A 56748-nucleotide genomic window follows, 5' to 3' on the forward strand; every position below is an offset into this window, starting at 1 on the left:
CCGAGATGGTCCTTCGCGGGAATGCCGTGGATCCGCTCCAGAGCGGGATTGACGGCCACGTACCGTAGGTCGGTGTCGAGAATCGCGATTCCGATCGGGGACTGGGAGATCAACCGGGTGGACAGCGCGACATCCCGCTCCACCTCGCGCAGCCTGGGGGAGTCGGTGCCAAGGCCGAGGGCGTAGAAGTCGCCCAAGTCGTCCAGCAGCCGCATGTTGCGCAGCTCCACCAGCCTCGTGCCGCCCCCCTTGCACTTGATGGGGAACGTGCCACCCCAGCTCTGCCCGGTCTCCATGACCTCGACGAACTTCTTGATCACCCAGTCCCAGTGCTCTTCGTGGACCATCAACTGCACGGCGTACTGCCCGAGCGCCTCCGCCGCGGTGTAGCCGTACAGTTCCTCGGCCTGCGGACTCCACAGGACCACCCGCCCGTCGGAGTCCAGCAGTACCGCCGCGACACCGAGGAGATCCATCAGCCCGCTCGGCTGCGACGGCCCTCCCTCCGGCCGAGGGGCGTCCCGCCGGTCGAGGTCCACGAGAGGCCGTTCGGCTTCGCTCATGGCAGGCACTCCTTCCGTCGACCGGTGCCACGGGGGCCATCCGTCGGCCTGGCTGGAGCGGGACCTGTCTGTGTCTGCAAGTGCTTCGGATTCCATGGTCCCCCCGGAACACCGGACGACGCACCCCTGTCCTTCGCGGCACATGCTCTGCGACCGCGCCGACAGCTCACATGGTGGTCGGCCTCGTCTCATTCTTCGGTCACCCGACCGGTGCCTGGGCGCACACTGGAAGCAGAAGTCCATGCATCAGCCGAACGTGGAGGTGCGTCATGAGCATCCTCGAAGAACACGTCGATGTCGGAGTTCCGATCGACAAGGCCTGGGAAAGCCTTCATCGGGTGGAGAACTATCCGCGCTTCGTGGAAGGAGTGCGCGATGCCCGTACGGAGGCGGGTGGCCGAGCGCATCTGGACGTCGAGGCCGGCGGCCAGGCGCGGGAATTCGAGGCCCGGGTCTCCGACCGCAGTGGAGAGCGCGCGATGGAGTGGCGCACCACAGGCGCCGCGGAGCTGACGGGATCCTTCTCGCTGCAGCCGATCGACAAGAACCACACCCGGGTCCAGGCACGGCTCGAGTACGACCCCGACAGCATCAGGGAGACCTTCGGCGGGCCTAAGGGATTCGCCCAGGCGAACGCGGTCGAACGGCTCGTCCGCAGCGATCTGGAGCAATTCAAGGAGTACGTGGAACAAGGGCGGTGAGCGGCCGCCCTCCGCGGCAGGCCGGGCCCTCCGCGACAGCGGAGGGCCCTTCCCTGGACATTCATCAGGCGCTCGCGGCTCTCCTCTGTCGAAGTCGGCACCGCCCGAGATCACTCCGATGACAGACCCTGGGCCTCCCTGGCTGCGGAGGGAAGTCGCTGCTGGACAGGTCTTTGCCTGCGTCGGTGAAGGCACCGGTCAGAAAGCCCCTGCCGAGCGGCGAGTACGGCACGAAGGCGACCCCCAGCGCGGCGGCCGCGCCCATCGCGCTGCGCTCGACGTCCGGCTGAAGACCGACCACTCCGACTGCGGGGCGGTGATCGGGTGGACGGCGTGGCGGCCGTCAGGGTGGTTTCTCGGCGCCGGATGATCCCTTCCCTCGCACCCGGTGGAATACGGGCTCGGAGCAGCCGTCCCTACCGTATGCCGGGCCGAATGGTCCGGCCCAGTGAGGAGTGAAGGTTCATGGCCGTGTGCGAGGTCTGCAGCAACGACTACGACATGACATTCGAAGTACGGGCGGCCGGCGCCGTCCACATTTTCGACAGCCTTGAATGCGCGGCGCAGCGGATGGCCCCGACCTGTGACAACTGTCAGTGCCGCATCCTCGGCCACGGCCTGCAGGCCGATGGCCAGTTCTTCTGCTGTGCCCACTGCGCACGTCAGCGCGGACACGCCCAACTGGTCGACCACGCCTGACGAGGCGGCCGTCGCACGGACACCCTGCCGGGAGCCGCCGTCAGCCGTGCGGCGGCACGTCCACGGCAACCGCTGGGCGGGACACCCCCGATGCCGTCCGTCGCTCGCGATACCCGTACCCGCGAACGGTGTGCTGCTCCCGATTGCGGTCACAGCGACACCCACTTAGGTTCGAGACGTCGGAAACTTCCGATAAAGCCAACATGGTCCCATATGTTGGCTTTTCCATGGTGGCATCGAATGGAGCATTCATGTCGGTGATGACCGGTACCCAGCCCCTGCAGCAGTACGGCCAGCAGCAGTACGGCCAGCAGATGGGCGGCCAGCAGCAGATCGCACAGGTCGTCCAGCAGGCGATCCAGCAGGCCTGCCAGCAGGCGAGCCAGCAGATCGCGCAGCGCATGCAGCAGTCGCTGCAGCAGATCCAGCAAGTCCAGCAGCAGCTTCAGCAGCAGGGCCTGGCCCAGCAGGCGCACCCGTACCTCGCCCTCTCGCTGCACCACACGCTGCACACGGGCATCCGTCACGCTGTGGAGCAGTCCGTGCAGCAGGCGCTGCCGACCGCGATCGTGACGCTGCTTCAGCAGAGCCAGCAGGGCCAGCCGGGCCAGCCGGGCCAGCAGCAGTGGGGTGGCGGGTTCGGCCAGCAGCCCTTCGGGCAGCAGCAGTTCCCGCAGTTCCAGCAGCCGGGCTTCGGCTACGGCCAGGTGGGTCAGCCCTTCGGTATCGGCTGACCTGCGGGCGGCGTGCGATGCGGTGTGCCCGGAGTCGTTCCGGGCACACCGCATCACCGTGAAAGCGCGAGCCGCCCTTCGCCGGGTCAGGGAGCACAAGGACAACGAGGCGTGGTGAAGGTGGACGTAATGGTCAAGGAAAGGCCCCGAAACAACCGTGAGAACGGGTCCGGCGGCGCGGCGGCAAGCGGGCCGGGATCCGAAGGCAAGGAAACGGAGCCACGCAAGGAAGGCGTGCAGTCACCGCTCGCGGTGCAGTCGCGCCGGGAGCGGTACTTGGTGACACCGCTGCCTCAGTATCTGCTCCCGCCAGGAGTATCCGAATTCGGCATGGACGCGGTGTGCGACCGGCTGGACCTGATGCCCGAGGTCAAGGTGATCCGCAGGCTGGAGCCGTCGAAGAAGCTCCAGTCGGCCGGGCTGACCCCTTCCTGCCCGGAAATCGCGGTCGTCGAGGCAGCCGCTGCCCAGGTACCGGCCATGCGGTCGCTGCACGTGCACATCGAGCCGGACCTGCCGCTGGCCGGAACCGGACCCGCCGCCACGCCGACCGTGGGGAGTCTGGCCCTCCGTGATCCAGGGCTGGTCATGCCGCTGGAAGAACCGGTGGACATCACGTTGCGCGTCTGCGGCCCGGATGGCGAACCGCTGGCCGGCGCAGGCGTGTTCCTGATCGGGTCGAACTGGCCGAGCCAGGGCATCACGGACGCCGAGGGAGCGGTCACTGTCACGCTGGCGACGGAGACCGCCCAGTCCGTTCAGTCCCTGTACGTCCGGCCCAGGAGCGGTTACACGGACCGCTGGATCCATCGCCCCGACCTGTCGGCGACCCGGGAGAACCTCGTCACCCTCACCCCGCTGGCCAAGGTGTACCCGGAACTGGAGAAGCGGCAGCAGTACGGCTGGGGCCAGCAGGCCATGCGGCTGGACAGGCTGCCTCCCACCTTCCGCGCCTTCGGTGTCAAGATCGCGGTCATTGGTTCGGGGGTCAGTGCCGAGCACCCCGATCTCAAGCAACAGGTGCGCGCCGGGGCCGATATCGTGCGCGGCACGGACGAGGGATGGGCTCACGACACGGTGGGCAGCGGTACCCACGCGGCGGGCATCATCGCCGGGGCGGACACCGGCAAGGGTGTCATCGGCATCGCGGTCGACGCCGAGATCGATGTGTGTCAGGTGATGCCCGACGGGCATTTCAGCGACCTGATCGCCGCCTTGGACCGCTGCATCGAACGCGAGGTCGACATCGCCCACATCGAGGTGGCGACCCCGTTCTCGTCGGCGCTGGTATCGCGCAAGCTCGCCGACGCCAACGCGGCGGGCATCGCCTGCATCGCCCCGGCGGGCGACACCGGCGGGCCGGTCGCCTTCCCGGGCTCACTGCCCACCGTGTTCGCCGTGGGCGCGCTGGGAGTCTTCGGGTCGTATCCGCAGGAAACCTCCCAAGCCACGCATTCGGGGCGGCAGTTGACGCCGGAAGGGCTGTTTGCCGCGCCGTTCAGCTGCTACGGCCCCGGTGTCGACGCGGCTGCCCCCGGTGTGGCGGTCCTGTCGTCTGCGCCGCAGAGCGGTTACGCGGCCGTCGACGGCACCGGCACGGCCTCGGCCCACGTGGTCGGCCTTGCCGCGCTCGTCCTCGCTCACCATGAGGACTTCCACGGCCAGTTGCTGCCTCGCGGCCCCGGCCGGGTGCAGCATCTGTTCGACATCATCGCCACCAGCTGCCGCCAACTGGCCGTTCCGGGCACGGTGGAGGCGGCCCGCGTGGGTCGCGGTCTGCCCGACGCCCTCGTCGCCCTCGGCCTGGCCCCCGGAGTGCAGCTGGCTCCGGCCTTGTCGCCCTACGTCCCGTCCATGGTCGGTTGACCAACGGCTCCGCCGGCCCGCGCTCTCCATCGACGCTCGGGCCGGGTGGGCGGCGAAGTGGTCTCGGCGGACCGGACGGCCGCCACACACTGCTGACGCCTGCCCGTGGTGGTTCCTTCGCCAGGGCGAGGGCGCGGTCAGGGTTGATCCCTCCCGCCCCTCGCCCTGCGGCGCGATCCGCGCGCGGTGTGCCCTCAACTCCCTTGTAGGAGTAGCTTCCGGCTCTCCTCGACGTCGAAGTCGGCCTTCGGGTACTGCGGATCCATCGCCTCGAGGTGCTCAAGAGGGAGCTTTGAGGTCGACGCCCTTCCCGCCGGGGATGCGCAGGAGCTCACGGATCCGGGGCGGGGCCTTGCCCGCGGCCTTCCGTCCGTCGGCCTTCCCGTCGCCCTTTCCGTCGCCCTTTCCGTCGCCCCTGCGGCCGTCCCGCCTGCCATCCTTCGTACTGTCCTTCTCGCCGTCGTACTGGTCCTTCTCGCTGTCCTGCTTGGTCACCGTGTCCCCCTTCCGGACCTGGCCCTCGATGGTGCGACGGGCGGACGGGGCGCGCTACTCGCGTTCAGGCGTCCCCGTCGAGCAGTTCGGCGCCGCGGGCGTCGATGGGCCCTGCGATGCGGCGCAGAACCTCGGCGGCGGGTCGGGCGTCGAGGCGGCGGCCGTCGCGCAGGCGCAGCGCGATCATGTCGGCGGCGGCCTCCCTGGGGCCGATCACCGCCTGGTACGGGACGAGGCGGGCGGCGCGTACCCGGGCGCCCAGGGTGCCCTGGTCCGGGGCGACGAGCTCGGCCCGGAGCCCCTGGTCGCGGCAGCGGCGTACCAGCGCCGCGGCCCGGTCGACCTCGGCGTCGGAGACGGGCAGGGCCACCAGCTGGGTGGGTGCGAGCCAGGGCGGGAAAGCACCGCCGTGCACCTCGATGAGATGGGCGACGGCCCGTTCCAGGCTGCCGATGACGCTGCGGTGGACCATGACCGGCCGGTGCTTCGCGCCGTCGGGGCCGATGTAGTGCAGGTCGAAGCGCTCGGGCTGGTGGAAGTCGACCTGGACGGTGGAGAGGGTGGATTCGCGCCCCGCCGGGTCGGCGATCTGGACGTCGATCTTGGGGCCGTAGAACGCCGCCTCGCCCTCGACGGCCTCGTACGCGACCCCGGAGCGGTCGAGGACCTCGCGCAGCAGCGCGGCCGAGCGTCGCCACAGCTCGGGATCGACGACGTACTCGCCGCCGGGGCCCGGCAGGGAGAGCCGGTAGCGGGCCGCGCGGATGCCCATCGCCTCATACGCCCGGCGGATCAACTCCAGTGCCGCGTACGCCTCTTCGGCGACCTGGTCCGGGGTGCAGAAGATGTGTGCGTCGTTGAGCTGGATGGCGCGTACGCGGGTGAGTCCACCGAGGACGCCGGACGGCTCGGAGCGGTACATGGCACCCAACTCGGCGATACGGAGGGGAAGTTCGCGGTAGCTGTGCGAGCGGGAGCGGTAGATGAGCGCATGGTGGGGGCACAGGCTCGGCCGCAACACCACCTGCTCCCCGCCGAGTTCCATCGCCGGGAACATGTCCTCGTTGTAGTGCGACCAGTGCCCGGAGATCTCGTACAGCTCCCGCTTCCCCAGCACTGGTGAGTACACATGCCGATAGCCCGCCCGCCGCTCGGCGTCGCGGACGTACTCCTCCAGGGCGTGCCGCACGGCCGCGCCGTCGGGCAGCCAGTACGGCAGGCCCGCGCCCATCAACGGGTCGGTGTCGAACAGGTCCAGTTCACGGCCGAGTCGGCGGTGGTCGTGCACGGTGGTCTCCTCGCGAGGGAGGGACGGGTGCCCGCACGGCGAAGCCCCGGGGCACTCGCCCCGGGGCTTTCGACTCACGTCAGCGGTCAGCGCGCCGGGACACTCTCCGGCGTCGTCGTGTTCACAGCGGCACGCTTCATGCCGGTGACGCTAGCAGGGGACCGCAGGGCAGGCACGGGATTTACTCTGCGGTCATCGGCAATGCTCCGCACCCCGGGCCAGGAGGTACCGCGATGACAGCACCGCAGGACATGACGCCCCCGCCGGACGCCCCCACCGCCCCGCTCGCCGGTTCCGTCGAGCCTGCGGGCGGGACCGTCGCCCGGCTGCTGGAGGGGATCGCCGAGCGGCTCGGCGGGCGGGCCTCGGTGACGGCCGTCTTCGGCGAGGCCATCACCCGCGAAGGCGTCACGGTCATCCCCGTCGCCAAGGTCGGCTTCGGCTTCGGCGGCGGCATCCTGCGCGGGCTGGGCCGCGCGAAGGACGGCGAGGGCGGTGGTGGAGGCGGCGGCTGCGGGGCCCGCCCGCTCGGCTTCATAGAACTGCGCGACGGCACGGCCACCTACCACCCGATCCGCGATCCGTGGGCCGACGTCGTCGCACCCTTGGCCGCGCTGCTCGTCACGGCCGCCGGCCCCGTCCTGACCAGGGCGCTGACCCGCCGCCGGAAGGGCTAGGAGGGCATGTCGGCCGGGCAGCGGCCCTTGGGCAGACGGTGTCGTCAGGGACGCGCATCGCCCGGAGCGGGCCCGTCGGGCGCGCCGAACGGACCCTGCCCTTGGTCCAGTTGGTCGGAAACTCGCCCACACCGGCGTGTTGACCGCTTCGATTGCCACGCGCGCAGCAGGTGTCACTCGTCGCCCTTGGGCTCATCGAGCTCATCGAGTTCCTGGAGCTGGTCGGTCTCGTCGAGCATGCCGGGCTCATGGAGCCGGACGGCATCATTGAGCAGGCCGGGTTCATGGAGTGGGAGTGGCTCATCGAGCGGGACCGGCTCATCGGGCACGTCGAGTGGGATGTGCTCATCGGGCCGCGGGGGCGCCGACTGCTCGGCGGTGGGTGACACCTGACCGCCCTGCGCCCGCTCCAGAAACCTCAGCAGCTCCACCGGGAAGGGCAGTACGAGTGTGGAGTTCTTCTCCGCCGCGACCGCCACCACCGTCTGCAGCAGCCGCAGTTGGAGCGCCGCGGGCTGCTCCGACATCACTCCGGCGGCCTCCGCCAGCTTCTTGGACGCCTGGAGTTCCGCGTCGGCGTTGATGACCCGGGCGCGCCGCTCACGGTCGGCCTCGGCCTGCCGGGCCATCGACCGCTTCATCGTCTCCGGCAGCGATACGTCCTTGATCTCGACGCGGTCGATCTGCACACCCCAGCCGATCGCCGGGCTGTCGATCATCAGCTCCAGGCCCTGGTTGAGCTTCTCGCGATTGGACAGGAGGTCGTCGAGGTCGCTCTTGCCGATGATCGACCGCAGCGAGGTCTGTGCCATCTGCGAGACCGCGAAGCGGTAGTCCTCGACCTGGATGATCGCGTCGGGGGCGTTGACCACCTTGAAGTAGACGACCGCGTCGACCCGCACCGTGACGTTGTCCCGCGTGATGCCCTCCTGGGCGGGCACCGGCATCGTCACGATCTGCATGTTGACCTTGTGCAGCCGGTCGACGATGGGGACGATCATGGTGAAGCCCGGGGGGCGGACGTCTCCCCTGAGCCGCCCCAGCCGCAGGACCACCCCGCGCTCGTACTGCTTGACGACCCGGGCCGCCGCGGAGAGATAGACCAGACCGGCCGCGCCGGTCGCCACACCCGCCGCGATGAGTTCCTCGACCATGACGACCCCTTCCCGAGCCGCCCAGCATGCCTGATATGTCTACTTCATGCCTGATATGTCTACTTTACGTCGAAAGGCCGGGCCCGCTGCGTGGCGGGCCCGGCCACGGGCTCAGGCCCCCGGCGTAACCCTCACCGGCTCGATCCCCGCCGCACTGTGCCGCGCCGACCAGTTCTCCAGCGCGGTGCGGCACGCGTGGTCCAAGTGGTGCAGGCCGGAGAGGTCCAGCTCGACGGGGCGGTCCTGCGGCAGCGCCTCCAGGCTGTCGAGTATCTTCGGCAGCCGCAGGAAGGTCGCGTTGCCCGAGAGGTACGCCTGGACGGGTCCGGCGCCCTTGTCTATGACTTCCAGGCGCACGTGCGAGGCCTCCCACGCCGTCTTGACGACGGCCAGCGCGAGCCCGATCAGGACGCCCTCGAACATGCTGACGGCGACGATCGCCACGGCGGTGACGACGAGAATCAGTGCCTCGCCACGGTGCTCACGCCACAGCGACGCGATCTCCCGGAGCGGAATCAGCTTCCAGCCCGCGTGCACCAGGATGCCGGCGAGGGCGGGCAGCGGGATGACGCCGAGCGCGGCGGGCAGCAGCGCCGCGAACAGGAGCAGCCACAGGCCGTGCAGCACCCGGGACGCCTTCGTGCGGGCGCCCGCCTGGACGTTCGCCGCGCTGCGTACGATCACGGCGGTCATCGGCAGCGCGCCGAGCAGCCCGCAGACCGCGTTGCCCGCGCCCTGCGCCATCAGCTCCCTGTCGTACTCGGTCCGCGGCCCGTCGTGCAGCCGGTCCACGGCCGCCGCGCTGAACAGCGACTCGGCGGAGGCGATCAGGGTGAACGCAAGGATCGTGCCGAGGACTCCGACACTCGCGAGTTCGCCGAACGCGTCGGGCGAGGGCAACTGGATCGAGCCGAGCAGCCCCCGCACCTCCACCGTGGCCACGGGCAGGCCGAACGCCAGTGAGACCAGGGTGGCCAGCGCGACCGCGCCGAGCGCCCCCGGCACCGTACGCACCCGACGCGGCAGCCGCTTCCACAGAACCAGCACGGCGATCGTGCCGGCCCCGAGCCCGATCGAGGCCAACGCCTCGGTGCTGCGGGCCGCGTCGACGAGCGCCTCGGGCAGCCCGGCGAGCTTGTCGAGTCCGGATGCCGGTGCCTTCAGGCCCGCCATCGAGTAGAGCTGGCCCGCGATCAGCACGAGCCCGATCCCGGCCAGCATGCCCTCGACGACCGCCACCGAGATCGCCCGGAAATAGCGCCCCAACTTCAGGGCGCCCATGAGGAGTTGGAGCACGCCCGTGGCGAGCACGACGACTCCGAGGACGGCGAGCCCGTACTCCCGTACAGCCTCGAAGACCAGCACGGTCAGCCCGGCGGCGGGCCCCGACACCTGGAGGCTGCTGCCGCGCATCAGACCGGTGACGAGACCGCCCACGATGCCGGTGACCAGGCCGAGTTCGGCCGGTACGCCGGAAGCGACGGCGACGCCCACGCACAGCGGCAGGGCGACGAGGAATACGACGAGAGAGGCCGTGAAGTCCTGTCGCAGGTACGGGAATTGCTTCGCGAGGCTCGGGAGTTTCATCGCGCGGCTCACAGCGCCTCGAAGGAGTCGGTGTCCGGCGTGTACGCGCGTACGGAGCCGGTGTGGACCTCGTAGTACCAGCCGTGCAGGCGCAGCTGACCAGTCGTCATGGCCCGTTGCACACAGGGGTATTCGCGAAGCCTGAGCAGCTGCGCGAGGACATGGTTCCGCACCGCGTCGGCGACGGCCGGGTCGTCGTCGGGCATGTCGGAAGGGGGTTCGGCCTGTGCGAGCCAGTCGCGTACGGCCGGTACGGCGTCCAGGTCCTCGCCGCGCACCAGTGCGCCGACGGCGCCGCAATGCGAGTGGCCGCAGACCACGATCTCGGACACGCCGAGTACGTCCACCGCGTACTCGACGGTGGCCGCCTCGGAGGTCGGCCGGTCGGAGGCGTACGGGGGGACGATGTTGCCCGCGGTGCGCAGCTCGAAGAGTTCGCCCGGGCGGGCGCCGGTGATCAGGGCCGGGACGACCCGGGAGTCGGAGCAGGTGATGAACAGGACCTGGGGGGACTGGCCGTGGGCGAGCGAGGCGAAATCCTCGGGTCGCCGGCCGAAGGAGCGGGCATGGTCGATGAGAGGCTGCATGTCGGTTCCTCCTGGCGCGCCATGAGGGCGCGTCGGTTTGCACAACGGAGCGTGGGGGGAAGCGCTCCGCTCAGCAGCGGAAGACCTGAAGTCCCGCGGGGGAGTGGCCGGCCGAGGATCTCGACGTGCGGGGGTGCGAGGCGGTGAGAGGGACCTGCGGATACGTGCCCGCGAGGTCGCTCGCGAGCAGGGCGCGCGCGGGCGTCTCGGGTACGAGGTCCTCGTCGTGGGTCCGTCGCCGGGCACCCAGGGGCGGGGCCACCTTGTGCGGGTGCTCGGCCTCGGCGCAGGAGGCGACTTCGCCCCTGTGCGCGGACGCGAACGCCTCGGTGGGGGCGAAGAGCTGCAGACTGATCAGGACGGCGGCGAGTACCACATACAGGGTCCGGGCCGTCGTACCTCGTATCATGCGCCCCCTCCCGGCATCTCTTCCCTCATGTCAACACATAGGTTAACAAGGCAAGTTGTTTGCAGGGTTAACTCAACGTTTCACCCGGAAGAGGGCCGGAACCGATACCTCGGCGGCCGGAAACTACGCTTCCACGAGCCCCTTGGCGTCCCGCGCCAGCGCCGTGAGCCGGGATATCGCGCGGAAGTACTTCTTGCGGTACCCGCCGTTCAGCATCTCCTCGCTGAACAGCTTGTCGAAGGGCATTCCGGAGGCGAGGACAGGCACCTCGCGGTCGTACAGACGGTCGGCGAGCACGACGAGCCGCAGCGCGGTCGACTGGTCCGGGACCGGCTGGACGTCGGTGAGGCAGACTGCCGCGACGCCGTCCGTCAGGGCGCCGTACCGGCTGGGGTGGACGCGCGCCAGGTGGTCGAGCAGGTGCGGGAAGTCGTCGAGCGAGGCGCCGGCGGTGGCGTACGCCGTCTTGGTGACCTGCTCGTCGGAGAACGGCGCCGGGGCCTCGGGCAGCCCGCGGTGGCGGTAGTCCTCGCCGTCGATGCGCAGCGGCCGGAAGCGCGCGGACAGGCCCTGGATCTCCCGCAGGAAGTCGGCGGCCGCGAACCGGCCCTCACCCAGCTTGCCCGGCAGCGTGTTCGAGGTGGCGGCGAGCGCGACGCCCGCGTCGACCAGCTTGCCGAGCAGAGTGGAGACGAGGACGGTGTCGCCGGGATCGTCGAGTTCGAACTCGTCGATGCAGAGGAGACGGTGGCCCGAGAGCGTCTGCACGGTCTTCTGGAAGCCGAGCGCGCCGACCAGGTTCGTCAGCTCCACGAAGGTGCCGAACGCCTTGAGCGCGGGCTCCGCCGGGGTCGCGTGCCAGAGCGAGGCGAGCAGGTGCGTCTTGCCGACGCCGTAGCCGCCGTCGAGGTAGACGCCACGGGGGCCGACGGGAGCCTTCTTCGGGCCCTTGCCGAAGCCGAACAGCTTCCGCTTGCCGCCGCCGACGGCGTGCGCCCCGCCGAGTCCGGCGGCGAAGCCCTCGAGGACGTGTACGGCCTCGGTCTGGCTCGGCTGGTTCGGGTCCGGGATGTACGTGGAGAAGCGGACCGAGTCGAAGCGCGGCGGCGGCACCATCTCGGCGACCAGTCGGTCGGCGGGGACGTGCGGCTCGCGGGCGCACAGGGACAGGGGGGCCGCTTCGGCTATCGGGTCGATCCCGGAGGCGGTGGTGGAGGACGACACGGTTCCCCACTCTAAGGGCCGTGCCACACTGCACGTCATGCGACGCCTGTTCCCTGTGACCTATGAAACAGCAGCCCAGGCCTCGGGCGGGGCCCCTGAGGCGGATGTGACGGACCGGGAGTGGGGGCTCGGGGAACTGGCGGAGGCCTACGCCTACCCCGACCGCCGGGAGCCCTGGCTGCGCGGCAACATGGTCTCCACGCTCGACGGTGCGGCCCAGCACGACGGGCGCTCACAGCCCATCTCCAGCGCCACCGACATGCGGATCTTCGGGGTGCTGAGGGGGCTCGCCGACGTGGTGGTCGTCGGCGCCGAAACCGTACGCCAGGAGGGCTATCGTCCGGCACGCGCGCGTGAGGCCTTCGCGGAGCTCCGGGAGGCGGCCGGACAGGGCCCCGCGCCCGCCATCGCCGTGGTCACCGCGAGCCTCGACCTGGACTTCTCGCTGCCGCTCTTCACCTCGCCCCTGGTGCCCACGCTGGTGCTGACGGGTGCCGGGGCGGCACCCGACCGGGTCGCGGCGGCCGAGAAGGCGGGCGCCCAGGTGGTGATCGCCGGGGACGGGATGGGGGTGGACCCGGCCCGCGCGGTGCGGGCCCTCGGGGAACTCGGTCTGACCCGGCTGCTGACCGAGGGCGGGCCCCGGCTGCTCGGCCAGTTCGTCGCGGGGGGAGTGCTCGACGAGCTCTGCCTGACCTTGTCGCCGATGCTCGCCGCCGGTGACGCGCAGCGCATCGCCGGGGGGCCCTCGATGGCGGTCCCGGCGAGATTCGAACTCGTGTCGCTACTGGAGGAGGCCGGGTTCCTGTACAGCCGATACCGTCGGTCCTGACAAGTCGGTGAAATCCCTTATTTCGGTTATCTTCCGCTGGGCACACTAAATCTCGCAGACCCCGTACGGTCACGGGGCAGGATGGTTTCCGCAGGGGCCTGGGACGGGCCCATGGAGGAGAAGGGCGCCTGTCGTGTTCACAAGCGTATTGATGATCGAGAAGGCCCTGACGTCCGCCGACGTGGAGTTCGTCACCACCTTGCACGGCGACGAGACGGTCGCCTTCCACGTGCTGCTCCAGCCGCGTGGGGACCAGGCGGACCGGCTGCTGCGGGCGATCGACGATGTGGCGCTCGGTGAGCTGGACGAGGCGGCCCACGAGCGAGAGACGCCGGAGGGCGAGGCGGCGGTCGGACAGGGGCAGCAGGCCCTCGACGTGTCCCTGCTGGCCCTGCGCTCGGCCGGCAGCGAGGCCGAGGGCCGGCTCATCGAGGACCATCCGCTGGACGCGCTGAAGGCCCTGGTCGACGAGATCGACGCCGACGAGGTCATCGTGCTGACCGACCCCCACTACGTGGAAGAGTTCTTCCACCGTGACTGGGCCTCCCGGGCTCGCCACAAGGTGGGCGTGCCGGTCCTGAAACTGTTCTCGCACAGCAAGGTGTGACCGCTGCCGCTGCCGCCGTTGGGCCCGCCGTGGGGCACGTGGGGGGTGTTGACGGCTGTCGGCCGCGGGTCCGTCCGTCGCGGCCGGTCGCGCCCACGCGGCGGAGCCGCACAAAGTCACAGCCCCGCGCCCCTTGCGGGGCGCTGCCCGCGCCACGGCATAGGCTGGGGGCGCGCTCCTTCACGAGGGCGCACTTCAGCCTCGTACCGGATCTTGGGGAGAACAGCGCATGGCACCCGGCCTTCCTACCGCCATGGACCGACCGCACTTCATCGGCATCGGCGGCGCCGGAATGTCGGGCATCGCGAAGATCCTCGCGCAGCGCGGGGCCAAGGTGGCGGGCAGCGACGCGAAGGAGTCCGCGACCGCCGAGGCCCTGCGCGCGCTCGGCGCGACGGTGCACATCGGGCACGCGGCCGACCACCTGGCGTCCGACGCCACCTGCGTCGTGGTCTCCTCCGCGATCCGCCCGGACAACCCGGAGCTGGCCCGCGCCGCGGAGCTCGGCATCCCGGTGGTCCACCGCTCGGACGCCCTCGCCCGGCTGATGGACGGCCTGCGCCCCATCGCGGTCGCGGGCACCCACGGCAAGACGACCACGACGTCGATGCTGGCGGTGTCCCTGTCCACCCTGGGCCTGTCCCCGTCGTACGCGATCGGCGGCGACCTCGACGCCCCCGGTTCGAACGCGCTGCACGGCGAGGGCGAGATCTTCGTCGCCGAGGCCGACGAGTCGGACCGCAGCTTCCACAAGTACGCGCCCGAGGTGGCGATCGTGCTGAACGTGGAGCTGGACCACCACGCCAACTACGCGTCCATGGACGAGATCTACGAGTCCTTCGAGACGTTCGTGGACCGCGTCACCGAGGGCGGCACGCTGGTGATCTCGGCGGACCACGAGGGCGCCCGCGAGCTGACGCGCCGCGTCACGGCCCGTGACGTCCGCGTGGTGACGTACGGCGACGCGGCGGACGCGGACGTCCGTGTGCTCTCCGTGGTCCCGCAGGGCCTGAAGAGCGAGGTGACGGTACGCCTGGACGGCTCGGAGCTGACCTTCACGGTCTCCGTCCCCGGCCGCCACTACGCGCACAACGCGGTGGCCGCGCTGGCGGCGGGCGTGGCGCTTGGCATTCCGGCCACCGAGCTGGCCCCCGCGCTCGCGTCCTACACCGGTGTGAAGCGCCGCCTCCAGCTGAAGGGCGAGGAGGCGGGCGTCCAGGTCATCGACTCCTACGCGCACCACCCGACGGAGATGACGGCCGACCTGGAGGCGATGCGCGCGGCGGCCGGTGACGCCCGCATCCTGGTGGTCTTTCAGCCCCACCTGTTCTCCCGCACCCAGGAGTTGGGCAAGGAGATGGGCGAGGCCCTGTCCCTCGCGGACGCCTCGGTCGTCCTGGACATCTACCCGGCCCGCGAGGACCCGATTCCGGGCGTCACCAGCGAGCTGATCATCAAGGCGGCACGTGCGGCGGGCGCGGAGGTGACGCCGGTCCACGACAAGGCAGAGGTGCCCTCCGTCGTCGCGGGAATGGCGAAGCCCGGTGATCTCGTTCTCACCATGGGCGCGGGCGACGTCACGGACCTCGGACCCGAGATCCTGACCCGCCTGTCGCAGTAGCCATACGCCGTATTTGTAGTGAGGGGTTGAGCTTCATGTCGTACGACATCGAAAAGCCGGACGAGCAGTGGCGCGCGGAGCTGACCCCGGCTGAGTACGCGGTCCTTCGCAAGGCGGGCACCGAGCCCGCCTTCACGGGCGAGTACACCGACACCAAGACCGAGGGCGTCTACTCCTGCCGCGCCTGCGGCGCCGAACTCTTCACGTCCAACGAGAAGTTCGAGTCGCACTGCGGCTGGCCGTCCTTCTTCGACCCGAAGGACACCGACGCGGTCGAGCTGATCGAGGACCCGTCGTACGGGATGGTGCGGACCGAGGTGCGGTGCGCTCGGTGCGGGTCGCATCTTGGGCATGTCTTCGAGGGCGAGGGGTATCCGACCCCGACCGACCAGCGGTACTGCATCAACAGCATTTCGTTGCGGCTGACGACTGACGAGAGCTGAGACCGGGCGCAGGCATGCGCCGGTGACGGGCGCCCACTTCGGCTGTGCGTAAGGGCAGCCGCGGTGCCCGTCGCCGGGGGCGCATAGGGCGCGTGGAGGCAATCTCCGGCACACCCGATCCACCAAATGCGACGCGTTGAGTGTTTGGCATGCTGTTCGGTGATGCGCGATGAGATCGACTGAGACCCCAGAGCCCCCGAGCGTCCCAAAAAGCACCCGCATTACCCTTCGGTAACATCATTGCGGTGTCGGCTCGCGAATCTGGAGTAGTGAACTCCGAATGCGCAAACGCGGAGATCGCTGCTCCGAGCGGCGGCCCGTTTCCATGTGGAGGCTGCCGGGTATTTACCTCGCAGCCCAGGTGAAACGCCTTCCGGTCGGACACACTCCGCAGGGCTGACTCCAGGTACTTCGATCTGCCCGGAAGTGCCGCTTGAGAGATAAGTGGCCGTGAGTGGAAAGACGTATAAGCGGGGGGCGTGCCGCGATGAATGAGCGGTTCAGGCAATTCGGTGTGACGGTGGGGGCGGTCCTGATCGCGTGCTTTGGTTGCGCGGCCCTGAGCGTACTGCTTGTGCAGATACCTGCCCTCCAGAGTGACAGCAGCAGCAATGCCGGGCAAGCGTTCGGCGCGGCATCGGCGGCGAGTTCCACCGCGGTTCTCTTCTATATGGCGCGGACCATGCGCATGCAGAAAAAGGAATCTGAACTGCAGCGACTCGCGCTCCAGTCCCAGCTGGAAGCTCTCGAGGCGCAATGCCATGTGGCTGGGCTGTCCAAGGGGGAGCTTCATCGAACGTCCGAGGCCTTGATTCGTGGCCTGCACATGTCGATATTGAAGATGGCCATGGACGATCCGGAATTGGCCGCCACCTGGCCTTCGTTCGGTCGGGACGAGTCCGCCTCGCGCAACAGGCAGTTTCTCTACATGAACCAGGTGCTGTCGCTGCAGATGCTCGCCTTCGAGATGGGCTACACAGAACGCCATGTCGAAGCATCACTGCGATCGCTTTTCGTCAACCCGCTCTGGCGGGAATTCTGGGAGAGTCGCCGTCCCTCCCGCGCGCAGAACATCCCTCCGGACACTCTCGAAGGAGAGTTCTCTCGAATCGTTGAACGCGCCTATGAAGCAGCAGTCGGAGCCACGCCGCTGAGGCGGCATGGCTAGACTGCGGAGCGAAGCGGACGGGTTCGATGATTCGCGCGGCGTTGTGGAATGGGATGCGGCTACGACGCGGGGATGTCCGCCCGGGCGCCGACAAGGACTTCCCGCGGCACGACAATCACACGTTCTTTCGGACCCACTCCGGCGTCGCCGGGAAGAATGTCACGGAATTCTTCCGTCATGTCCATTCCGATGATCGCGAAGCGGCCATCGCTGAGTTCGAAAACATCGGGGCAATTGGTGTCGGTCAGGCACCCTCGGGCCTGGGGCGACTTGCCGAGACGACGCTTCACCATCAATGCGAACACTCCGGAGATAGATCAGCGCGTCGGGGCGCCAAGATGTGCGGAAAGGTAGGGCGAGGGTACTCGCAATGATGGTGAAATTCCAGCTCAAAGCGCGCATTGATGGAACGGCTCTAAAATGTCGATATGCGGGCATGGTGACCAGTCGCGCATCGGTGAATCGAACGAATGGCGGAAATGCCTGCCGGCCGTGATGATGTGCGGCACTCCGCCGCGTCGGGTGCGGTCAGTCGATGAAGTCGGCGACGAGGGTGGCGAATTCGTCGGGGGTGCCCAGGCGGATGCCGAGGGTCTCGGCCTTGGCGCGTTTGGATCCGGCGCCTTCTCCGGCGACGACCAGGGTGGTCTTCTTGGAGACGCTGGAGGAGGCGCGGCCGCCGGCGCGTTCGATGAGCTCGTTCATCTGGTTGCGGCTGAGCTTCTCCAGCGCTCCGGTCATCGCGCCGGTGACGACGACGGTCATCCCGGCCAGCGGCCCGCCCATCGGCTCCGCGGTCTCTCCGCCGCTGTCGGCGTCGCCCGCAGCAGTGCCCTGCGGCGTGGCGCCGGGCTCGGTCATGTTCACTCCGGCCGCCGCGAGCTTGTCGATGAGCGGGGCGAGGTCGGAGAGTTCGGCGACGATGGACGGGGCCTTCTCGGTACCGATGCCCTCGACCCGCTGCATCGCTTCGGCGTCGGCGGCGCGGATGTTGTCCATGGTCGCGAAGTACCGGGCGATGCGGCGGGACATGGACCGGCCGGTGCCGCGGACGCCGAGCGCGCACAACACGCGTGACAGCGGCTGCCCCTTGGCCGCACTGATGGCGGTGAGGAGGTTGTCGGTGCTGGTTTCCCCCATCCGTTCCAGATCGAGCAACTGGTCGCGGGTGAGGGTGAACAGGTCGGCGAGATCGGCGACCAGACCGGCTTCGACCAGCTGAATCACTCGGGTGTGGCCGAGGCCTTCGATGTCGAGCTGGTCGCGGCCGGCGGCGTAGGAGAGGGCTGCGACCAGGTGGCAGTTGCGGCCGTTCTCGCAGCGCCACCGTTGCTCGCTGGTGTCGATGCCGGCGCCGCAGCGCGGGCAGACCTCGGGGAAGACGATCGCTTGCTCGTCGCCGGTGCGCAGGTGGGCGACGGGAGCCTCGATGCGCGGGATGACGTCGCCGGCGCGGTGGACCATGACATGGTCGCCCAGGCGCAGGTCGCGGCGGGTGATGTCGGCCGGGTTGTGGAGGGTGGCGTACGTGATGGTGGAGCCGTCGATCTCGACCGGTTCGAGGACGGCGCGCGGGGCGATGATGCCGGTGCGGCCCACGTTCCACTCCACCTCCAGCAGTCGGGTGATCTTCTCCACGGCCGGCAGCTTGTAGGCGATCGCCCAGCGCGGGGCGCGCGAACCGGATCCGGCGGCCCGCTGGTCGGCGGCCAGGTCCGCCTTGATGACGATGCCGTCGATCCCGAACGGCAGCTCGGCCCGCAGCGCGGCGATCTCCTCAACGCGCGCCAGGACCTGCTCGGCCGTTTCAGCCGTGACGCCGGGCACGGCGGTGCGGGCGGTGGTGTTCACGCCGAGCTCGGCGGCCTGCGTCATCAGGGCGCTGTGCGCGCTCTCGCCCAGCCGCGCCGTCAGCGCCGCATCGGTGTCGGGCAGCGGGAGCAGGCCGTAGCCGAAGAACGTCATCGGCACGGTGTACGCGCGGTCCTTGGCGCGCAGCGTGCCCGCCGCGGCGTTGCGCGGGTTGGCGAACGGCTGCCCGCCGTGCGCGGCGCGTACCTCGTTGGCATGCTCGAACTGGTCCGTGGTCATCAGGACCTCGCCGCGCACCTCCACCGTGACCGGCTCGACGAGCTCCCGAGGCAGGCCTTCGACGGTGCCGATCGCATGTGAGACGTCCTCCCCGGCCGTCCCGTCGCCGCGGGTGATCAGCCTGGTGAGGCGGCCGCGGGTGTAGCGGGCGGCGATCGCGAGTCCGTCCAGTTTCGGTTCGACGCTGAATCGTTCCGCTTCGTGGCCGATGCGCCGGGCCAATGACGCGGTCCAGGCGGTGAACTCCTCGGGCGAGAACACGTTGTCCAGGCTCAGCATCGCCACCGTGTGCGGGACATCCCCCTCTGCAGCGCCCCCGGCGACCTTCCCGGTGGGCGAGTCGGGCAGCACCTCGTCGGGGTGATCGGCCTCCCACGCCGCGATGCCGCGCACCAGCCGGTCGTAGGCGTCGTCGTCCAGTACCGACGTACCGCCCGCGTAGTAGGCGGCCGACGCCTTCACCGCGTCCTCGACCGCCTGCGCGTAGGCGGCGGCATCCACGATCACTGCAACAGGTGTTGTCATGCCCGCCATCCTGCACGCCACCACTGACAACGCCCCGGGCGTGACCACCGACAACGCCCCGGGCGTGCGCGTTCAGCGCGCGAGACATGACCGAGGGGCCGGCGAATTCGCCGGCCCCTCGGGTTTCAGTAGCGGGGACAGGATTTGAACCTGCGACCTCTGGGTTATGAGCCCAGCGAGCTACCGAGCTGCTCCACCCCGCGTCGGATGACCCCACTCTACGCCAGGAATCGCGGCCTCCACACCAAGATCGCCCGTGACGAGGGGCACAGACAGCACCGGAGGCACCGGCAGCACCGGCGCGGTACGGGAGTTGCGCCTTCGGATCACAGCGCCTTGCGGTGGACGAGGGCCGAGAGCACGAGTGCGCCCGGCAGCAGGGGCAGCCAGATCGTCAGGACGCGGTAGCCGATGACGGTCGCCGTGGACAGGTCCAGGGGGGCGTCCAGCGCGACCATGGTGAACACCAGTGCCGCGTCCACGGGGCCGATGCCGCCCGGCGCGGGCACGGCTCCGACCGCGGTGCTGGCGGCGAGGAACGCGAACACCACCTGTGGCCAGGACAGCGGCAGACCCAGCGAGGCCCCGACCGAGGCGATCACGCTCGCCTGGAGCACCGGGGCGATGGCCGACCCGCCCCAGAGGGCGAGGACGCGGCTGGGCCGGGAGTGCAGCACCCGTACGTCGGTCAGAGCGGTGCGTACGAGGTCCAGGACGGGGCGACGCAGCGGACGTACCACCGTGATGAGCAGGGCCGGCACGGTCAGACCGATGGTCACGCCCCCGGCGATCAGGAGCAACGTCCGCTCGTCCGGGACGAGTTGACCGAGTCGCAGCAGGTCGGGGAAGGCCACCAGGAAGACGAGCAGCACCAGTGTCTTCGCGATCGGTTTGACCAGCGAGTACAGGGCGAGCGAGGCGGTGGCCCGGGCGAGCGGGATGCCGTGCCGCTGAAGAAAGCGCAGGGTGACCGCATGCGCGCCGATGCTCGCCGGAAGCACATGGTTCGCGGCGCCGGCAGCGAACTGCGACGCGAGGAGCGGCCCCGGCGGAAGCCTTTCCGGAATGGCTCCCTGCCGGACGACCGCGGCGGCCACCCAGCCCAGGCAGGTGAAGAAGAGCCCGGAAAGCAGCCACCAGGGGTCGGCGGAGGCCAGCCGGGCGGCGCCGTCGGACACCGCGTGCCAGTCGACCACCGCCCACGCTCCGATCAGCAGGAGCGGGACCAGACTCAGCACCCGGCCGGCCAGGCGTGCGGCGGAGGGGGAGCGGACGGGGGTTGCCGGGGCGGGGAGCGGCCCGGGGAGTTCATCGAGCGGGAGCAGGGACACGGCGCACGTCGTCCTTCCACGTCGCGCACCGCGCGGTGCGGGCGGACGGATACAAGGCGAGGCAGGAGGGGACGGCGGAAACGTGCCCGCTCGGTGTGACGCCATGGTGTCCGGGAGTCGAAGGAGCGCGGGCGGGTGGGCGACGCGGCCGACGCCCGTCGCCTCGCACTGCGCGTTCCTGACGCAGGTGATGCGTACGGGCCTGGTGAGCCGAACCGCTTCGAGGCATGCGATTCCGATGCGGCGCTCCGGCCTACGTCGGGGTCCGGCCCGAGTGGACGTGTGTCGAGCCCCTGGTCTCCGTGTCGCGGCTGTCCGGAGAAGGTCCCCGGCTCCAACCCGCGAGGGCCTACCTGTCGTTCGGGGTCGTCGACGGCTCGGCCGACCTGTGGAACCGGACGGCCGAGCAGCCGGTGAAGCTGGAAGTTGAGACGGGCGGATGCTCAGGACGGAGAAGGTTCCGGGGTGAGGTCCTCCTGACCGATCCTGCGCGCGTTCTGATAGATCGTCACCACGCCGTCGTGGATGCGATAGCGGTAGGGGCCGTTGTGTGCCTCATACCCCTCGGACGTCTTCTCCGCGGACATGGCGATGCCCTTCTCCCGGTGGTCGCTGAATTCACCGAAGTAGTACAGATCGCCGCCGCCCGTCCGGCAGAGGGTGATCTGCTTGTTCTTCGTGCGGAACGCCTCGACCAGCTCCGCGCCGTCTCCGGACGGCAGCGCCGAGGCGATCCGCTCAGGGCACGACGACGTATTCTGCGACGTCTCCGGATCGGGTGAACTCCCGCCGGACGAGAACGCACCGGCACAGCCCTTGGCGAGCAGCGACAGCACGAAGAGCGCGAACATCACGCCGAGGCAGCCCTGCACACATCCCTTGAGGCCACTCTTCTTCGGCGGCCGGTATACCGGGGAGGTGGGCCGCGGATAGGACGGAGTGGGGGCCGGGCGTGGTGCCGGGGAGGTGACTGGGCCGGGACGCGGGGTGGTGGTGGTGGGCGGAACGTATCCGCTGGAGGCCGCCGTCGGGTAGAAGACCTCGGCTGTGGGCGTACGGCCGGGGGCGGCCCGACGCGTGCCGCCGGTGCCGGCGGCACGCGTGGACGTGGACGACCGGGGACTGCTCGTGCCGGACCGTGGCCGGGACGAGGTGCTCGAACCGGTGCCGCCACGAGCAGATCCGGACGGCTTGGCGGCCGTCGCTCCCGGCGTGGGCGCTGCCTTCCTCGCCGTCGTCTTCTTCGCGGCCGTCTTCTTCGGTGCGGGCTTCTTGGTGGCGGGCTTCTTCGTCGCCGCCCGCCACCCGGTCTCGCAGGCGATGCAGGAGAGGTCGGTGCGTTCGTTGTTCGTGTCGCACTTGAGACACGTCCAGTCTCCCGGGGGCCGGGCAGGTGTGGGGCGCTTGGGTTTGCCGCCGCCTCCCGACTTCGCGGGCGTGGCCCGCGGCGCTCCCGGTTTCGGTTCGGGCGCGCGTGCGGCGGGCACGCTGCGCGCCGTGTCGCAGACCGTGCACGCCTTCGCCGTGGACGCGTTGAACGTGTCGCACTCCGTGCACCGCCAGTTGGCCCCAGCCACCCCGCTCCCTTCCTCCCCGTTCCGGCCGCGTCAGGACGCCGGATCGGCCGCCAGCCGCTCGAAGACCTCTCGGTACAGCACCTCGGACGAAACGCCGGCCGGAGCGGTGACCCACTCCGCGCTGTCACGCGGCACGCGTCGCAGCGGTTCCTCCTCGGTGGCGGCCGCCGTCACGTCCTCGATGCCGTACACACGTCTCAGCTCACCGACGAACCAGCCGGCCCGTTCCGTGAATTGCGCGGGAACGTCGACGCGCACCATGACCAGTCCGGCCGTGACCTGCTGCCCGGGTAGGAACCGGAAGGCGATCTGCACGCCGCCGTCCTGCCCGTGGGGACGGACGCTCACCGAGGCGCACCGGTCCATCGGCACATCCAGCTGGCTGAATCCCCGCCACTCGACAACGAGGGTTCCCTCGGTCACGAAGAGCCGGCACCCCGGCAGTTCCAGCCTCACAGGCTGTTCGCGATCGTCTCGATGATCTCGTCCATCTCGAACTCCTCGAGGCCCTGGCCCGCTTTGGACTCGAAGTGCAGCGTGAGGTCCCACTCCTCGGCGATGGGGTCCTGCCAGGGGGCGCCCTCCGGCGCGAAGAGCACGAGCCGCTTCGCCGATTGCTCCATCACCGCGGTCTGACTGCGTGCGTAGCCCCACTGTTCGAAGAGCTCGTCCATGCTGCGCGGAATCACCGCGGGATACGACTGGGCGGAGGCGCCCACCGTACCGAGGGGATGGGCCGGGGCGTCCGTGAACATCACGACGACGTGCCGCCGACGGTCGAGGCCCTTCTCCCAGGGCGAGTTGATGGCCAGCGCGAGGGCCTCGAGGCCGGACTCGGGGATGTCGCCGCCGCCAGTGGCCTCGATGCCCCGTACGAAGGTCTCGAAGTCCTTGGCCTGGGAAGGGAGTTGAAGGAAGCCGGTCTGCTCGATCGCGTTGGAGGGATCGTCGCCGAAGTCGCGGAACGCGATGACCTTCAGGCGCAGTTGGCTGATGGCCTTGCCCTTCTTCGCCATCACCTCATTGAGCCGGTCGTGGAACTGCAGCGCGCTCGACTTCACCGAATCGAGGACCGGGAACATACTGCCGGTCGCGTCGATGCACAGCACGATGTCGACCGCGTACTGCAGATTGCCCTGGTACTGCTCGATGTTCGCGTTCATGTGGTGTGTCCGTCTCCTCAAGGATGTCGTTACGGCTTGCGGCGGTCACCCAGGTTGATCCGCACCCTGGATGTCTTCGGCGCCGCGGATTTCGGCTCCTCGGCGGGAGCGGGAGTGGGAGTGGCGGCCGGGGGTTCGGGTGCCGGTGCCGCAGGCGTCGGTGTACGGGGGACGCGCGGGCCACCGCCGCCCTTGAGGTTGGCCCGGATGCGGCTCGTGCGGGCCGGGGAGCCCTCGGAGCCCGCACCGCCGTCGGGGGCGGGCTTCGAGGGTTTCGCGGGCTTCGGTTTCGCGGTGCCCGGGCGGCGGTGCACGAGAGCGCAGACCTGCGGGTCCGCCAGGGCCTTCAAGTAGGTCGCGATCCGGGGGCGCTTCCTCGGTTCCTGCGCCGTCATGGCCCGGATCAGCCCCTCCATCGAGTCCGACAGCCGCATGTCGAGCGTCAGCGCCTCTCCCGCGTTGACCGCATCCGCCGGAGAGCCGTACCGGTCGTCGTGGCCAGGGATGGCCCCGGTCAGGTAGTAGTGCGTCATCAGGCCGAGGGCGAAGACGTCGACCGCCGTCGTCAGATGCTCCGCCTGGACCGCCTCGTCCTCCTGTACATACCGGCGCCATTCGGGCGCGCCGTACAGGGAGTCACCGGCGATGTCCTGGCGCCCGGGCGGCCGGCCCGACAGATAGGAGTCGTCGAAGTCGATCAGCTTCGCGGTGTGGAAGGCCGCGCCACCCCGCTTCTGCACCAGCACGTTGAGCGGTTTGAGGTCGCCGTGCACCACGTCGATGTCGTGCAGCAGATGCAGGCTGTTGGCGAGGGTCTTCAGCAGGACGGCCTTCTGACGCGGCTCCAGGGTCTGGGGTTTCTCCAGGCTGGAGGTGTCGATGCGTTCCGTGACCTTGTAGTACGTGCTGCCCTCGTGGAAGAAGTCCGTGGCGAGGACGAGGTTGCCGCCGCCGCGCGCGTCCGGACGCAGCCGCTTCATGATGCCGCGGTGTCGGTCCTCGAACTCCTGGCAGACCTCCAGGCGGATGCGGCGACTCGCCGCGCTCGCCGTGGAGCCTTCGCGCGGCCGCTTCGGTTCGAGGAAGCGCTTGAGGAAAAACTGCTTGCCGTCCTTCTCGGCGAAGGCCCAGATGCATTTGCCGCCGTTGGCGTTGGTCGGCTCGCTGATGACGCGGTACCCCGCGATGACATCGCCCAGTTTCATGGCCGCTCCTCCGACAGAGGTGGCAGATGGGTCTCGTAACCGGCGCGGTAGGCCCCCCAGGTCGCCTCCTGCCAGGGGCGCATGGCGGAGGCCTGGTCGGCTCCCTGGGGCCTGCCGTCCAGACACAGCTCCTCCACGACGGCACGGCGCCCGGAGAACGCGGCCCGCAGCTGTGCGAAGTCCCCATAGCCCAGCGCGACCAGTGCGAGGGAAGCGTCGTCCGCGGTGTAGTCCTGCACCCTGCGGCGGATCAGATCGGCCCACTCGAACTCGTCGTTCGCCCGCATCAGCGTCTTGAGCAGGACGTACTCGAACTCAGCCGGCGTATGCACGTATCCGAAGAAACCGTCCGTGGCCGCGAGCAGGACGCAGGGGAGCTCCAGCGTCACCCGCTCCGCGTCGACATAGAACTCCCGGTCCGCGCTCACCGAGTTGGTCATCGGCGGGTCCGAGCGCAGCAGCGCCAGCGCGTCGCTCTCCTCCGTGTGGTCGCGGGTGAGGACGTGCAGGCCGGACTGCGGCAGCAGGACGTACGCGCGCGAGTCCCCGGCCCACAGGGCCTGGCACTCCAGCACGTTGTCCTCGTACATCCGGTACTGGACGGCCGCCAGCGTGGTGGGCAACTGACGGCGCATCTTCCCCACGATCTTGCTGCGCCGCTGGGGGGCCGAGGCGAGGAAGTGCTCCAGGTACGCATGCAAATGGTCGGGTGTGTCCGCCTCGTCCTCGCCGACCACATCGTGGAACCAGCAGTCGGTGGCGAGCCGGGCCACCCGCGAACCCACCCACGCACCGGTCCGCGTCTCACCGTCCGGCGCCTGCCAGACGGGGGAGGAGCCCGCACCTCCCGAACCGTCGAAGACCGCGATCAGCCCCTGCCCTGTGCTCAGGTGGTGGGCGATGAACGGCTCCGCGTCCTCGCCGCGACCGGGGACGCGCTCGGTCCACACGCTGACGGCCTGCAGACCCTGCTGTCCATGGCGCCAGATCATTTGCGGTGGTGGGGGCCGGTGGGGCGACGGGTTGAGCACGGAGTGTGCGGAGGTCGGTGCGCCGGTTGCGCCCGGTGGCAGGCCGGGCGGCGGGGCGTGGGACGGGTCGGGTGGGGCGCCGCCGTGCGGCGGGTCCGGGCGCTCGGGTGTCCCCGGGCCCGATCCGGCCGCCCTGTGCGGGGCACCGGCCGGTGCCGGTGCTCCGGCCGGGCCGTGGTGTGTCGTCATCGTCGTTCTCCGCCGTCCCTGTCGGTGCCGCTCGTTCCACCGGCGCCACCCGGCCGTTTGGCAGTGCCCCGTACCCGGCTCACGCGTCGGGGCTCGGACGGCTCGGGGCCGGCCGACTCCGGTCCGCGGTGCCGTGGCTCCTCCCGCCCCGGTCCCGGACGCTTCGGCTCGGACAGGCGGGAACGCGCGGGCGGGGTGTCGGCACCGGGTGCGGGTACCGGCTCGTCCTCCGGCGGCCGGGAGGCAGCTGCCGACCGTCGGGAGACATCCTCCGACGACCGGGAGGCATCTCGCGGCGGAACCACCTCGCCCCGTAACGCCGCACGCCCGGAAGGCTCTTCGGACTCGAAGCGAGGCGAGGTCTTCGGCTCGGCGAAGTCACCTCCCGCGCTCAGCGCACCCCGCACCCGGCTGCGCCGCCCGCCGCCGAAGGGTCCCCCGCCGTCGCCGAGGATGTCCTCCACAACGGCGCGCTCCAGCTCCGCCTGCTCGAACGGTTCGCGGTGGGCGTCGCCGCGCTCCAGCACCATCCGCATGGCCGCCAGGCGTGCCTCCCGCTTCTCCGCCTCGCCCTTCTCGATCCAGGCGAGCGCCGCGTGGGGCCCTTCCCGCTCCATGATCTCGGCGATGATGCCTTCGACACCTTCGTCGCGGAGGAGGTCCAGGTGGCGTCGGCGGCGCATCCCGTCCAGCCGGGTTTCCCGTACGACGTCCCGGAACTCACGGCCGCTCGTGGCGATCTCGTCCTCGTCCACGAGCAGTTCGATCTGGATGCCCCGCAACCGTACGGCCGAGTCACCGGCGAACCCACGGACGGCGGCGTTGAGCGCCTCCTCCGCCTCGTGGAACTCGGCGACGTCGTAGTCGCGGGAGACCTGTCGCAGCATTCGCCGGATCGGCCCGTACAGGGCACCGCTCATGTCACGGATGCCACGCGCCACCACCTCGGCGGGATCGGCGACACGGCACACCAGCTCCACCCGACCGCGGAAGGCGAACGTGGCGTCGCTGCTGAGCAGGGCGATGTCGAGGACGAGGCGGTGCTCGGTCAGATCGACCGTGTAGACACGCTGATACGCGCCGAAGCGGGCGGCGGGTATCTCCTCACCGGGACGCACCGTCAGCGCCGCCCCGCTGTCGGGGACCAGCACCAGGGCTCGACCCGGAGCAGGTGGCCGCAGCGGATTCGTCAGCCGCCAGCGTGGCACCGGCTGGCTGTCCAGCACGGGGTCGTACGTCAGCTCCTCCACCGCATTCCTTTCCTTGTTGGGCGCCCGTGGTGAGCGTCGGTCCGTCAGACCGACCGCTCCAGGGCGCGGGCCAGTACGGCGGAGTTCGGCGAGGGCCGTTCCCGGTCGTCCGCCCATTTCGCGAGCCACCACAGCAGCCGCTCACGGTGCTTGCCGGGCTTGCGGGCGATGTCGACCAGCAGCTCACGGACGGCGTCCAGGGCGCCGGGGCATTGGTCCGCGTACTCGTCGATCCACTGGCGCAGGGCGGCAAGTGCCGGATCCTGTACGGGCTTACGGGCCAGGGCGCGCGCCCAGAGCTCCGCCAGCCGGGGCGTGTGACGAGGCAGCCCGCCGAGGAGCAGCGGGACCCCTGGCACGACACCGTCCGCGGCCCGGGCACCGAGCGTGCCGGGGCCGGTCGGCTCGTACGGCATGGACACCGCGAAAACGAACGCCGACAGGGTCTTCGCCACCATCGGTGACATGTCCCGCGGCCGCGACCAGTCGAGGTAGGCGTCCAGGACCTCACTGACCCTGCCCTGGTGGAGCAGATGCACTCCGCCCCAGGCGACCGGGGTGAGAGTTCCCCAGTCGTCCCCGCGGTCGAGCGCGGTACGCAGCACGTTCAGGGCCCGGTCCGGCGTGTCCCGGCCGAGCAGTCCGCCGACCGCGTTCGCGGCGGTTGCGGCTAGTCGGCGCTCGTGCGCGGACGTTCCGCCGCGCGCCCATTCGTGCAGCAGCTCCCAGACCTGTTCGGTGGCGTCCGGTGCGGCGCCCGCGACGCCCAGCGCCGTCGCAGCGGCCTGGCGCACGGGCCAGGAAGTGCTGCCCGCCCAGGACTTCAGGAACCGGTGCACGGCGTAGTGGTGGTCGGTGCGGGCCAGCAGGCCGGCGGCCACGGCCGCCCGTGCTCGCACTTCGAGATCGGCGTGTCCGAGCAGGCGGCGCAGCCAGCCGAGGACCGCGTCCCGCCGCCCGTCGAGGGTCGTCCACGCGTAGGCGAGCACCACCTGGCGCAGCAGAGAGCTGCGGAAACGCACCCGGGGAGGCCCCGGTGTGCCGCCCTCTTCGGCGAAGACCGTCTCGATCCACGGCTGTTCGTGCCCGATCCGGTCCCGGAACCGGATGTCGGGCGGTGCCACGGTCTCTGGCGCCAGCGCCCGGTGCAGGGCCATCGCGGCGTCGGTGACGGTGAGGTAGCCGCTGTCCTCCAGGACCGCCACGGCGAGGGCGAAGGAGATCGCCTCCGGCTCGCGGTGGACGTGGAACCACGCGTGCACCTGCTCGCTCGGGTCGCGCAGTCTGGCGACTGCCGCCGCGAGGTCTCCGTCCGCGGTGACGACCGAGGCCAGGCCGGTCGCGTGGCTCGCCGAGGGACGCTCGCGCAGTGCTGCCACGGCGCCGGTGGCCTCCAGCATGGCGCGCAGTTCGTCGCGCAGTTCGGGATCGGCGCCGTGGCCGAGGACCCGCCGTTCCACGACGGCCACCGGGTCGAGGGCGGCCAGGGAGTGGCGGGCCACCGTCTCGGCGCCGGGGGCCGAGGCCAGGACGTCGAGATCGTGACCGCCGACGATCACCAGGTGACTCTGCGCGGTGCGCAGCCTCGTCACCGCCCCGGCCAGCCCTCGCAGACCGGCCGTCCCCAGCTCCGCCACGCCGGCGGGACCGTCGTCGAGGACGGCGAGACACCCACTGTGCTTGGCCGGCGGCTCCCAGTCGGGAGCGGTGATCCCCGCGACGTCGAGCACGCGGTGGCAGCCACCGCCCGTCGTTCCGTTCAGGGCCAGTGCCTCGGAGAGGAGGTTGACGGCGGCAGCCGTGCGCCCGCTGCCGGGCGGCCCCGTCAGCACCAGCACATGGCGTTCGCGCAGGGCCTCCAGCGCTTCGTCGTAACCGTCGGGATGGACGTACAGCTCGGTGTGCTCGGCGAGTTCGGTGTCGTCCAGAGGCACCGTGCCCGTACCGCCGATCGGCCGCGCCGGAGTCCGTACGCCGCCCGTGTGGAAGCCTCCGCCGAAGCTGACGGTCTCGTTGAACAGGGCCAGCGTGCCGATCCGGGTGCCGACGGTATCGGAGTTCAGACGTTCCGCGATCATGTCGGCGATGGCTCCCGCGCGGATCGCTTCGGAACGCTCGGACGCGTCGGGACCACCGCCGTCCGCCAGCGACTGCAGCGCGTCGGACTCACTGACGGGACCGTCGCCGTCCACCGTGCTCCGGGCCGACTCCGGGGGCGCGGCGGGCTCGGCGCCGGGCGGGCCGGCCTTGTGCGCTGCCGCTTCCGGCAGTGTTTCCTCGCTCACGAGCGCTTGCTCTTCCGTGCCTTTCCCCGGCCCGTCAGGAAATGTTCCAGTCGCCCTGGATCTCGACCTTCTCGTTGAAGACCTGGGCGTTCTTGATGAGAGCCGCGTTCACCTGAGCCTTGCCGCCCTGAGCAGCCACCGTTTCGTCGACGATCCGCCGGATGTCGGCCTCGAAGTCGGGGTCGCGCAGCATGTGGGCCAACAGCGTGCGCTGTAGCTGCGCTTGCGCGGCCTCGTCCTCGGGGCTCTGCTCCACGCGCTCGAGTGCGCCCTCGGCGGCCGTGTCGTCCCGGAAGCGCGCACGCACCCGCTCGATGATCCGCGCGCCGCCGCTCCAGCCGGAGCGGCCCGCCTCCTGCGCGGCGGACTCCAGAACTCCCTTGACCACCAGTGCGACGCCGGCCGCCGCGGCAGCGGTGATCGGATCCATGTGCTCCCCCGTGCATCCCTGGACTCATGCGGACAGACCCATCACGCTAGGTGAGCACGGTCACGCGCGTCGCGTACTGAACGAGAATGTCCTGAAACCCATTGTTGGCCGACTTTCGACCGTGGCGCGGAGTGTGCCCACCACTACTTCGCGGCGCTCGGCCGCTGCGGCTGCGGCTGCGGCCGCGGCCGCGGCAGATGGCTCACCCCCTAGGGTCGCCGACTCCCGTACCGCATCTCCCGAGGACTCACTCCGAACCGCTGCCGGAACGCTGTGCTCAGCGCGCTCGCCGAGGAGAAGCCGGAGGCGTACGCGAGGTCGGTGATGGTCAGGTGTTCGCAGTCGCCGCATTGGAGACGCTCGCGGACGAGCCGGAGGCGTTCCTCGCGGATCAGGTCGCGCGGTGTGGTGCCCGCCCGTTGCAGGGCCAGTTGGATCTGGCGCAGGGACCAGCCGAGGGCGCGGGCCATGGACGTACCGGTGAGGGCGGGGTCGGGGGCGTGCTCGCGGACGTAGCGGCGGACCGTGGTCTCCACGTCGGTCAGGTGCCTGGACCCGTCCGGGCGGTCGTCCCCGGTGGCGAGCATGCACAGGAGCTCGACGATGCGGTCGGAGACGGCGTTGAACTGCGGGTCGGTGAGGTGGTCGCGTTCGGTGTACAGGTCGTTCAGCATGTTGCCGACCACGCGGCCGAGGCCTCTGTTCAGGTCGAGGCCGGTGGCCAGCGGCGACTTGCGGTTCAGCGGGCCGTTCACCTCACGGGCCGGGATGGTGAAGATGAACGCCTGGGTGGACGCGTCCTGGAGGCACTCGAAGGGGGACCCGAAGGAGACCAGCGTGCCGGTCCCCGGCGTCAGCCGTGCCTCCTGGCCGTCCTGCCGCAGAACGATCTCTCCGCTGAGCGGGAGCAGCAGGCGGTAGTCCTCGTCGGGGTCCGCCCGGACCTGCCCCGCGGTTCTGCTGTACTCGATCTCGTCCGACCGGAATCTGACGAGCTGATAGGCCTCGGTGCGCTGGCGGACCGTCTCGCCGCGGAAGTTGTCGGTGTGCGCGTACCGGTAACCCATCCGGGACTGGTAGGAACCGATGTGCTCGCTCCAGAAGTCGACACGCTCGCGCGGATCCACCTCACCGGTCGACTGTGATTCCACGAGGTAGCTCCCCGCAAGCGACGACACCCTCAACTCCTGTGCAGCTGGCGGTAGTTACGCGCCGTCAGCCTAGTGCACACAGCCGGTGCGTATGACGGCAACTTCCTTGCGTGCCGGGGCAAGCGCGGGCGCCGACGCGCGGCTACCGTCGTGCGGCGCGTCCACTCGCGACCCACCCCTCACCCTTCCCCCTGCCCTTCCCTTCAACTCACGTACGTATTTGAGGACTTGAAGACTCATGACCGAACGGATACCGGAGGCAGCGTTCTGGTGCGTGGCCGTCGGCCTGCTCGCCGTCACCGTGCTCCTGCTGCGCCAGCGCGGGATCACCGGGCGGCAGCGCAGCCGCAACACCGAGCTGGCACAAGGGCTGCGGGCCCGGGACGAGGAGCTGCGCCATCTGGTCGCGGTCCGCCTCCCGGCCCTTGAGGACGGCCCGCACCAGCCCCACCCCGCGGTGGGTCTGCTCGACGCCCGGCTCGCCGACACGGACTTCGCGAAGTGCCTCGACAGCGTTCTCGACCGGTTCTCCGGAGCCGTGGAGCACGCGCAGTCCCGCGCCGACCAGTCCGCGAAGGCCGCCCTGAAGGCGTCGATGCGCTCCATCCAGGCCCTCGCCAACGAGCAGCAGGTGTCCATCTCGGAGATGCAGGACCGGCACGACCATCCCGACGTGCTGCGTGACCTGCTCGAAATCGACCACACCAACGCCCAGTTCGGGCGTCGGGCCCAGGCCATCGCCGTCCTGTGCGGCTCCTGGCCGGGGCGGCAGCGCGCCACCTCCGCGCTGATCGAGGTCGTACGCGGCGCCACCTCCCGGGTCCGCGACTACCGGCGCATCCGGATCAACGGGCAGGTCGACATCGCCGTCGAGAGCCGCGCGGTGGAGCCCGTGGTCCTCGCGGTCGCCGAGCTGTTGGACAACGCGGCCCGCCACTCGCAGCCGAACACGAGCGTCGAGGTCAACGTCCAGTCGGTGCACAACGGTGCCTGCGTGATCATCGACGACGCGGGCGTCGGGATGGACGGGCAGGCGACTGAGCACGCCGCAGCGCTGCTCGCCGGCCGGGACGCGGTGGACGTCACCCGCCTCGACGACCCGCCCCAGTTCGGCTTCGCCGTCATCGGAGTGCTCGCCGCGCGGTACGGATTCAGCGTCTCGGTGGACACGCGCTCCCCGTACGGCGGCGTGCGCGCCGTGGTGTTCGTACCGGCGGCCCTGCTCACTCACGCGGACACGGTCCAGGAAGCGCCGACGCCGGCCGACCCGACACCGACGCCCGCTCTTACCACGACTCGTACGTCCCCTCGTACGACCGAGCCCGCGGAGGCCATCACGGCCGGAGGACTGCCCAAACGGCGCCGTCGTGCGCCGCAGGCGTCGGCGACCGCCGAAGAGCGAACCGCCGCGCCGACCGAGGAGATCGGCGGCCGGTCGGCCGAGGAGAACGCCCGGCGCATGGGCGCGTTTGCGCGCGGCACCCGCTTCGGCCGGGCCGCCCAGGACGCCTCCGCCGCCGACGAAGCCCCCCACGAGAACGAAGGGAACACACAGGGATGATCGCGCCCATGACCAACGAGCTGGGGTGGATGCTCGACGAGGTCCTGAAGGTGCCGGAGGCGCGGCACGCGATCCTGCTGTCCGCCGACGGCATGCTCCGGGCCCACTCCGCCGACATCGACCGGGACGACGCGGAGCGGCTGGCCGCGGGCCTGTCCGGGGTGCAGTCGATCAGCCGCAGCACGGCCGAGTTCTGCGGCAGCCCGAACACGCCGTGGCGGCAGACCCTGATCGAGTTCGCGCACGGGTACGTCTTCCTCGTCGCGGCCGGCGAGGGCGCGTATCTCGCGGTGTCGACGACGGAGAACGTCGATATGGAGGCGGTCACCTACCGCATGCACAAGCTGGTCGACCGGCTCGGCAAGGAGCTGACCAGCCCGGCCCGGCAGGACGCCGGCAGTCCGGCATGACGCCCCGGCGCCGTCCCGGAGAGCGGCTGGTGCGGTCGTACGTCGTCACGGACGGCCGCTCCCACCCGTCCCGCAACACCCTCGACCTGGTCACGCTGTTGATCGCCGCCGACGATCTGCCGTTGACCGGGCTGAGCCCGGAGAAGCGCCGGCTGATGGAGCTGTGCAGGCCCGGAGCGCTGTCGGTCGCCGAGGTGGCCGGGCATCTGGAGCTGCCGGTCAGCGTCACCAAGGTGCTCGTCGCCGACCTGATGGACAGCGGTCACATCGTCACCCGCGCGCCCGTCCCTTCCGCCCGCCCTTCCGATGCCCGCATCCTCCAGGAGGTGCTCGATGGGCTCCGCGCCCGCCTCTGACGACGTCTATCTGCGCCCCAGTGTGCAGACCGCGGTCAAGCTGCTGATCGTGGGCCACTTCGCGGTCGGCAAGACCACCTTCGTCGGCGCGCTGTCCGAGATACGGCCGCTGCGCACCGAGGAGGTCATGACCCAGGCCGGCGCCCTCGTCGACGACTTGGCCGGTACGAGGGACAAGACGACCACCACGGTCGCGCTCGACTTCGGCCGCCTCACCCTCAACGACGCCTTGGTCCTCTACCTCTTCGGCACCCCGGGACAGCAGCGCTTCACCGAGCTGTGGCAGGACATGACCCGGGGAGCGCTCGGCGCGCTCGTCCTCGCCGACACCCGGCGCCTCGACCAGTCCTTCGAAGTCATGGGTGTGCTGGAGGAGTTGGGGCTGCCCTATGCCGTCGCCCTCAACGACTTCGACGACGCACCCGCACATGATCTGGAGGAGGTGCGCGAGGCCCTGGACCTGCTGCCCTCGACCCCGCTCGTACGCTGCGACGCCCGCGACCGGGTTTCCTCCACCGAGGCGCTGATCGCCCTCGTCGAATACCTGCTGACCCGCACCGGCGAAAGCCGCACAGGCGAACTGGAGCACGCGTGACCGCCGTACCACCACCGGGCTGCCCCTTCCACGAGCCGCTGCACGGACCGGAGTTCGCGGCCGACCCGGCCGCCGTCTACCAGCGGCTGCGCAGGCTCGGACCGACCGCCCCCGTGGAACTGGCTCCCGGGGTCCAGGCGACGCTCGTCACCTCGTACGAGGCCGCCCTGCACGTCCTGCGCAGCCCGGAGACCTTCTCCAAGGACCCCCGCCGCTGGAGGGACCTGGCCGACGGCACGGTCCCGATGGACAGCCCGGTCGTGCCGATGATGATGTACCGGCCCAACGCGCTGTTCACGGATGGAGAGGAGCACCGTCGGCTGCGCGGAGCGATCACCGACAGCCTGGCCCGGGTGGAGCCGAACACCCTGCGCGGCTACGTGGAGCGCAGCGCCGACACGCTCATCGACCGGTTCGCGCCGCTCGGCACGGCGGATCTGCTCGGCGAGTACGCCCAGGTCCTGCCGCTGCTCGTCTTCAACCACCTCTTCGGCTGCCCCGCCGACTACGGTGTGCGGCTGGTCGAGGGCATGTCCGGGATCTTCGACGGGGTGGACGCCGAGAAGGCGAACGAGCTGCTCAGCACCACCCTGCTCGACCTGGTCACGCTGAAGCGGGCCAAACCCGGGCAGGACATGACGTCGTGGCTGATGGCGCACCCCGCCGGTCTCACCGACGAGGAGATGATCCACACCCTTGTCGTGCTGATGGGCGCCGGCACCGAGCCCCAGCAGAACCTGATCGCGAACAGTCTGCGGCTGCTGCTGTCCGACGACCGCTTCGGGGGCGACCTGTCCGGCGGCAGCCTGCCGGTGGAGGACGCCCTGGACGAGGTGCTGTGGACCGACCCGCCGATGGCCAACTACGCCGTGCACTATCCGATGCACGACGTCGTGTACGAGGGCACGCCGCTGCGTGAGGGCCGTCCGCTGGTCGTGAGTCTCGCCGCCGCGAACACCGACCCGTCCTTGACGACCGATCAGCGGGTCGGCAACCGCGCCCACTTGGCGTGGAGTGCGGGACCGCACAACTGCCCGGCGCAGAGCCCGGCCCGGCTGATCGCGGCGGTCGCGGTGGAGAAGCTTCTGGACCGCCTCCCCGACGTCGAACTGACCGTTCCTGTAGGGGAGTTGGTCTGGCGACCGGGCCCGTTCCACCGTGCGCTCGCCGCGCTGCCCGTGCGCTTCCCGCCCACCACGACGGTCGTACGGCCCGACGGTGAGCGGCATCCGTACGCGAGTGCCGTTCCGGCACCCGCCACGGAGCCGCCCACCGAGGGGCCCGACCGGCCGAGGAGCGGCTGGGCCCGGCTGCTGGCGTGGTGGCGCGGGGAGTGACCTGCGTCTACCCGATCCTGGCGGGCAGGGAGCGGTGGCCGTTGGAGATGAAGGAGTCCACCGGCCGCAACTCCTCCGAGAGCATGGCGAGCCGGAGATCGGGGAACCGGTCGAAGAGTGCCGGGAGCGCGATGCGGGCCTCCAGGCGGCCCAGCGGGGCGCCCAGGCAGTGGTGCACGCCGTAGCCGAAGGCGAGGTGCTCCTTGTCGGCGCGGGTGACATCGAAGCGGTCGGCGTCCTGGCCGTGCCGCTCGGTGTCGCGACCGGCGGCGGCGTACGCGGCGAGGATCGCCTCGCCCTTGCCGATCACGATGCCGTCCGGGCCCCCGAGCTCGGCGAGCGGCAGGTCCTCCACGGCGTACCGCAGAGGCAGGCTCGCGACCGGTGCGTCCACCCGCAGCGTCTCCTCGATCACGTCGTCCCAGGTGGCGCGGCCCGTGCGGACGTGCGCGAGCTGCTCCGGGTGGGTGAGCAGGGCGTGCACGGCGTTGTCGATGAGATTGACCGTGGTCTCGTGCCCGGCGCTGATCATCAGCACCAGGGTGTCGAGGAGCTCCTGCTCGCTGAGCTGTGTGCCGCCCTCCTCGTCGCGGGCCGCGATCAGCCCGGTGGTCAGGTCGTCGCCGGGCGACTTCCGTTTGGCGGCGACGAGTTCGGCCAGCACGACGAACAACCGCTCGTAGGCGGCGGTCATCTCACCCGGGTCGGCGGAGGTGTCGAAGATGCGGTCCACCAACTGCCGCAGCTCGGGCCCCCGCTCCTCGGGCAGGCCGAACAGCTCACTGATCACCTGGATCGGCAGCGGGTAGCAGAGTTCCTCGCGCAGGTCGACGACCTGGGACTCGCGCCCGGCCTCCGCGATCCGGTCGAGGAGCCGCTCGGTGATCTCCTCGATACGGGGCTGGAGCGCAGCCGTCCGGCGTGCGGTGAACGCCTTGGAGACCAGGATGCGCAGCCGTTTGTGGTCGCCGCCGTACGCGGTGAACATGTTCTGCACGGCGACCCAGGTGAACAGCGGCCAGTCCGGTGTGATCTCCCCGTTCGCGAGCGGGGGCCAGTGCTGCCGGGCGTCCTTGGAAACCCGGGGATCGGTCAGCAGCCGTTTGAGCAGCTCAGGACTGCTGACCGCCCAGGCCTCCACGCCACCGGGGAGCGCCACGGGGGTCGCCGGCCCCCTGGCGCGGATGCGGGCGGCTTCTGCGTGAATGTCGCGGCCTGTCGCGTCTATCACTAAGGGGCTTGGGTTTCCCATCGGGAGCCTCCCTGGCACTCGAACGTCAACACGGCAGGTCACGCTACGCGGGAGTACGGTTCCCCAGCGAGACCGCCTGACGCCACATTCGTACGCGGGCAACTTCCCTGCGCATACACGCAAGTGGTCCTACGACAGGCCCTGGGCCTCGGTCGCCGTCCGCTGCTGTTCACGGCGGCCCCGCAGCAGTCGCCGGCGTGGCTCCTGGTCCGGGAGCCAGCCGAAGGTGAGGCAGCTGCCGATGGCTCCGAGGAGCAGGCCGATGAGGAAGCCGCCCAGGTTGGAGGTGAGCCAGGTGCCGAGGGAGAGGAGGATGCCGAGCAGGGAGTAGAAGAGGCGCTGGGTGGGGTTGAAGAGGATCAGCAGGCCGCAGAGCAGCATCAGGGTGGGGAGAAGGTATCCGGCCAGGCCCTGCATGCCGATGTGCATGACGACCTTCAGGGACGCCTTCTCGGTCAGCAGGATCTCCGCCCCGGCCAGGGTGAGCAGCAACCCGCCCCAGAAGGGGCGGTGCGCGCGCCACTGCCGGAAACCGGACCTCGGGTTACGGGCGGAGGACATCAGCAACCCGTGTCGCTGAAGCGGAGTTTGAGACCGGGAAGCTTGAACACCGCAGCGGTGGTCGCGTAGTTGGTCTGCCGCAGGTTCGCGATGCGCACGGTGTCGGCCTGCTGGCTGAACACGCCCTTGGGGCCCTGGACTCCGGCCTTGTCGAGCGTGCCGGCGTCGTTGCCGATCTCGATGTTGTCGAAGGACGCGTCTCCCGACAGCTCGGTCGAGTCGGTGGTCAGATGGCTTGCCTGCACCTTGTCCGCTCCGCTGCCCGCGGTGATGAGCAGGTTCGTACCTCCCAGGTCGACGCTCTGGCACAGCTTGGTCAGGGTCGCGCTCTTGATCGCGGAGGTGACGACCAGGACCTGGCCGCCGGTGTCGCCGGCGTTCGGGCTGCCCTCCGCCATGTTGTCGAGGCCGCCGAACTGCTCGAAGCCCGTGCCGTTGAGCTCCGTCGCCGTGACCGTGAACGGCATGCCGGAGATGGCGAACTGGACGCCCAGGGCGCCCTGGGCGGTGAGGATCATCAGTCCCGCGGCGATCGCGGTGGCGGGCAGCGCCATCACGGCGGCGCGGCGCAGGCGGACCCGCCCGCGTCTGTCCGACGTGTCGGCGGCGGAACCGCTTTCCGCGTTCTCCGGGGTCTCGGGGGTGGAACCGTTGGACGCCGTGGCGTCCGAGGACGAGGCCATGTCTGCTCCCTGGGCATGGTCGATGCGGGTAGGGGTCCAGTGGCACGTTGTCCTGGCGCGGACAGCGGCTGCCGCGCACGCCTCCTCACCTCTCCCGGAGGAGGCAAGGGCTTTCTCGTTACGCGGCAGTAGCCGCCGAGGAAGTTACCCGGGGTTACATTCGCGGTCAAGTGACGTGTGAGAAAAGGGTGTTGGTTGTGCCATGCCTGTGAATACGACGCGACGGCGTGGCCGCTCTGACCTTCAACTTCCTTGGCCCGCCTTGACGTTGACCCTTCACCAGGTCTACAACTCTCCCTTGTTTCCCACGGATCCGTGGCGCCGGATCCGTTGCGGTGCGCGCACGTCACCTCCCGGACCCCGATCTGTACGGGGCAGTCGTGACACGTCCGAACGCGCAGTGCGCCCACTCGCCCACCCCCCACCCCCGTGGCACCGGCGCGGTCGCCTTCCCCCTGGGCCGTGTCCGGTCGCCCGGCTGTCGCCGCCGGTCCGTGGCGTACGGAGAAGACGCCACGGACCGGCGGCGGTTCACCCCCGCACGCCCCGCGCCCCGCGCGGCCAGGCACCCCACACCCCCTTCGGAGAAGAGGCACCCCCCATGCGTACTCGATCCCTCCTTGCCCTCGTCGGCGTCGCCGCGGCCCTCTCGGTGTCGGCGGCCGTCCCCGCCTCCGCTGCCGACACCCCGGTGCTCACCACCGGGGCCGCAGGCGGAACCCCCGTCGCCACCGGTGACGTCCTCAGCGCCTCGCTGGCGAGCGGCACCGCGGCCACGCTCTACTCCAGCAGCACCGGCACGAGCGGCGTCTCCTGCTCCTCGTCGACCTTCACCGCCACCGTCGCCGACAATCCGGCGGCCCCCGGTGCGGCCACCGAGTCGCTCACCGGGCACACGTTCGACAGCAGCACGTGCACCAGCAACGTGACCGGCGTGCTCGGCGTCACCAGCATCACGGTCGACAACCTGCCGTACACCACCACCGTGGCCTCCGACGGCACCGTCACCGTCACCCCGGCGGCCGGCTCCACCATTCAGACCACGGTCAAGCTGCGCACCCTGCTGGGCAGCATCACCTGTGTCTACCAGGCGCCCAGCCTGTCCGGGACGGCGAGCAACACGGACAACAGCATCGCCTTCACCAACCAGCAGTTCACGAAGACCTCCGGCTCGTCCCTGTGCTTCGGCAACGGCTACTTCACCGCCAAGTACGCGCCCGTCACGGACACCAGCCAGTCGGGGAGCCCGGCGGTCTTCGTCAACTGACCGCTCAGCGGCGGCGCCGGATGGTGACGGCGACCCCCGCGGTGAGGAGGAGCGCCGCGGTCCCCCCGGCCACGAGGGGGAGCGCGGCGCTGCCGCCCGAAGTGCTGTCGGCGGCGGGCGCCAGGTGATCCGGCGCCGTCTCCTGAGCCGGTGACGTGGTCACGAGTGACGGAGGCTCGGTCGTCGGCGTCGGCGACGTGGTCGTCCGGGCGGGCGTGGGCGTCTGCCGTGCCGGTGCCGTTGTCCTCCGGGTGTTCTGCGCGGCGGCCGTCGAGGCCGCACGCCCACCGGACAGAACGACGTCCGAGCACGAGTAGTACGTATCCGTCGTGCTCGAGTTCTGCCAGATCGTGTACAGCATCTGGCGGCCGGTCCGATCGGACGGCAGCTTGGCCTTGATGCGGTAGGCGCCGTTCACCAGAGCCGGATCGGTGGCGGTGGCGAACGGCTGCGTCGGCAGGTCGGACCACTTCAAGGGCCGGGTCGGGTCGTAACCCGGCTTGGTCAGATACAGCTTGAACGTCCCCGTGTGCGGGATCGTCGAGCTGTACCTGAGGGTGAAGCTCCCGCCGGAAGTCAGCCGGGTCGAGGGCCAGTCCGCGCGGGCGAGGTCGAGGCCCTTGTAGGCGGGCAGGCCCCCGCTGCACAGGTGCCCGTCGGGGATCACCTGGCGGTCCCTGCCGTTGACGCCGGCCACCCTGAGGTTGTCCCAGGCGGTGAAGGGCGCGCCGTTCGCGGCGATCGCCGCCTTGCAGGCCGCGGTCCGGATCAGGGTGCCGCCCTCGGGCGAGCAGGCCGCGACCCGGCTGACCGGATCCGTCGGCGCACCGTGCGCCTGGGCGGGCCCCGCGGCCCACGTCGCGAGGAGCAGCGGAGCCGCCACGGCGACAGCGGCCGCGGTGGCGGTGCGGTAGGCGGTCATCCGGTGGGTCTCCTCGGTATGTCGGCGAAGCGGAGCGGGATTCCGGCGGCGTGGCCGAGAGCCGTCGCGGCGGATGCCACCGCGCGCGGCCTGGACGCACTCCTCGCTCGGGGCACCGTGAAGTACGGGGCCGCGGAGCCGAGCGTTCAGCGCCGTGATACGCGCGAAACGGCATCTTCTTGGCCAACTGACCCCGAGAGAGGGTCGGTTACCGGCCAGATCGAGGGTTTCCCCTGTATCCCTCTTACCTGCCCTTTGCCTATCGTTCGAGCACAGGCGACCCACAGGAAACCCCTCCCCGGGTCGTACGCGCATGGCCGGCCGCCGCGCCGCTTTCTGGTTTTGCACCCCCCGCCGCTTCGACGACGAAGCGAATCGACCGCTGCTCCGCATCGCACCGCGCTGCCCGGAGCCGGCTCCGAAAGGCAAGCCCTTGCGTCCCTCCCCCTCGCCCTCCCCGTCCCGCGGCGGCAGACGGAAGCTGCTGTCCGTCGCCGCGATATCCGCCGCGCTGCTGGCCGGAACGACCACCACGGTGGCCGCCCAGCCGTCCACCGGGACCGTGCGGGTCACCCCCGCCGCGCAGTCGGCCGCCGCCCCGGCCGAGCGCCTGATCGTCGGCTACAAGTCCGGCGCCCCCGAGGCCAAGTCCAACCAGGCCGCCGACGCCGACGCCCAGGTCAAGGGCGAGAAGGCCGGCGAGGACCTCGACTTCCAGCGCCGCCTCGGCACCGGCGCGGCCCTGGTCGACCTCGGCACCGAGCTCAAGAAGGCGGACGTCGCCGACGTCATCGCGCAGTACCGGGCCGACCCGCAGGTCGCCTACGTCGTACCGGACCGCCTCAACAAGCCGCAGGCGGACCCGAACGACACCGAGTACGCCAAGCAGTGGGACCTGTTCGAGTCCACGGCGGGCATGCGCGTTCCGGGCGCCTGGTCCACGTCCACCGGCAGCGGGGTGACCGTCGCCGTCATCGACACCGGTTACGTGGCCCACTCCGACGTCGCCGCGAACATCGTCGGTGGCTACGACTTCATCTCCGACACGGCGGTCTCGGTCGACGGCGACGGGCGCGACAGCAACCCGGCCGACCCGGGCGACTGGTACGCGACCGACGAGTGCGGCGCGGGCACCGGCTCCAGCAGCTCGTCCTGGCACGGCACCCACGTGGCGGGCACCATCGCCGCCGTCACGAACAACAACAAGGGTGTCGCGGGCATCGCGTACCACGCGAAGATCTCCCCGCTGCGTGTCCTCGGCAAGTGCGGCGGCTACGACTCGGACATCATCGACGCCATCACCTGGGCCTCCGGCGGCAGCGTCTCCGGCGTCCCGGCCAACACCAACGTCGCCAAGGTCATCAACATGAGCCTCGGCGGCTCGGGCGCCTGCACCTCCGCCACCCAGAGCGCCATCAACGCGGCCGTGAACCGCGGTACGACGGTCGTCGTGGCCGCGGGCAACGACAACGACAACGCCTCCAAGTACTCCCCGGCGAGCTGCAGCAACGTCATCACCGTCGCCGCCACCGGCCGTACCGGCTCCCGCGCCTCGTACTCCAACTACGGCTCGATCGTCGACATCGCGGCCCCCGGCGGCGAGATGAGCACGGGCACCGCCAACGGCATCCTGTCCACGCTCAACTCCGGTACGAAAACGCCGTCTTCGGAGTCGTACGCGTACTACCAGGGCACCAGCATGGCCACCCCGCACATCGTCGGCCTTGTGGCGCTGATGAAGTCGGCGAACCCGTCGCTGACTCCGGCTCAGATCGAGTCCGCCATCAAGGCCAACGCCCGTGCGCTGCCCGGGACGTGCTCGGGCGGCTGCGGTGCGGGACTCGCGGACGCGACCAAGACCGTCCAGGCGGTGGCGTCCAGCGGCGGTTCGACCGGTGGCACCACCTTCTCCAACACCACCGCCCTGTCGATCCCGGACGCCGGCTCCGCCGTCGAGTCGTCGATCGCCGTCAGCGGCCGCAGCGGCAACGCGCCCTCCACCCTCCAGGTCGGCGTCGACATCACCCACACCTACCGCGGTGACCTCGTCATCGACCTGGTCGCGCCCGACGGTTCGACCTACCGCCTGAAGTCCTCCAGCACCTCGGACTCCGCGGACAACGTCAGCGCCACCTACACCGTCGACGCCTCCAGCGAGACGGCGAACGGCACCTGGAAGCTGCGCGTCCAGGACGTTGCCGCGCAGGACACCGGCACGCTCAACAGCTGGAAGCTGACCTTCTAGCGGACCGGTTGAGCTCTACGGGGGGAGGGGTCGTCCGACGCGCACGCGCGTCGGCCGGCCCCTTCTGCTCGGCCGGTACGGTGAGCGGCATGCCCGAGCACGCCGAGACCCCCGATTCCCCCCATTCCGCAGCTCCCGTCGACGCGCCCGTGATCCTCAGCAACGCGGTGGGGTCGTTTCCCTGGAGCGTGTTCGCCGAGCGGCACCCGGCGCTCATCCGGAAGGTGCGGGACGCCTTCCCTTACGGTCCCGAGCAGCACCGCGCGCTCGACGCCCTGCTCAAGAGCAGCACCGAGGGCGTCATCGAACCGCTCGGCGCGCAGGCGGCGGACCGGGAGCAGTGGGATGCGTGGGGGCAGGAGCACTTCGGGCGATCCTGGTTCGACGTGCCCTTCCTCTGGGCCGAGAGCTACTGGTACCGCCAACTCCTCGAAGCCGTCGAGTACTTCGTCCCGGGCCCCTGGAAGGGCATCGACCCCTTCCGGCCCTTCAAGCTCGCCGAACTCGATACCCCGGAGGCCGACGAGGAACTCGCCGCGCTGGACGAACTCGCGAAGCGGCCGGTCGAGGACCAGGAGCAGGCGCTGCTGCACGGCTCGCTGTGGGGCAACCGCGCGGACCTCGGCTTCCGCCTGGCCGCCAAGGAGGGCGAGCCGACGGTCGATTCCCCACTGGTCGCCAATGACGGCGAGTCGCTGCGGGCGTTGTTCGCCGGCGGCACGCTCTGCCTGGTCGCGGACAACGCGGGCCGGGAACTCATCCCCGACCTGCTCCTCATCGACCATCTCCTCCTCCACCACCGTGTCGGGCGGGCCGCCCTGCACATCAAGCCGTACCCGTACTACGTCTCCGACGCCACGACCGCCGACGTGCTCGACGCGCTGCGCCGCCTCGCCGCCGCCAAGGGTGCCGCCGCCGACTCCGGCCACCGCCTCTGGTCGGCCCTGACCGACGGCCGCCTCGTGGTGCGGGCCCACCCCTTCTCCTGCGCCCCGCTGCCGTACGCCGACATGCCCGACGACCTCCGTCAGGAGTTCGCCGAGGCCGATGTGACGATCATGAAGGGCGATCTGAACTACCGCCGCCTCATCGGCGACCGGCTGTGGCCCGCCACCACACCCTTCGCCGTTCCCACCGCGTACTTCCCCGGCCCGGTGGCCGCCCTGCGCACCCTCAAGTCCGATGTGATCGTCGGTCTCGACGCTCGCACCGAGTCCGCGCTCGTCGCCGCCGAGGATCAGCGCTGGCGCACGAGCGGCACGCATGCGCTGATCCAGGTGAGGTCCTGATCCGTCAAGTCACCTCCACAGGGAGCGACTTGAGACCGTTGATGAAGTTCGAGACAAGGCGTCGGGGAGGTCCGGCGGTTCGTAGCGAGGGCAGGACGCGCAGCGTCTCCTCGTGGAGCACGCGCAGCTGCAGCCGGGCGAAGTGGGCACCGAGGCAGATGTGCGGGCCGTCGCCGAAGGAGACGTGGGGGTTCGGGGTCCGGGCGAGATCGAGCCGGTGCGGGTCGGTGAACACACGCTTGTCATGGTTGGCCGAGGCGTGGAAGACGACCACCTTGTCGCCCGCTCGGATGCGCTGCCCGGCCAGTTCGGTGTCGACGGCCGCGGTACGGCGGAAGGTGAGCACGGGAGGATGCCAACGCAGCAACTCCTCGACGGCGGTGTCGAGAGCGATGCGACCCGCGCGCAGTCCGTCGTACGCGTCCGGGTGCTCCGCCAGCGCCAGCAGACCCCCGGGAGCGGCACTGCGTACGGTGTCGTTGCCCGCCACGGTGAGCAGGAAGAAGAACATCTCCAGCTCGGCGGGGGCGAGTTCGGGGTCGTTCGCGAGGGTGGTCATCACATCGTCGCCGGGATGGCTCTTCTTGTGGACGGCCAGCTGGTGCGCGTACCCGAACATGTCCCGCAGCATCGCGGGGGAGCGCGGATTGACGGGCCGGCCCCGAGCGTCGAGCACGGGCTCGCCCGCCTCATCGGGGTCCTGGTAGCCGATGACCCGCTGCGTCCAGTGCAGCAGCAGCTCCCGGTCGCCCTCCGGCACACCGAGCAGGTCCGTGAGGTTGAGCAGGGCGTAGTCGTCGGTGACGGCGGCGACGAGGTCGCAGGTCCCGTCTCCCGCGCGAGCCTCTTCCGCCGCCCGCCCGAGCAGCGCACGGGCTCGTGCGCGCGCCACCGACGCGAAGCGGTCGACACGGCGCGGGGTGAACGCACGGCTGACCAGGCGCCTCAACCGGCCGTGCTCCGGCGGGTCCTGATTGAGCATCATGCGGCGGATGAACGGCAGGTCGTCCGGTTCCGGATCGCGGATCTGGGTCGCTCCGAGGTACGACGAGTACGTCGCCGAGTCCTTGAGGACCCGGACGACGTCCGCGTGCCGGGTCACCGCCCAGAACCCCGGTCCCGACGGCCAGCCGAGCACCTCGGGCTCCTCCTGCCAGGCCACGGGGTGATGGTCGCGGAGGGTGCGGTACGCGGCATGAGGGACCCCGTCGGCGTACCGCCGTGGATCGAAGACGTCCGGCACGGGCGGCGCGGTCTCACGCGCGACGCTCACGCGGGGTCGCCTTCGTCCGCACGCCCGGTCGTGGCGGCGCCGGAGCCGTCCGAAGGCCCGGTGGGGAGGGCGCCGGAGCCGTCCGAAGGCCCGGTCGCGGGAGCGCTCGTGTCGTCGTCGCGGCGAGTCGTGGGCGCGCCCGTGTCGTCCGCGCGCAGGAAGTCCTCGACCACGCGGATCAGCTCCAGAGGGGTCTCGTCCATCGCGTAGTGGCCGGCTCCGAGCAGCTCACGTGCCTCGCCGCAGGGGTACCAGGACAGCCAGGTCTCCCGCATCAGGGCCGCCGAGAGCGCGGGATCCAGCGCGCCCGTCACGGCCAGCGCGGGCACCGTCGCCCCCTCGACCTCGGTGTGGAAGTCCTCCCCGGCCCAGGAGTCCAGCCAGGCTCGGAACGCCTTCGCCTCGCTGACGGCGAGCGAGCGGGCCACCATCCGGTCCAGCCAGATGGCCGGGCGGCGGCCGCCCGTCGTGAAGTCGATGATGGCGCGCCGGTTCTCCGGTTTGTGCGCGGCGTCGGCGAAGAGTTCCCACTGGTCAGCGGGCATCGGCAGCCCCGACGCGGGCACCGGGGAGACGCCGACCAGGCGGCGCAGCCGGTCCGGGGCGAGGGCCGGCAGACGCTGGGCGACGGCGCCGCCCATCGAGTGACCGATGACCGAGAACCGCTCCCAGCCGAGCCGGTCCGCCAACTCGACGAGATCGGCCGCGGCCTCGGCGGTCGTGTACGCGCCGACCGCGTCCTTCGCCTCCCCGTAGCCCCGCAGATCGACGAGCGCGTACTGGAACGCGGCGCGGTCCAGATCCGGCAGCACCGCCGCGTACGCGGACCGGTCGGCGAACCAGCCGTGCACGGCGAACACCTTGTGGGCGCCGTCGCCGTGCACTTCATGGGGGAGCACGAAGGAGGTCATGCGACCACGGTGACCCGGGGGATGCGGGTCGGCAAGGGCGCGTGAGGCCACGAGGACTGGGCAGTTCCCCGCGCCCCGTCAGGGGCGCGGGGAACTGCGCGACAAGCCCCCACGCACCCGCAGTCGAAGGGCTGGTACGGGACGGGTAGGGGCGGAGGGGGCGAAAACCTCCCTGTACACCTGGCCTTCACGCATCGAAAACGGGTGGATTCACGCGATGGTGTGATCATGTCCCGGCAGCCGGATGTCGCCGGGGGGCCATGGGTAGTGCCCGGCCATGACGCAGCCGTTCGAACTCCCGCACTTCTACATGCCGTATCCCGCGCGGCTGAACCCGCATCTCGACGAGGCACGGGCTCATTCCGTCGAGTGGGCCCGCGGAATGGGCATGCTGGAGGGCTCCGGCATCTGGGAACAGTCCGACCTCGACGCGCACGACTACGGCCTGCTGTGCGCGTACACGCACCCCGACTGCGACGGGCCCGAACTCTCCCTGATCACCGACTGGTACGTGTGGGTGTTCTTCTTCGACGACCACTTCCTGGAGACGTTCAAACGCAGCCAGGACCGCGACGGCGGCAAGGCCTACCTGGACCGGCTGCCCCTCTTCATGCCGCTGGACGTCTCGGCCTCCGTACCGGAGCCGGAGAATCCGGTCGAGGCGGGCCTCGCCGACCTGTGGGCGCGCACGGTGCCCTCGATGTCGGTGGACTGGCGCAAGCGCTTCGCCGTGTCCACGGAGCACCTGCTCAACGAGTCGATGTGGGAGCTCTCCAACATCAACGAAGGGCGGATCGCCAATCCCGTCGAGTACATCGAGATGCGCCGCAAGGTGGGCGGCGCCCCCTGGTCGGCGGGGCTCGTCGAGTACGCGACCGCCGAAGTGCCCGCCTCCGTCGCCGGATCCCGGCCCCTGCGCGTGCTGATGGAGACGTTCTCCGACGGTGTGCATCTGCGCAACGACCTCTTCTCGTACCAGCGGGAGGTCGAGGACGAGGGCGAGCTCAGCAACGGCGTCCTCGTCCTGGAGACCTTCTTCGGCTGCACCACCCAGGAGGCCGCCGAGACCGTCAATGACATCCTCACCTCACGGCTCCACCAGTTCGAGCACACCGCCCTCACCGAAGTGCCCGCGCTGGCCGAGGAGAAGGGGCTCGCCCCGGACGAGATCGCGGCCGTCGCGGCGTACACGAAGGGCCTGCAGGACTGGCAGTCGGGCGGCCACGAGTGGCATCTGCGGTCGAGCCGTTACATGAACGAGGGGGCGCTGGAAGGGAAGCGGCCGTTCGACGCCGGCGGCTTCGGCACGTCTGCCGTGGACGTCGGGGCCCTGCTCTCGGCAGCCGGCGCCGAACGGCTGCGCTCGTACACCCATGTCCCCTTCCAGAAGGTCGGACCGTCCCGGCTTCCCGACTTCCACATGCCGTTCGAGGTGACGCTCAGCCCGCATCTGCCGGGCGCACGGGCCCGCCTCACCGGCTGGATGCACGCCATGGGCATGCTCCAGGAGGGCGTCTGGGACGAGGACAAACTCGCCGCCTACGACCTGCCGTTGTGCGCGGCCGGTATCCACCCGGACGCGACGGCGGAGGCGCTCGACGTCAGCTCCCGGTGGCTTGCGTGGGGCACCTACGGCGACGACTACTACCCGCTCGTCTTCGGCAACCGCCGCGACCTGGCCGCGGCCAGATTGACCACCGCACGTCTGTCGGCCTGCATGCCCATCGACGGCGAGGAGGCCCCCGTCCCGGTCAACGGCATGGAGCGCGGCCTCATCGACCTCTGGCAGCGCACCGCCGCGGAGATGACCCCGGACGAGCGGCGCCGGTTCCGGTCCGCGGTGGACGTGATGACGGAGAGCTGGCTGTGGGAGCTGTCCAACCAGATCCAGCACCGCATCCCCGACCCGGTCGACTACCTGGAGATGCGCCGAGCCACCTTCGGCTCCGAACTCACCATGAGCCTGTGCCGCCTGAGCCACGGCCGCAAGGTCCCACCGGAGGTCTACCGCAGCGGCCCCGTCCGCTCGCTGGAGAACGCGGCCATGGACTACGGGATGCTCATGAACGACGTCTTCTCGTACCAGAAGGAGATCGAGTACGAGGGCGAGGTCCACAACGGCATTCTCGTCGTGCAGAACTTCTTCGGCTGCGACTACCCGACCGCGCTCGGTGTCATCCACGACCTGATGACCCAGCGCATGCGGCAGTTCGAGCATGTCGCCGCCCATGAACTGCCCGTCCTGTACGAGGACTTCAAGCTCTCGGAGGAAGTGCGCGAGATCATGCAGGGCTATGTCGTGGAGCTGCAGAACTGGACGGCCGGGATCCTGAAGTGGCACCAGGACTGCCATCGCTACGGCGCGGCGGACCTGGCCCGGCGTGCCCACGGCTTCGTACCGGACCAGGTGCCCGCGCTGCCGTTCACCTGGCCGGCGGCTCCGGTAACGGCTGCTCTGCGACCGGGCTCTCCTGCCGCTGTCTGACACTGACCCGGGCCGCCTCGGAGAGTTCCGCGAGGAGCGTCGCGGTACCACGCCGCGGCTGCCGCGTGCCCCTGTGGTCAAACGGGCTGCCCCTCGCTCGCGACGGCCGCGTGGGCCACGGCGGCTCGCGCCAGCGCCCGCACGATCGGGTGCGGGCGCGAGCCGTCCCCGGACAGCTCCGGCTGGAAGAGAGTGGCCAGGTAGAAGGGGTGTCCGGGGAGTTCGGCGATGCGGACGTGCCCGTCCTCGTCGTGTCCGCTGAAGCGCAGCCCGTGCGCGCGCAGGGCATCGAGGTGGCGGGAGGGTCCGTACGCGCAGAAGTAGCGCTCGACCGTCCGCTCGGAACCGATCACCGACTGGGCCAGCGAGCCGGGCTCGACCGTGACGGCGGCCTCGTGGCCCACGAGCGAACAGGCGAGGGGCTCGATGAGGAAGTCGTCGGCGTCGGGGTCGTTCTCGGCGTGCGCGACCTGGGCGAGATCGCACACATTGCGGGCGTACTCGAGCAGGGCGTGCTGGAAACCGCCGCAGGTGCCGAGGAACGGGGTGCCGTCCTCGCGGGCGGTGCGGATGGCCGTGAGCACTCCCGCCTCACTGCGGTAGGGGCTGCCGGGCAGCACCCACACGGCGTCGAAGCCGCGTACCGCCTCCTCGTCCTTTGCGTCCTCGGACGGGACCCAGTAGGCGTCCAGGACGATCCGGTCGCGGTCGGCGAGAGTGTCGAGGAGGAGCGGGACGCGGGTGTGCGAGACGACGTTGGGGGAGCGGTCGCCGACCAGAGCGATCCGGGCGGTCTGTGCGGTGTTCGTGGTCATGCCGTTCATCCTGGGCGCGCCTCGTGGTTCACGTCCAACGATGATTTCTGCACCCTTGATAAGCAATGCTGATGACGTACGGGATCCTGGGACGCATGGACCCGCATCTCCTGCGTACGTACGTCACCGTCGCCCGGCTCGCGTCCTTCTCGGAGGCCGCGCGCGAGCTCGGCTACACCCAGTCCGCGGTGTCCCAGCACATCGCCGCGCTGGAGCAGGACCTCGGCACGCCCCTGCTCACCCGGCGTCCGGTCGCGCCCACCGCCGCGGGTGAGCGGCTGCTCGAACACGCCGGACCGCTGCTCCTGCGCCTGGACGCGGCCCGCGCCGACGTAGCCCGGATGGTGGCCGCGCCCGAGCACGGGCTGACGCTCGCCGCCGCGCCGACCGCCCTCGGACCGCGTGCCCTCGCGGCGCTCCCCGCCGCCGGCGTGACCCTGCGCGTGCTGGCCCGCGACGACATCCCCGAGGCGGTCGCCACCGGCACCGCGGACCTCGGCCTCGTCGACGGGCTGGCCGCGCCCAGCGACCCTCTTCGGCTGCCCGACGTGGCGCCGCTGACCACGCACGGCGTGGGCGAGGAGCCGGTCTGCGTACTGCTGCCGGCCTCCCATCCGCTCGCCCGGCGCACGGGGTTGCGCCTCGGTGACCTCGTCGACGCCCGCTGGCTGGACGCCCCCGGCGCGGGACTGCCGCTGGACCACCTCCGTGCCGCGAACGGCAGCGGCGGCTTCCGCCCCGCCCTGCGCTACGAGGGCACCGACATCCGTGCCCTCACCACTCTGGCCGCCGCGGGACACGGCCTGACCCTGCTGCCATGCACGGCGGCCACCGGCCTGCCCGGAGCGGTGGCCGTCCCGCTCGTGGCGCCCCGCCTGGTGCACCGTGTGGAACTGGTGCACGGCGGATCGCTGCGGGGAGCCGCGGCGACCATGGCGGACAAACTTCTCGAACACGCTTGACAGTCTCACTCGTTCGTGAATCGTCGCGCGCCGGCGCGCAGGGTAGAGCAAGAGCCGGAGGCGGTCCGTAGAGCATCTGCCGGAGGCGATCCATGGAACAGACCGCGTTGCGTCCCAAGCCGATGCCCGGTCAGGAGCCGGGCGGCGGCCGTCCGTCCGGCGGTCCCCGGCGTCCGCACGCCGCGCGGCGGCGCGGCAGGCGGTTGATGAGTCTGCTCTTCGGCCTGTTCGTCGGTATGGTGCTGGTCCTGTCGGGCGTCGGACTCGGCACCGTGAGCGCCACCGTGATCGGCATGAGCAAGCTGGCGGATCTTCAGAAGCAGGCCGGGGCGCAGGGGGCTGCGGGGCAACCGGGGCGGATCTCCGGCGCGCCGCAGGCCGGCGGCTCCAAGTCGGCCTCCGGGGCGGGGAGTTCGTCCCCTTCCAAGGAACCCGAGAAGGAGTCCGAGAAGGAGTCCGAGAAGGAGTCCGGGAAGGCCACCCTCGGCATCGAGGTCGTCGACGCCTCCAAGGACGGGGGCGCCCTCCTGGTCGGTGTCCACATCCCGGGTCCGGGCTACACGGCGGGCCTGGTGCGTGGCGACGTACTGCTGGCCTTCGGCGAGAGCCGGATCACCTCGGCCGCCGACCTCGCGCGCGCGGTCGCGGCCGCGCACCCGGGGTCCACCGTCACCCTCACCGTGCGCCACGCGAACGGCAGCCGGCAGCGATTGTCCACGGTGCCAGGTGTGGTGACCTGACGTCGCAGGACACGTCGGAACGTCATCCCCGACGTCGCCTCATTAGGTCGCTGATGTGCGCCAGTACGAGCATGCTCGTCCCCTCGTTGACCTAATGGAGTCTGTTCATCTGGGCATTACCTCTAATGGGAGGGCGATGATCTCCCGTTAGATGAGAAGCCGGAGAGGGAACGCGCCGCACGAAACCGGAAAAGGGCTGGCCGCAGGAGAGGCGGCAGGTCACGATGGCCGCATGCTGAGCACCCTTCTCGCCTTCCTCGGCGCCTGCACTCTGATCGCCGCATCGCCCGGCCCGAGCACCGTGCTGATCATCAAGCGGTCGCTGCGCAGCAGGCGGTCCGGCTTCCTGACCGTGCTCGGCAACGAGACCGGCGTCTTCGTCTGGGGCGTCGTCGCCGCGTTCGGCCTCACCGCACTGCTCGCCGCCTCCGAGATGGCGTACGACATCATGCGGATCGTCGGCGCCGCCGTGCTCATCGCCTTCGGCGTCCAGACGCTGTGGCAGGCGCGCCGCTCCAAGGGAGCCGTGGACGGCGGCTGGGAGGACGCGGAGAAGAGCGGCTGGGCCTCCTACCGGGGCGGGCTGCTGCTCAACCTCGCCAACCCGAAGGCGGCCATCTTCGCGATGTCCTTCCTGCCGCAGTTCGTGCCCGAGGGCGCCCCGCATCTGCCCACCATGGTCGGTCTCGCAGCGCTCTGGGCGGTCTACGAGGTCGGCTACTACGGCCTGTACGTGTGGTTCGTCGGCCGGATGAAGGCCGTGCTGTCCCGGACCGGCGTACGCCGACGCCTGGAGCAGGTCTCCGGAGGCGTGCTGCTGCTCCTGGGCGCCCGCCTCGCCCTGGAGAGCTGACACGCGGCCGCGGTAACCGGCTCGCGCGCGCCTCCCCGGAAGGGCAGGATGCTGCCCGTAGCCCCCTGGGGAACTGCGGACAGACGGAGGCATGGATGACCGGCACGCCCGCGCCCTTCACCGCCGACGACTACGAGGCACGCATGCGGCGCGCGGCCGAGGCAGCCGCGGACGCCGGGCTCGCCGGCGTCCTGGTGGCGCCAGGGCCCGATCTGGTGTGGCTGACGGGGTATCGGCCGGTGGAGACCGAGCGGCTCACTCTGCTGGTGCTGAGGGCAGGAGAGGATCCGGTCCTGGTCGTGCCCACTCTGGAGGCGCCCGACGCGGCCAAGGCGACCGGCGCGCCCGCACTGACTCTCCGCGACTGGACGGACGGCAAGGACCCGTATGAGGCGACCGCCTCCCTCCTTGCCCCCGAGGGACGCTTCGGCGTCAGCGACAACGCCTGGGCCCTGCATCTGCTCGGCCTCCAGAAGCGGCTGCCGGACTCGCGCCACGTCGCCCTCACCGAGGCCCTGCCGATGCTGCGGGCCGTCAAGGACGCGGCCGAACTGGAGCGGTTGGCGGCCGCGGGAGCGGCCGCAGACGCAACGTTCGAGGAGATCCGGAGGGTTCCCTTCGTCGGCCGCAGGGAGGCCGACGTGGCCGCCGACATCGCCGATCTGCTGCGGCGGTTCGGCCACTCCCAGGTCGACTTCACCATCGTCGCCTCGGGGCCGAACGGCGCCAACCCGCACCACGAGGCCGAGGACCGGATCATCCAGCGCGGCGACATGGTCGTCCTGGACTTCGGCGGCCTCAAGGACGGCTACGGCTCCGACACCTCCCGCACGGTCCACGTCGGCGAACCGGACGACGAGGAGCGCAAGGTGTACGACATCGTGCGCGCGGCCCAGGAGGCGGGGTTCCGCGCGGTGCGGCCGGGAGTGGCGTGCCAGGACGTCGACCGGGCGGCCCGCGAGGTGATCACCGAGGCCGGCTACGGCGAGTACTTCATCCACCGCACCGGGCACGGCATCGGCGTCACCACCCACGAACCGCCCTACATGATCGAGGGCGAACAGCAGCCCCTCGTGCCCGGAATGTGCTTCTCCGTGGAGCCGGGCATCTATCTGCCCGGCCGCTTCGGGGTGCGCATCGAGGACATCGTGACGGTGACCGAGGACGGCGGACGCCGCCTCAACACCACCTCCCGTGAACTGGTGATCGTCGACTGACCGACCATCGGCAGCATTCCCCAAGGCCCCAAGGCCCCAAGGCCCCCAACGACAACGGCGCGACCATGACCCAGGCACCGACACCGAGCGCGGACACCGTCCGCCGACTGGTCCGTTCGCTGGTCGCCGACGGCCTTGCGGCGGGAGCGGGACCCGACGTCCGGCCCGTCGCCGAGGGCGGTGAGCACTCCACCTGGTGGGTCGGCACGCGCCATGTGCTGCGACTCGCCCAGGACCGCGACGCCTCCGTACTCCAGCGTCGCGAACTGCGGTTGCGCGACCTTGTCCGTCCGCACATCGGAGTCCCGGTCCCGGTGAGTGTCGCGCACGGCGAATGGGCGAGCGGACTGAGCTGCACCCTGGACACCAGGCTGCCCGGCGTCTCCGGCGAGAAGCAGGCTGTCTCGGCCGTCGGTGAGGCAGACCTGGCGGGACTGCTCACGGGGCTGCGCGAAGTGCCGGTACGCCAGGCCGAGGCGCTCGGCGTACCGCGCGCCGCGCCGCGCTCCCTGGAGGAGCTGCGGACGGCCGCCGCGCACGCGGCCGAGGAACTCGCCGCCGCCGAGGAGTTCGACCCCGCCCGCCTGGCCCAGCTCACCGCGCCCGCGGCCCTCCAACTCGCCGCGCAGCCCGCCGCGGCGATCCTCGTGCACCACGACCTCAAGGGCGAACACCTCATGGTCAGCGCCGACGGCCGGGTACGCGGCGTCCTCGACTGGGCCGACGCGGTGATCGGCGACCCCGCCGAGGACATCGCCGGGCTCGCGATCGCCGTCGGCGCCCCCGCGGCCGTACGCGCCGCCACGCTCGCCGGCTACGGCCCCCGTCCCTGCCTGCGCGGCCTGTGGCTGTCCCGCTGCGACACCGTGATCCGCCTCGCCGATCGCCTTCATGGCCGCCGCGACGACAGTCCCGTCCCGCTGCTGGAGACACAACTGCGCCGCGCCTGGGAGGCGATCCTGCTGGAACGGGTCACCGATCTGCGGGACGGGCTGGACGAGACGCCGTAGGTGAGGGGGCCTGGCCGGAGGGCTGGGCCGGGGCCGCGCGGGAGGCGTCATGTTTGGTCGCGCGTCGCATGCTGTGCCTGGGCGCCGCACGCCGTCCGTGGCACCGCCGACGGCGAGCGCCTCACGCCTGCGTCAGCACCACGCACGACTCGCCCGGCACCCTCAACACCCCGTCCCCGTCCGGCGCTTCGACGGGCTCCCAGGCGGCCAGCACGCGCGCGTGGCGGATGCCGAGAGGGATTGCCGCGGTCTCCTTGGCGAGATTGACAGCCACCCGGACGTCACCGCGCCGCAGAGCCAGCCAGCGGGCCTGCGCGTCGTGGGCGACTCTGACCGCCGCGAGATCGGGGTCCGAGAGGTCGGCCTGACGGCGGCGCAGGGCGATCAGGTCGCGGTACCAGGCCAGTACGCGCGCGTGGACTGCCTTTTCGGGTTCCGACCAGTCGAGGCAGGAGCGGTCCCGGGTCGCCGGGTCCTGCGGGTCGGGGACGTCCTCCTCGGCCCAGCCGTGCGCCGCGAACTCACGGCGCCTGCCCCGCCGTACGGCCTCGGCGAGCTCGGGATCGGTGTGGTCGGTGAAGAACTGCCAGGGCGTGCCCGCGGCCCACTCCTCGCCCATGAAGAGCATCGGCGTGAAGGGCGCGGTGAGCGTCAGCGCGGCGGCGCAGGCCAGCAGCCCGGGGGAGAGGGAGGCCGAGAGCCGGTCGCCCTGGGCGCGGTTGCCGATCTGGTCGTGGGTCTGGGCGTAGCCCAGCAGGCGGTGTGCCGAGACGCGGGTGCGGTCCAGCGGGCGGCCGTGAGAGCGCCCGCGGAAGCTGGAGTACGTGCCGTCGTGGAAGTAGCCCGACGTAATCGTTTTCGCCAGCGCCGTGAACGGGGCGCGTGCGAAGTCCGCGTAATAGCCCTGTGCCTCGCCGGTCAGCGCGGTGTGCAGCGCGTGATGGAAGTCGTCGTTCCATTGGGCGTGCATCCCGAGACCGCCCTCCTCGCGCGGAGTGACGGTTCGAGGGTCGTTCACGTCGGACTCGGCGATCAGGAAGAGCGGCCGGCCGAGGTCGTCGGCGAGCGCGTCCACGGCCGTCGAGAGCTGCTCCAGGAAGTGCACCGCGCGCGTGTCGCGCAGTGCGTGCACCGCGTCCAGGCGCAGCCCGTCGAGCCGGTAGTCGCGCAGCCACGCCAGCGCGCTGCCGACGAAATACGCGCGCACCTCGTCCGAACCGGGCGCGTCCAGGTTCACGGCGGAGCCCCAGGGCGTCTGGTGGGTGTCCGTGAAGTACGGCCCGAACGCGGGCAGGTGGTTGCCGGAGGGGCCGAGGTGGTTGTGCACGACGTCGAGGACGACACCCAGACCGACTTCGTGCGCCCGGTCGACAAAGCGCTTCAGCGCCTCGGGACCGCCATAAGGTTCATGCACGGCCCACGGCGAGACGCCCTCGTACCCCCAGCCGTGCCGCCCCGGGAAGGGGCACAACGGCATCAACTCGACGTGGGTGACGCCCAGTTCCGCCAGGTGGCCGAGTCGCTCGGCGGCCGCGTCCAGTGTGCCCTCGGGCGTGTACGTTCCCACGTGCAGCTCGTACAGGACCGCGCCCGGCAGCGGGCGTCCCGCCCATTCGGTGCGCCAGTCGTAGCGCCCCTGGTCGACCACCGCACTCAGCCCGTCGGGACCGTCCGGCTGGCGCCGCGAGCGGGGATCGGGCAGCACGGGGCCGTCGTCCACCGCGAACCCGTACCGCGTCCCGTCCTGCGCGTCCGCGTCACCTGTCCACCACCCCGTACGCTCCCGATCGCGCTCCAACGCGCGCGTGGCGCCCGCGCAGTGGAGCGTCACCCGGTCGGCCTGCGGTGCCCACACATCGAACCGCACAGACGGTTCCCCCTTGTCAGCTCACCGTGACGTAGCTTGTCCATGGTGCTTCACATGAGATCAATTCGCTTTCGAATCCACCCTTTTGCCGCGTGTTTGCCGCCCTCTTGTCACGCGGAACGCTCCGTCCGGCCGCAGCGGCCGTTTCCGTGTTTTCTGGACACCCCGCTCTCGCTGCCCGACAATCGCCAGGGTGACGTCGTCTTTCGAGTTCCACACGTACCCCGCGCGGCTGTCCGACGCGGAGCGCGACCGGGCGCTCAAGGCGCTCCGTGACGGCGTCGCCCTCGGTCGCCTCTCGCACGACACGTTCATCCGACGCATGGAGTTGGCGCTCGCTGCCCGCAGGTCCGACGAACTCGCCGTGCTCACGGCCGACCTGCCCACCGAGGGCCGCTGGTCGAAGCTGGTGTTCGGCACTGTGGAAGCGGTCTCCGGCTTCACCGTACGAGTGCGCAGGGCTTGGCAGGCCGAGCGGCTCCCGAAGTTGTTGCTGCCCCATCCGGGCAGCCTGTACCCGCTGCGCATCGGTCGTGACCCCGCCAGCGGACTGCGGCTCAATCACGAGACGGTGTCCCGGGTACATGCCGAACTGAGCCGGCAGGGTGGCGTGTGGGTGCTGCGCGACCTGGGCTCGACGAACGGCACGACCGTCAACGGACGGCGCGTCATCGGCGCCGCCGTCGTCAGGGACGGCGATCAGATCGGCTTCGGGCGGATGATGTTCCGCCTCGCGTCGGAGTGAACCGTGGCGTTGCGGCTGAACGGTGGCGTTGCGGCTGAACCACGGCGTTGCGGGCTCGCGGCGGAGCGAGTCCTCCGCCCTGTGTCGGAACGATTCCTGATGATCCGCCTTGCGTGGGAGCGACTCCTGATGATCGGCCTTGCGTGCGAGCGACTCCTGATGATCAGCCTGGCGTCGGCGCGAGTCTGACGTTCCGTTTCGCGTCGGACAGCCCCGGTCCCACCGACCTCTGGCCTGGGATTCACCCACCGCTTTCCTCGATATCCCTTGCGTTCCGCAGTGTTGACGTACCCCCGGAGCCGTGACTGACTGTGCGTACACCATGCACATCAGGTGAACCGACGGCACCACATAAGTGGAGGTGTGCCCTGCCGCCACTCCTCCGCTACCCGACTGTGGACGAGCTGGGCGCCCGTGCGGCCGCGCTCGTCGCCCGCCGTCCGAGGGACGCCCGGCTGCGCCGCGTGGGCACCTCGCGGGCGGGGACGCCGTTGTGGCTGTTGTCCGTC

54 protein-coding genes, 1 tRNA gene and 2 pseudogenes (2 of these 57 cut by a window edge) are annotated in these 56748 nt (G+C 70.6%); 26 read left to right on the plus strand and 31 right to left on the minus strand.

Annotated features, from left to right (window positions below; genetic code table 11):
* Positions 1–563 carry the start of a SpoIIE family protein phosphatase gene (locus tag IEY95_RS25225; protein WP_189188388.1) on the minus strand. Its footprint begins 1570 nt before the window's first position, so 563 of the gene's 2133 nt are visible here — the first part of the coding sequence; it begins with the start codon at positions 561–563; its stop codon lies beyond the left edge, outside the window.
* Positions 564–832: 269 nt separating this feature from the next.
* Between IEY95_RS25225 and IEY95_RS25230 the strand changes: the two genes are divergently transcribed.
* A complete protein-coding gene (locus IEY95_RS25230) occupies positions 833–1264 on the plus strand; it encodes an SRPBCC family protein (RefSeq protein ID WP_189188389.1) in 432 nt (143 codons plus the stop codon).
* Positions 1265–1415: 151 nt separating this feature from the next.
* Here the strand turns inward: IEY95_RS25230 and IEY95_RS49215 are convergent.
* Positions 1416–1600, minus strand: a pseudogene (locus IEY95_RS49215) (aldo/keto reductase); the annotation flags it as partial.
* Between the two features lie 129 nt (positions 1601–1729).
* Between IEY95_RS49215 and IEY95_RS25235 the strand changes: the two are divergent.
* The 3 genes from IEY95_RS25235 to IEY95_RS25245 all read left to right on the plus strand — a co-directional run bounded on the left by IEY95_RS25235 (position 1730) and on the right by IEY95_RS25245 (position 4563).
* Positions 1730–1963 (plus strand): metallothionein, encoded by a 234-nt coding sequence (locus tag IEY95_RS25235; RefSeq protein WP_189188390.1) that lies wholly within the window; start codon positions 1730–1732, stop codon positions 1961–1963.
* Positions 1964–2214: 251 nt separating this feature from the next.
* Complete coding sequence (locus tag IEY95_RS25240) at positions 2215–2697, plus strand: hypothetical protein (protein ID WP_189188391.1); 483 nt, start codon at positions 2215–2217, stop codon at positions 2695–2697.
* 234 nt (positions 2698–2931) lie between these two features.
* Positions 2932–4563 (plus strand): S8 family serine peptidase, encoded by a 1632-nt coding sequence (locus IEY95_RS25245; RefSeq protein ID WP_229703323.1) that lies wholly within the window; start codon positions 2932–2934, stop codon positions 4561–4563.
* Between the two features lie 194 nt (positions 4564–4757).
* On the opposite strand, the pseudogene IEY95_RS50760 reads toward IEY95_RS25245, so the two are convergent.
* The 3 genes and pseudogenes from IEY95_RS50760 to thrS all read right to left on the minus strand — a co-directional run.
* Positions 4758–4859, minus strand: a pseudogene (locus IEY95_RS50760) (polyphosphate kinase 2 family protein); the annotation flags it as partial.
* A complete protein-coding gene (locus tag IEY95_RS25250; protein ID WP_189188393.1) occupies positions 4843–5058 on the minus strand; it encodes a hypothetical protein in 216 nt (71 codons plus the stop codon). The pseudogene IEY95_RS50760 and the gene IEY95_RS25250, both read right to left, overlap by 17 nt.
* Before the next feature lie 64 nt (positions 5059–5122).
* Positions 5123–6346: a threonine--tRNA ligase gene (gene thrS / locus IEY95_RS25255; protein WP_189188394.1), complete on the minus strand. Its 1224-nt coding sequence runs from the start codon at positions 6344–6346 to the stop codon at positions 5123–5125.
* Between the two features lie 233 nt (positions 6347–6579).
* Between thrS and IEY95_RS25260 the strand changes: the two genes are divergently transcribed.
* The gene (locus tag IEY95_RS25260; protein WP_229703327.1) at positions 6580–7023 is read left to right on the plus strand and encodes a spore germination protein GerW family protein; all 444 of its coding nucleotides are present in this window, start codon (positions 6580–6582) and stop codon (positions 7021–7023) included.
* A 173-nt stretch (positions 7024–7196) separates the two neighbouring features.
* Here IEY95_RS25260 and IEY95_RS25265 read toward each other — a convergent pair whose 3' ends face one another.
* The 5 genes from IEY95_RS25265 to zapE all read right to left on the minus strand — a co-directional run bounded on the left by IEY95_RS25265 (position 7197) and on the right by zapE (position 11984).
* Positions 7197–8177 carry a slipin family protein gene (locus IEY95_RS25265; RefSeq protein ID WP_229703329.1) on the minus strand — a complete coding sequence of 327 codons (981 nt, stop codon included), beginning with the start codon at positions 8175–8177 and terminating at the stop codon, positions 7197–7199.
* A 111-nt stretch (positions 8178–8288) separates the two neighbouring features.
* Positions 8289–9764, minus strand: coding sequence for a SulP family inorganic anion transporter (locus IEY95_RS25270; RefSeq protein WP_189188395.1), 1476 nt, complete (start codon positions 9762–9764; stop codon positions 8289–8291).
* Positions 9765–9772: 8 nt separating this feature from the next.
* Entirely contained in the window at positions 9773–10351 is a 579-nt protein-coding gene (locus IEY95_RS25275; RefSeq protein ID WP_189188396.1) for a carbonic anhydrase, read from the minus strand.
* A gap of 70 nt (positions 10352–10421) precedes the next feature.
* Positions 10422–10760, minus strand: a complete 339-nt coding sequence (locus IEY95_RS25280) for a hypothetical protein (RefSeq protein WP_189188397.1) — start codon at positions 10758–10760, stop codon at positions 10422–10424.
* Positions 10761–10883: 123 nt separating this feature from the next.
* Positions 10884–11984, minus strand: coding sequence for a cell division protein ZapE (gene zapE, locus IEY95_RS25285; RefSeq protein ID WP_189188398.1), 1101 nt, complete (start codon positions 11982–11984; stop codon positions 10884–10886).
* A 37-nt stretch (positions 11985–12021) separates the two neighbouring features.
* Here zapE and IEY95_RS25290 point away from each other — a divergent pair, with 37 nt between their 5' ends.
* From IEY95_RS25290 to IEY95_RS25310, 5 genes are all read left to right on the plus strand, one after another.
* Entirely contained in the window at positions 12022–12816 is a 795-nt protein-coding gene (locus IEY95_RS25290; protein WP_189188399.1) for a pyrimidine reductase family protein, read from the plus strand.
* Between the two features lie 133 nt (positions 12817–12949).
* Entirely contained in the window at positions 12950–13423 is a 474-nt protein-coding gene (locus IEY95_RS25295) for an indole-3-glycerol phosphate synthase (protein WP_189188400.1), read from the plus strand.
* A gap of 229 nt (positions 13424–13652) precedes the next feature.
* Entirely contained in the window at positions 13653–15044 is a 1392-nt protein-coding gene (gene murC, locus IEY95_RS25300) for a UDP-N-acetylmuramate--L-alanine ligase (protein ID WP_189188401.1), read from the plus strand.
* Positions 15045–15079: 35 nt separating this feature from the next.
* Positions 15080–15487 (plus strand): peptide-methionine (R)-S-oxide reductase MsrB, encoded by a 408-nt coding sequence (gene msrB / locus IEY95_RS25305; protein ID WP_189188402.1) that lies wholly within the window; start codon positions 15080–15082, stop codon positions 15485–15487.
* 487 nt (positions 15488–15974) lie between these two features.
* Positions 15975–16655: a DUF6082 family protein gene (locus tag IEY95_RS25310; protein ID WP_189188403.1), complete on the plus strand. Its 681-nt coding sequence runs from the start codon at positions 15975–15977 to the stop codon at positions 16653–16655.
* Positions 16656–16714: 59 nt separating this feature from the next.
* On the opposite strand, the gene IEY95_RS25315 is transcribed toward IEY95_RS25310, so the two are convergent.
* The 13 genes from IEY95_RS25315 to IEY95_RS25375 all read right to left on the minus strand — a co-directional run bounded on the left by IEY95_RS25315 (position 16715) and on the right by IEY95_RS25375 (position 30883).
* Positions 16715–16960 carry a hypothetical protein gene (locus IEY95_RS25315; protein WP_308429338.1) on the minus strand — a complete coding sequence of 82 codons (246 nt, stop codon included), beginning with the start codon at positions 16958–16960 and terminating at the stop codon, positions 16715–16717.
* 223 nt (positions 16961–17183) lie between these two features.
* A complete protein-coding gene (gene ligA / locus IEY95_RS25320; RefSeq protein WP_189188404.1) occupies positions 17184–19271 on the minus strand; it encodes an NAD-dependent DNA ligase LigA in 2088 nt (695 codons plus the stop codon).
* A 129-nt stretch (positions 19272–19400) separates the two neighbouring features.
* A tRNA-Met gene (locus tag IEY95_RS25325) sits at positions 19401–19474 on the minus strand.
* Between the two features lie 123 nt (positions 19475–19597).
* Complete coding sequence (locus IEY95_RS25330) at positions 19598–20602, minus strand: lysylphosphatidylglycerol synthase transmembrane domain-containing protein (protein ID WP_189188405.1); 1005 nt, start codon at positions 20600–20602, stop codon at positions 19598–19600.
* A gap of 443 nt (positions 20603–21045) precedes the next feature.
* Positions 21046–22179 carry a zinc finger Ran-binding domain-containing protein gene (locus IEY95_RS25335; protein WP_189188406.1) on the minus strand — a complete coding sequence of 378 codons (1134 nt, stop codon included), beginning with the start codon at positions 22177–22179 and terminating at the stop codon, positions 21046–21048.
* Positions 22180–22209: 30 nt separating this feature from the next.
* Positions 22210–22602: a hypothetical protein gene (locus tag IEY95_RS25340; RefSeq protein ID WP_189188407.1), complete on the minus strand. Its 393-nt coding sequence runs from the start codon at positions 22600–22602 to the stop codon at positions 22210–22212.
* Positions 22603–22631: 29 nt separating this feature from the next.
* Positions 22632–23342, minus strand: coding sequence for a vWA domain-containing protein (locus tag IEY95_RS25345; RefSeq protein WP_189188408.1), 711 nt, complete (start codon positions 23340–23342; stop codon positions 22632–22634).
* A 29-nt stretch (positions 23343–23371) separates the two neighbouring features.
* Positions 23372–24547: a protein kinase domain-containing protein gene (locus IEY95_RS25350; protein ID WP_189188409.1), complete on the minus strand. Its 1176-nt coding sequence runs from the start codon at positions 24545–24547 to the stop codon at positions 23372–23374.
* A complete protein-coding gene (locus IEY95_RS25355) occupies positions 24544–25767 on the minus strand; it encodes a PP2C family protein-serine/threonine phosphatase (RefSeq protein WP_229703331.1) in 1224 nt (407 codons plus the stop codon). Before IEY95_RS25355 ends, IEY95_RS25350 begins: the two co-directional genes overlap by 4 nt.
* The gene (locus tag IEY95_RS25360) at positions 25764–27017 is read right to left on the minus strand and encodes a hypothetical protein (protein WP_189188410.1); all 1254 of its coding nucleotides are present in this window, start codon (positions 27015–27017) and stop codon (positions 25764–25766) included. The genes IEY95_RS25355 and IEY95_RS25360 overlap by 4 nt, the downstream gene beginning before the upstream one ends.
* Before the next feature lie 44 nt (positions 27018–27061).
* Positions 27062–29302: an nSTAND3 domain-containing NTPase gene (locus IEY95_RS25365; RefSeq protein ID WP_189188411.1), complete on the minus strand. Its 2241-nt coding sequence runs from the start codon at positions 29300–29302 to the stop codon at positions 27062–27064.
* 34 nt (positions 29303–29336) lie between these two features.
* Positions 29337–29732, minus strand: a complete 396-nt coding sequence (locus IEY95_RS25370; RefSeq protein WP_189188412.1) for a Het-E N-terminal domain-containing protein — start codon at positions 29730–29732, stop codon at positions 29337–29339.
* Positions 29733–29941: 209 nt separating this feature from the next.
* Positions 29942–30883 carry an AraC family transcriptional regulator gene (locus IEY95_RS25375; protein ID WP_189188413.1) on the minus strand — a complete coding sequence of 314 codons (942 nt, stop codon included), beginning with the start codon at positions 30881–30883 and terminating at the stop codon, positions 29942–29944.
* Between the two features lie 238 nt (positions 30884–31121).
* On the opposite strand from IEY95_RS25375, the gene IEY95_RS25380 reads away from it, so the two are divergent.
* Genes IEY95_RS25380 through IEY95_RS25400 form a run of 5 tightly spaced genes read left to right on the plus strand, consistent with a single transcriptional unit; the run spans position 31122 to position 35142 of the window.
* Positions 31122–32444, plus strand: coding sequence for an ATP-binding protein (locus IEY95_RS25380; RefSeq protein WP_189188414.1), 1323 nt, complete (start codon positions 31122–31124; stop codon positions 32442–32444).
* Entirely contained in the window at positions 32441–32854 is a 414-nt protein-coding gene (locus IEY95_RS25385) for a roadblock/LC7 domain-containing protein (protein ID WP_189188415.1), read from the plus strand. Before IEY95_RS25380 ends, IEY95_RS25385 begins: the two co-directional genes overlap by 4 nt.
* Complete coding sequence (locus IEY95_RS25390; protein ID WP_189188416.1) at positions 32851–33210, plus strand: DUF742 domain-containing protein; 360 nt, start codon at positions 32851–32853, stop codon at positions 33208–33210. Before IEY95_RS25385 ends, IEY95_RS25390 begins: the two co-directional genes overlap by 4 nt.
* A complete protein-coding gene (locus tag IEY95_RS25395) occupies positions 33188–33805 on the plus strand; it encodes a GTP-binding protein (RefSeq protein WP_189188417.1) in 618 nt (205 codons plus the stop codon). The genes IEY95_RS25390 and IEY95_RS25395 overlap by 23 nt, the downstream gene beginning before the upstream one ends.
* Positions 33802–35142, plus strand: a complete 1341-nt coding sequence (locus IEY95_RS25400; RefSeq protein ID WP_229703333.1) for a cytochrome P450 — start codon at positions 33802–33804, stop codon at positions 35140–35142. The genes IEY95_RS25395 and IEY95_RS25400 overlap by 4 nt, the downstream gene beginning before the upstream one ends.
* 7 nt (positions 35143–35149) lie before the next feature.
* Here IEY95_RS25400 and IEY95_RS25405 read toward each other — a convergent pair whose 3' ends face one another.
* From IEY95_RS25405 to IEY95_RS25415, 3 genes are all read right to left on the minus strand, one after another.
* Positions 35150–36394, minus strand: a complete 1245-nt coding sequence (locus IEY95_RS25405; RefSeq protein ID WP_189188418.1) for a cytochrome P450 family protein — start codon at positions 36392–36394, stop codon at positions 35150–35152.
* Positions 36395–36523: 129 nt separating this feature from the next.
* On the minus strand, positions 36524–36955 hold the full coding sequence (locus IEY95_RS25410; RefSeq protein ID WP_189188419.1) for a DUF6114 domain-containing protein: 432 nt from the start codon (positions 36953–36955) through the stop codon (positions 36524–36526).
* Positions 36955–37638 (minus strand): DUF6230 family protein, encoded by a 684-nt coding sequence (locus tag IEY95_RS25415; RefSeq protein WP_189188420.1) that lies wholly within the window; start codon positions 37636–37638, stop codon positions 36955–36957. The genes IEY95_RS25410 and IEY95_RS25415 overlap by 1 nt, the downstream gene beginning before the upstream one ends.
* A gap of 601 nt (positions 37639–38239) precedes the next feature.
* Here IEY95_RS25415 and IEY95_RS25420 point away from each other — a divergent pair.
* Complete coding sequence (locus tag IEY95_RS25420; protein WP_189188421.1) at positions 38240–38905, plus strand: Tat pathway signal sequence domain protein; 666 nt, start codon at positions 38240–38242, stop codon at positions 38903–38905.
* A 4-nt stretch (positions 38906–38909) separates the two neighbouring features.
* Here IEY95_RS25420 and IEY95_RS25425 read toward each other — a convergent pair whose 3' ends face one another.
* Positions 38910–39827 (minus strand): lytic polysaccharide monooxygenase auxiliary activity family 9 protein, encoded by a 918-nt coding sequence (locus tag IEY95_RS25425; RefSeq protein WP_189188422.1) that lies wholly within the window; start codon positions 39825–39827, stop codon positions 38910–38912.
* A gap of 433 nt (positions 39828–40260) precedes the next feature.
* Here IEY95_RS25425 and IEY95_RS25430 point away from each other — a divergent pair, with 433 nt between their 5' ends.
* On the plus strand, positions 40261–42072 hold the full coding sequence (locus tag IEY95_RS25430; protein WP_229703335.1) for a S8 family peptidase: 1812 nt from the start codon (positions 40261–40263) through the stop codon (positions 42070–42072).
* Positions 42073–42161: 89 nt separating this feature from the next.
* Complete coding sequence (locus IEY95_RS25435) at positions 42162–43361, plus strand: damage-control phosphatase ARMT1 family protein (protein ID WP_189188424.1); 1200 nt, start codon at positions 42162–42164, stop codon at positions 43359–43361.
* Positions 43362–43365: 4 nt separating this feature from the next.
* Here IEY95_RS25435 and IEY95_RS25440 read toward each other — a convergent pair whose 3' ends face one another.
* Positions 43366–44634 (minus strand): cytochrome P450, encoded by a 1269-nt coding sequence (locus IEY95_RS25440; RefSeq protein WP_189188425.1) that lies wholly within the window; start codon positions 44632–44634, stop codon positions 43366–43368.
* Entirely contained in the window at positions 44631–45545 is a 915-nt protein-coding gene (locus IEY95_RS25445) for an alpha/beta fold hydrolase (protein WP_189188426.1), read from the minus strand. Before IEY95_RS25445 ends, IEY95_RS25440 begins: the two co-directional genes overlap by 4 nt.
* A gap of 277 nt (positions 45546–45822) precedes the next feature.
* Here IEY95_RS25445 and cyc2 point away from each other — a divergent pair, with 277 nt between their 5' ends.
* Entirely contained in the window at positions 45823–48030 is a 2208-nt protein-coding gene (gene cyc2, locus IEY95_RS25450; protein WP_189188427.1) for a germacradienol/geosmin synthase Cyc2, read from the plus strand.
* 77 nt (positions 48031–48107) lie between these two features.
* Here cyc2 and IEY95_RS25455 read toward each other — a convergent pair whose 3' ends face one another.
* Positions 48108–48845, minus strand: coding sequence for a CTP synthase C-terminal region-related (seleno)protein (locus IEY95_RS25455; RefSeq protein ID WP_229703336.1), 738 nt, complete (start codon positions 48843–48845; stop codon positions 48108–48110).
* A gap of 95 nt (positions 48846–48940) precedes the next feature.
* Between IEY95_RS25455 and IEY95_RS25460 the strand changes: the two genes are divergently transcribed.
* The 5 genes from IEY95_RS25460 (at position 48941) to IEY95_RS25480 (ending at position 53627) form a co-directional block, all read left to right on the plus strand.
* Complete coding sequence (locus tag IEY95_RS25460; RefSeq protein ID WP_189188491.1) at positions 48941–49807, plus strand: LysR family transcriptional regulator; 867 nt, start codon at positions 48941–48943, stop codon at positions 49805–49807.
* A gap of 92 nt (positions 49808–49899) precedes the next feature.
* A complete protein-coding gene (locus tag IEY95_RS25465; RefSeq protein ID WP_189188429.1) occupies positions 49900–50547 on the plus strand; it encodes a PDZ domain-containing protein in 648 nt (215 codons plus the stop codon).
* A 232-nt stretch (positions 50548–50779) separates the two neighbouring features.
* Positions 50780–51400: a LysE family translocator gene (locus IEY95_RS25470; protein ID WP_189188430.1), complete on the plus strand. Its 621-nt coding sequence runs from the start codon at positions 50780–50782 to the stop codon at positions 51398–51400.
* A 95-nt stretch (positions 51401–51495) separates the two neighbouring features.
* The gene (locus IEY95_RS25475; protein WP_189188431.1) at positions 51496–52617 is read left to right on the plus strand and encodes an aminopeptidase P family protein; all 1122 of its coding nucleotides are present in this window, start codon (positions 51496–51498) and stop codon (positions 52615–52617) included.
* A gap of 65 nt (positions 52618–52682) precedes the next feature.
* Positions 52683–53627 carry an aminoglycoside phosphotransferase family protein gene (locus IEY95_RS25480; protein WP_189188432.1) on the plus strand — a complete coding sequence of 315 codons (945 nt, stop codon included), beginning with the start codon at positions 52683–52685 and terminating at the stop codon, positions 53625–53627.
* A gap of 121 nt (positions 53628–53748) precedes the next feature.
* Here the strand turns inward: IEY95_RS25480 and treZ are convergent, their stop codons facing one another.
* Positions 53749–55494 carry a malto-oligosyltrehalose trehalohydrolase gene (gene treZ / locus IEY95_RS25485; RefSeq protein WP_189188433.1) on the minus strand — a complete coding sequence of 582 codons (1746 nt, stop codon included), beginning with the start codon at positions 55492–55494 and terminating at the stop codon, positions 53749–53751.
* A gap of 193 nt (positions 55495–55687) precedes the next feature.
* Between treZ and IEY95_RS25490 the strand changes: the two genes are divergently transcribed.
* Together IEY95_RS25490 and IEY95_RS25495 are read left to right on the plus strand one after the other, a co-directional pair.
* Positions 55688–56239 carry an FHA domain-containing protein gene (locus IEY95_RS25490; RefSeq protein ID WP_189188434.1) on the plus strand — a complete coding sequence of 184 codons (552 nt, stop codon included), beginning with the start codon at positions 55688–55690 and terminating at the stop codon, positions 56237–56239.
* A 395-nt stretch (positions 56240–56634) separates the two neighbouring features.
* Positions 56635–56748, plus strand: partial view of a M14 family zinc carboxypeptidase gene (locus tag IEY95_RS25495; protein WP_229703338.1) — the start only. The gene runs 1212 nt beyond the window's last position; 114 of the gene's 1326 nt are visible here — the first part of the coding sequence; the start codon lies at positions 56635–56637; the stop codon falls past the right edge of the window.

The organism is Streptomyces albiflavescens (assembly GCF_014645835.1).
GTDB classification, from domain to species: domain Bacteria; phylum Actinomycetota; class Actinomycetes; order Streptomycetales; family Streptomycetaceae; genus Streptomyces; species Streptomyces albiflavescens.

Excerpts from the sequence above, each read along its gene's own strand:
- IEY95_RS25265 (WP_229703329.1), bottom strand. The coding sequence starts at position 8,177 with ATGGTCGAGGAACTCATCGCGGCGGGTGTGGCGACCGGCGCGGCCGGT.
- IEY95_RS25395 (WP_189188417.1), top strand. The coding sequence starts at position 33,188 with ATGGGCTCCGCGCCCGCCTCTGACGACGTCTATCTGCGCCCCAGTGTG.
- IEY95_RS25345 (WP_189188408.1), bottom strand. The coding sequence starts at position 23,342 with ATGAACGCGAACATCGAGCAGTACCAGGGCAATCTGCAGTACGCGGTC.
- IEY95_RS25410 (WP_189188419.1), bottom strand. The coding sequence starts at position 36,955 with ATGTCCTCCGCCCGTAACCCGAGGTCCGGTTTCCGGCAGTGGCGCGCG.
- IEY95_RS25460 (WP_189188491.1), top strand. The coding sequence starts at position 48,941 with ATGGACCCGCATCTCCTGCGTACGTACGTCACCGTCGCCCGGCTCGCG.
- IEY95_RS25230 (WP_189188389.1), top strand. The coding sequence starts at position 833 with ATGAGCATCCTCGAAGAACACGTCGATGTCGGAGTTCCGATCGACAAG.
- cyc2 (WP_189188427.1), top strand. The coding sequence starts at position 45,823 with ATGACGCAGCCGTTCGAACTCCCGCACTTCTACATGCCGTATCCCGCG.
- IEY95_RS25480 (WP_189188432.1), top strand. The coding sequence starts at position 52,683 with ATGACCCAGGCACCGACACCGAGCGCGGACACCGTCCGCCGACTGGTC.
- IEY95_RS25350 (WP_189188409.1), bottom strand. The coding sequence starts at position 24,547 with ATGAAACTGGGCGATGTCATCGCGGGGTACCGCGTCATCAGCGAGCCG.
- IEY95_RS25405 (WP_189188418.1), bottom strand. The coding sequence starts at position 36,394 with ATGGGAAACCCAAGCCCCTTAGTGATAGACGCGACAGGCCGCGACATT.
- msrB (WP_189188402.1), top strand. The coding sequence starts at position 15,080 with ATGTCGTACGACATCGAAAAGCCGGACGAGCAGTGGCGCGCGGAGCTG.
- IEY95_RS25310 (WP_189188403.1), top strand. The coding sequence starts at position 15,975 with ATGAATGAGCGGTTCAGGCAATTCGGTGTGACGGTGGGGGCGGTCCTG.
- IEY95_RS25420 (WP_189188421.1), top strand. The coding sequence starts at position 38,240 with ATGCGTACTCGATCCCTCCTTGCCCTCGTCGGCGTCGCCGCGGCCCTC.
- IEY95_RS25385 (WP_189188415.1), top strand. The coding sequence starts at position 32,441 with ATGATCGCGCCCATGACCAACGAGCTGGGGTGGATGCTCGACGAGGTC.
- IEY95_RS25465 (WP_189188429.1), top strand. The coding sequence starts at position 49,900 with ATGGAACAGACCGCGTTGCGTCCCAAGCCGATGCCCGGTCAGGAGCCG.
- IEY95_RS25415 (WP_189188420.1), bottom strand. The coding sequence starts at position 37,638 with ATGGCCTCGTCCTCGGACGCCACGGCGTCCAACGGTTCCACCCCCGAG.
- IEY95_RS25380 (WP_189188414.1), top strand. The coding sequence starts at position 31,122 with ATGACCGAACGGATACCGGAGGCAGCGTTCTGGTGCGTGGCCGTCGGC.
- IEY95_RS25355 (WP_229703331.1), bottom strand. The coding sequence starts at position 25,767 with ATGACGACACACCACGGCCCGGCCGGAGCACCGGCACCGGCCGGTGCC.
- IEY95_RS25475 (WP_189188431.1), top strand. The coding sequence starts at position 51,496 with ATGACCGGCACGCCCGCGCCCTTCACCGCCGACGACTACGAGGCACGC.
- IEY95_RS25280 (WP_189188397.1), bottom strand. The coding sequence starts at position 10,760 with ATGATACGAGGTACGACGGCCCGGACCCTGTATGTGGTACTCGCCGCC.
- IEY95_RS25270 (WP_189188395.1), bottom strand. The coding sequence starts at position 9,764 with ATGAAACTCCCGAGCCTCGCGAAGCAATTCCCGTACCTGCGACAGGAC.
- IEY95_RS25235 (WP_189188390.1), top strand. The coding sequence starts at position 1,730 with ATGGCCGTGTGCGAGGTCTGCAGCAACGACTACGACATGACATTCGAA.
- IEY95_RS25445 (WP_189188426.1), bottom strand. The coding sequence starts at position 45,545 with ATGACCTCCTTCGTGCTCCCCCATGAAGTGCACGGCGACGGCGCCCAC.
- IEY95_RS25435 (WP_189188424.1), top strand. The coding sequence starts at position 42,162 with ATGCCCGAGCACGCCGAGACCCCCGATTCCCCCCATTCCGCAGCTCCC.
- IEY95_RS25470 (WP_189188430.1), top strand. The coding sequence starts at position 50,780 with ATGCTGAGCACCCTTCTCGCCTTCCTCGGCGCCTGCACTCTGATCGCC.
- IEY95_RS25290 (WP_189188399.1), top strand. The coding sequence starts at position 12,022 with ATGCGACGCCTGTTCCCTGTGACCTATGAAACAGCAGCCCAGGCCTCG.
- IEY95_RS25370 (WP_189188412.1), bottom strand. The coding sequence starts at position 29,732 with ATGGATCCGATCACCGCTGCCGCGGCGGCCGGCGTCGCACTGGTGGTC.
- IEY95_RS25240 (WP_189188391.1), top strand. The coding sequence starts at position 2,215 with ATGTCGGTGATGACCGGTACCCAGCCCCTGCAGCAGTACGGCCAGCAG.
- murC (WP_189188401.1), top strand. The coding sequence starts at position 13,653 with ATGGCACCCGGCCTTCCTACCGCCATGGACCGACCGCACTTCATCGGC.
- IEY95_RS25390 (WP_189188416.1), top strand. The coding sequence starts at position 32,851 with ATGACGCCCCGGCGCCGTCCCGGAGAGCGGCTGGTGCGGTCGTACGTC.
- IEY95_RS25275 (WP_189188396.1), bottom strand. The coding sequence starts at position 10,351 with ATGCAGCCTCTCATCGACCATGCCCGCTCCTTCGGCCGGCGACCCGAG.
- ligA (WP_189188404.1), bottom strand. The coding sequence starts at position 19,271 with ATGACAACACCTGTTGCAGTGATCGTGGATGCCGCCGCCTACGCGCAG.
- IEY95_RS25455 (WP_229703336.1), bottom strand. The coding sequence starts at position 48,845 with ATGACCACGAACACCGCACAGACCGCCCGGATCGCTCTGGTCGGCGAC.
- IEY95_RS25260 (WP_229703327.1), top strand. The coding sequence starts at position 6,580 with ATGACAGCACCGCAGGACATGACGCCCCCGCCGGACGCCCCCACCGCC.
- IEY95_RS25425 (WP_189188422.1), bottom strand. The coding sequence starts at position 39,827 with ATGACCGCCTACCGCACCGCCACCGCGGCCGCTGTCGCCGTGGCGGCT.